This is a genomic window from Rummeliibacillus sp. POC4, from assembly GCF_003576525.1.
GTDB lineage: Bacteria > Bacillota > Bacilli > Bacillales_A > Planococcaceae > Rummeliibacillus.
Map to the genome: position 1 here is coordinate 1 of NZ_QWUA01000025.1, position 57,671 is coordinate 57,671.

Sequence of the window (57,671 nt, forward strand, 5' to 3'; positions counted from 1 at the left end):
CGGACGCAACAGGAGCAACAGGAACAACAGGTTCAACCGGAGCAACAGGAACAACAGGTTCAACAGGAGCAACAGGAGCAACGGGAGCAACAGGTGAAACAGGAGCAACAGGACCAACCGGCCCAACCGGACCTAGGGGAGCAACGGGCGAGGAAGGTGATACTGGACCTAGAGGTGCTACAGGCTCAACCGGTCCGACAGGATCTTTTGCTACAGGTCAAACATTATTCTTTGTATCGGGAGCAACAGGTGCAGTACCTTTAGGGTTAGGGGATAGTTTATCCTTTAATTCTGACACACTAGATATTATAGTAACACCTGGTTCTGCTATTGTAACAATAGAACTAACAACAATTCCGACAGGTTCAACGGGAGCAACGGGAGCAACCGGAGCAACGGGAACAACCGGAGCAACGGGAACAACGGGAGCAACGGGAGCAACCGGAGCAACGGGAAAACTGGAGCAACGGGAGCAACAGGAGCAACGGGAGCAACAGGTGAAACAGGAGCAACCGGACCAACCGGACCAGCAGGAGCAACCGGAGCAACGGGAGTAGCAAATATTGCAGCTTATGGGGACTTCTTTAGAACCGGAGCAACGACTATTGATAGTGGAGAAGATGTTCCTCTTACAGTGGCTGGAATCCAAACGCCATCGGTACAGCTAGCTAGTAACGCGGTGCAAATAAACGAATCAGGTATTTACGATGTTATAGAGACTGTAACAGTGACATCAACATTAAATACTCCATCAGTTTGGGCACTATTTTTAAATGGAGTCGAGATACCTAATACTACTTTTGGTGTCCTCGGAGCTTTTTCAGCTAGTGATGTGACTTTAACAGCTGGTGGGATAATAACTGTAAGCACTGTTCCAGCTGTCCTAACATTACGCAACGTTTCTACTACTACTCAAACATTACCAGGAACTATAGGGACAGTAGCTATTGATAATGCATCCATTCGAGTTATTAAAATTGATGATATCTGATGGTATAGAAGTACTTGGACCTATAGGAGTACTCCTACAAGTTGTATCTTTTTATTTTCAAAAAGGTTAGAAATCGTTTTGAGTTAACTTTGGGTGGAGTATAAATGGATTGTTTAGACTCCACCCGTTTTCAATTTTTAACGTAATTTATTGTATAAATGACTTTCTTTTACATAAATTGTAGTCTTGAATTGTAATGAGTTTTTTGTGTTTTTAATATAGATGTATTGAAAATAAGGATCCCGTCCCTATACATACAATTTTAATCGTTATTTACAACGCTGTGAATTACCTCACTAAGTTAGGAGCCTTTTACTACTTCAATGAATACCATGACTCTACAATGTATTTCAACTTTTTTTAACGTAAGACGACTCATCAGTACAGCTAAATACTAAATACTCTTATACTCAAGGGGATGCATGTTTGATTGAAACACCTCAAGATTTTCAAAAATGTATAAATGAATTATATTAAAAATAAAAAAATTCAAATAAAAACCCGAACTATTATACGAAATGCTCATTTGAGTTTCGTAGTAGTTCGGGTTTTTTCTGATAAATACTTATGTTCAATTTGAATTCATCTTGAATTATATCTAGAGATATATAGTATTTTTATTTATTAAAATAATGTGGGTACAATATTGGATGAGATTCAATCCACTCTTTCATCTCTATAATCATTTTTTCATAAGTAGGTACTTCAAAGCTAAAGTCCTTACGTCGATTCATAAGGGTTTTATCTAATTTTACTTTGGATTCAGGTAAAATGGTGACTCTTTCATCTTTAAAATGCTTATTAAATAAATTTAATAACTCAAATTTATTGATAATTTCATTATTAACTAAATTATATAATCCTGATAATCCTTCCGTTCCAGCCTTCTCCATTGCTTTTGCTAATGTTAATGTCGTTACTCCCGTCCAAATCGCCTGGTTATATCCATAAATTGTCCCCTCTTGTTTCATAAACCAATTAAATAATCCAATTCCATCTTCTTTCATATCAGGTCCGATAATTGAATTTCTAAAGGTTAAATGTTTTTCATTTTCAATTTCTCCTAAAGCCTTTGTGCGGTCATAAAAGGTTTCACCATCTCGAAGACTATCCTCATAATAAGGTGCCTTTTTCCCTGAAAACACACAATCTGTACTCATATGAAACAATCTTTTATTTTCATCTACTTCTAATATTTCAACAATTTTATGTGGTAAAAAACTATTGAAAAAGACCGCATTAGCTGGTGCCTGATCACAAGTGTTATTTAAAACTCCGATACAATTAATAACAATATCGTAGTCTGTATCTATCAGAAGGGAACGTAAAAATGTATCATTAGTTAACTCTCCATTAATATTTTGCCCAAAGGAAAAGGGACTTCTTGAATAAGTAATGACCTCGTGGCCTTTTTCAATTAAATACAAAGCAATCGTATGACCTGCCATCCCAGTAGCACCAAGTACTAAGAATTTCAATATTCTACTCTCCCTTCCATGATTTTAGTTCTTCTTGAATCAATGGGAGAGTGAGTAGTTTTTGTTTTATTTCATCAATGGTAAGGATTTTTGTATTGTTGGAGTTATATTCATCACTTAATGTAATTTTAGGGGAGCCTTGATTGAGATATTTTGCATAATTTAAATCACGGTTGTCAGCGGGGATTCGATAAAAATTGCCCATATCAATTGCCTTTGCTGCTTCTTCTTTCGTTAATAGTACTTCATAGATTTTTTCCCCATGACGAGTGCCAATTGTATGAATTTTGTTATTTGTACCAAATAATTCGATTAAAGCTTGAGCTAAGTCCTTAATATAAGAGGATGGTGCTTTTTGCACCATTATGTCACCATTGGATGCATGATGGAATGCATAGATAACTAAGTCTACTGCTTCTTCTAAACTCATCATAAAGCGTGTCATTTTGTCATCAGTAATTGTCAGTGGTTTTCCGCTTTTAATTTGATCTATAAATAATGGAATGACCGAACCTCTTGATGCCATTACATTCCCATACCGTGTCCCACAGATCAATGTATCATCAGGAACTATTCGTGATTTTGCAATAAACGTTTTTTCCATCATTGCTTTAGAAATCCCCATGGCATTTACAGGATAAGCGGCCTTGTCGGTAGATAGACAGATGACTTTTTTTACACCTGCTTGAATGGCTGAAGTCAGCATATTATCTGTTCCAAGAATATTTGTTTTGACAGCCTCTAAAGGGAAAAACTCGCAAGAAGGTACTTGTTTCAATGCTGCAGCATGAAATACAAAATCCACATTGTACATAGCATGACTGATACTATTAATGTCCCTGACATCCCCTATAAAGAACTTTAATTTATCATTTTGATATAAAGTCCGCATGTCATCTTGTTTCTTTTCATCCCGCGAAAAAATTCGGATTTCTTTAATATCTGTATTTAAAAAACGCTTTAATACTGCATTTCCAAATGATCCAGTGCCGCCAGTTATCAATAATATTTTATCTTTAAACAAGTTGTATTCTCTCCAAACTTTAATGTAGTATAAAATATTAATCGTGCTTGATTAGTGATTTATGATTTTAATCCTCTTTGATATAGATAAAATTCTGAGTTTTCCCTCGGGTAGTTGTACCAATAGGCGAAGATACCTGTATATTTGCACTTTGGAGACTGGTCGACTAATGTTTTATTGAAATCGTAATCTCCAGCGATATCTTTTCGATCAGTAAATTTCGCATCCCCTATAAAACTTCTACGAATAATTTTAAATTGCCCACACCAACTGTATCCATCTGTTTCACTCTTCACAAAACGTTGCCCAATTTTAGTCAACATATTGTAATAGTAAATGTCGTATGTCCCATCTACTTGAGCTAAAACTTCTCGTATTGGAGGTAGATAAATATCGTCACTGTCAATAATTGCGATATAATCTCCGCTTGCTTCTTCAATGCATCGATTGTAGGAATAACTTGCGCCTTTATTTGAGAAGTTTTTTAAAATTTTGAGTTGGGGGCATGTTAGCTGATACTTTTCTAAAATTTCAACGGTCCGATCTATAGAACCATCATCACATACAATAATTTCATAGGCATATTCTTTTGGAATACTATCTAGCATTCGCTTAATCCAAGCTTCGCTATTATACGCAGGGGATAAAAAGCTGAATTTCAAATAAACACCCCATTCCAATGAATTTCTTCTCTAAAATAGTCTAGCAGTAAAATATTCATAGTTTTATTAATGAAGCTCTATTTAGTATATGAATGGGTGAAAATTTGGTTTGGGTACTATTTATAAAAGTTCCATACCGTTTTAAAAGAAATGGAACTATTTGTAACAATACGCCGATTTCAAAATATGATAAAGAAGATAACCACTTATAATTTTTGGGAATATATCGGAGAGGTTGTGGTGAGTTGGATCAAAATTGGCATGAGGATTTAATTGCTTTCCTAGGGGGGCTTATTCGCCCAAAAGTATATGTAGAACTTGGTTTATATCACTGTGATTTATTTAATCGCATGATTCCTTATGCGGAAAAACTAATTGGGGTTGACATGAATCCAGCAGCAGGAAATTTTATGCAACAGTCGGAAAAAGTCCATTTTTTTAACGGTACTACGCAAGAATTTGCACAAGAATTACAAAAAAATCCTTTACAAATTGATCTTTTATTTATAGACGCAGACCATGCAAAAGAAGCGGTGTTACAGGATTTTTATGATTATTTTCCTTTCGTCTCACCACATGGTTTAATTTTGTTCCATGATACACACCCAAGGGATAATTGGATGATGCAAAGGGCTCTTTGCGATACAGCCTATCAAGCAATTGAAGAATTGTCAAAAGACACAACAGAGTATGAATTAATGACATTACCAGTTAACCCGGGTTTAACACTTTGCAGAAAACGTAAAAAACAATTATCTTGGCATGAGTAAGAATCAGCCGCCGCGGTAAAACATGACTTAATGAAAGTAGTTCGAAGATAGGACGATACGTCCGAAAGTAAGTAGTTGAACGAATGCGTTTCTATGGCGTATGTCCAACGTAATAAAAACGAAAAAGCTCAAAATTTTTACGATGGTGTAAAAATTTTGAGCTTTTTAATAGGATTGGATTAACCTGTAAATCCCTTTAAACTTTTAAAGTATAAATCCGACTCTGAGCCTTCTCGAGGATAGTTATACCAATAAGCAAAGATATCTAAATGTTTGCGAGTTGGATTTTTTGCTAATAAAGAATTATAAAAATCTAAATCAGCACCTGTAGGTTTTTTTGTATATTTTGCATCCCCGATTAAGCTTCTTCGAAAGATTTTAAAGTTTCCTGGCCAATCAACTGGACCATGAATATAATAACTTCCTTCTTTTGTTAACATATTATAATAATAAATATCGTATGTCCCATCAATTTGTTGTAATACGTCAATAATCGTTGGTAGATAGATATCATCACTATCGATAATTGCTACATAATCTCCTGTAACTGCAGCTAAGCAGTCATTATAAGATTCACTTGTCCCTTTATTTACTTCATGCTTTAAAATTTGAAGTTGAGGACATGTTTTTTGATAGTTCTCCAAAATTTCTAATGTTCGATCCGTAGAGCCATCATCACAAACGATGATTTCGTAAGCATATTCTTTTGGAATACTATCTAGCATCATTTCAATATATCCTTCACTATTATAAGCGGGCGTTACAAAGCTAAACTTCATAGTAAACCTCTTTTCAAATATACTATTTTAATGCTATAAAACATTATTTTAACCCTCTAAGATGTAAATCTGATTCTGAATTTTCCCTAGGGTAATTGTACCAATATGCGAAAATCCCAGTATATTTACATTTAGGACCTTTATTGAGTAACGCCATATTAAAATCAGTATCCCCGGCATATTCTCTTCTCGTTACGAATCTAGCATCTCCTATAAATGAGCGGCGAATGATTTTAAATTGACCTGGCCACATATATCCATCGGTAGGCTGTTTAATAAATGCTTGACCATTTTTTGTTAACATATTGTAATAGTAGATATCATACTCTCCATCGATTTGTTCTAATACATCAACAATGGTTGGTAAATAGATGTCGTCGCTATCAATAATAGCTACGTAATCTCCTGTTGCTTCTTCGATTAAACGATTATAACTTTCACTAGCGCCAATATTTTGTTCGTTTTTTAAGACTTTAAGTTGAGGGCATTTTTTCTGATAGTCTAATAAAATATTTAGCGTATTATCTGTTGAAGCATCATCACAAATAAGAATTTCATATGCATACTGTTTAGGAATACTGTCTAACAGTCGTTTAATCCATTTTTCAGAATTATAAGCAGGTGTTAAAAAACTAAATTTTATTGGAATCACTCCTTTGCACATTTTGTCTGAAGAAGTCTATAACTCGTAAATCTCTCCAATATTATATGCACTAATAATTAAAAGGTTAAGGACTCCCATCTAGAAGGTTAAATAGAGAGACGACTCCGACCTTCAGTTCATCAATGTCTGGTGTGATTTTTAGTGAATTTAGCCGGCACTATCAATATATATTTAGAAATTTATCTAACAATAATTTATATATCCATGGTGTTATAAAATGAGCGATTGTGGTCAAACTTCTATTGAAACGTGTTAAATAAATTAATGCGTTTTATAAAAAGAGTGGAGGATGGCTATGTCAAATATAAACAATAAGCAAGAAGTAAAGAAACAACCGCGTGCAAAAAGTCGTCAGACCAAGGCAAACCATCTAAATGAAGAATTTGGCGCTGAAGCAAACTTTGATGCCAATGACTTCAAAAAAGAAAGGGAGTTCTCCACTGATGATAAGCCTGTAAGTGAACGCACGGCATGGAATTAGTTTATATTTGATATAAACAAATGAAAGAAGCTAATGCTTAGTAGCTTAGCTTCTTTTATGTACAAAGTACTATTGGTAAAAGAGAAAAGCCTTATGCTAAAAATAAATAAATCTTACTTACTTTAGCAAATACGATAATTAAAGAGGAAAATCGGTTAGATAACAATACATAAAACTTGTAAAGTGAATTTAAATTTAGTACAATGTACTCACCAGAATGAGTTGTGTGCAATTTAATTTGGCAAAATATTGGTAGTTGCGTTTAGGTAGAAGTCTCTTAAGCTATTAAAATGTTAGTAAATGAATTCAATCACAAACAAACATAATAAGGAGCAAAACGATGAGTATTTATAATTATTTAGTTAAAAAACCTAACGGTGAAATTTTATCAATGGAAACCTATCGAAATAAGGTCCTATTAATAGTCAACACAGCAAGTCATTGCGAATTTACATATCAATATGAGGATTTACAAAAGATGTATGAACGCTATGCAGAAAAGGGTTTTAGTGTACTGTCATTTCCATGCAATCAATTCGGTGAACAAAATCCTGAAGATGGTCAAACTACTGCTAGTCACTGCAAACTTCAATTTGGAGTTACATATCCGGTTTTTGATAAAATCGATGTCAATGGAGATAAAACACATCCATTATTCAATTACTTGAAACACGAGGTAGATTGTCCACCATTTACCCGTGAAACACTACAACAAAAGATTTTATACAATGCTATTCAAACGAATTATCCAGATTATTTAATAGGTCGTAATATTCGTTGGAATTTCACAAAATTTTTAGTAGATCAAAATGGTCGCGTATTACAACGTTTTGAGCCGTATAGTTCATTTTTAGATATTGAACAAGCAATTGAAGCTATATTGTGAGAAAGAGATAGTTAATAAAAAATTTAAATCTTACTAAGAATACAGTATCGATGTGAGAGCAGAATAGAAAGTCAGATGCAATAGGAGACTATTCAATCTGACTTTTTTAATCATTAATATATCCTCTATTTTCCTTTCAATACTAAAAAGCCGATTAAGATAATGATAATACCTACCCCGGTACGCCAATTTGGAACTTCTTTTAGAAATAGGTAACCAATGGCAACGCTCACGAAAATCTCTATTCCTTTAGATGCAATAAGCGAAAAGGTTAAGTTATCTACAATTTTTGTTAAAAATTTAACTCCATATCCAATCATCATACTCGCAGACAGGAAAAAAGGGAGGACTTTAATGTAGTACCACAAAGTGGATAAAAAGTCAGGATCAATATTCTTGTTTTGGTAAGCGTAAATCGCATTTATAATAAATAATCCGCCTAACATCAATAAAAGTGAAAGAATAATCATAAATGTTGTTCTCCAATTAGATTTGATTCTATAATTTTGCTCCAGTACAAAAGTTTTTATGCAACGAAAAAAGTTATTCATTTTAAACGAACGATAATGATGAAATAGTTGGTAGCATTTTCTGATAAATAATAAAAAGAAGCCTGAATAATATCATCAGACTTCTTTTTTTAATCTCTAGTCATTCGTAGCCTATATTTCTTCTAAGATCCCTTTGATCAAACCAACAAATTTCGTATTTACTTGACCTGCAACTTCAATCACTTCTTCGTGATTTAAAGGCTGGTCTAGGATTCCACATGCCATATTTGTTAGACAAGATATGCCTAATACTTTCATACTTGCATGAGTAGCTATGATAGCTTCAGGTACGGTTGACATTCCACATGCATCAGCCCCAAGTACACGGATCATGCGAACTTCTGCTGGAGATTCGTATGTTGGTCCGCTCCACCAAGCGTAAACACCTTGTTGTAATGTGATATTTTGTTTCTTTGCTACATCCAATGCAAGATTGCGCAAATCTTGATTGTAAACTTGTGATAAGTCAGGGAATCGTGTTCCCAACTCGTCATTATTAGGGCCGATTAGAGGATTTGCACCGACTAAGTTGATATGGTCGGTGATTAACATTAAATCTCCTGGCTTAAAGTTAGTATTGACAGCCCCACATGCATTTGTGACGATTAGTGTTTCAATCTCAAGAGCTTTCATCACGCGAACAGGGAATGTCACTTCATCTAATGTGAATCCTTCATAATAGTGGAAGCGACCTTTCATAGCAGCTACTGTTTTTCCGTTCAATGTACCAATAACAAGCTCATTGGCATGACCAACTGCACTAGACTTTGCAAAATGGGGAATTTCACTGTAGGGAATGCTGATGGGATTTTCAATTTCATCTGCAAGATTGCCGAGTCCGGAACCTAGTATTAAACCAATCTTAGGTTTTTTAGTTGTCTTGCTTAATATAAATTCTTTTGCTTCAATAATATCTTGAACGTTGTGCATTTAAGTTCCTCCTTAATATCTCATTAAAAGATTAAACTAAGAAAAATATAATGTAAAATCAAAGGATTTCATAATGAAAGAAGTATTTTTACAATGATATTGATTCTTCATGGTTCAGCAAGATAAATAAAAAATACAGAATTAAGTTATAAAATGGTAAAATCAGCTCAAATCATAGAATTTATACATAAAATGTTAGGTATTATGCGCAATATAGTAGTGTAAGTATTTTATTTTTTCGCTAAATGATTTAGCGGAAGAACGAAATCAATCTATATTTATGAGGAGGAATGAATGTTGTTTTATTCTGTTGTTTGTAATAGCTGCAGAAGAAACTTCCAATTAGCTGAAGGAAGCTTGGCTTTCCGTATGTATAAAGGAAGAAAAAGCCAATTTATGTTTTGTGAAGATTGTCATAGTAAAGTGCGAGTAGATGCAGTTAAGAATGTTTTGAATGCGAGTGATTCATACAATGATGAAAAGTAACGAATAAGGTTAATATAAGAAATGATTTATGAGATTGCTATTCATAAATCATTTTTTTGTGTCATTTTTCCCAAAATAAAATATTTTTTATATTAAAAATAACTCTTTTAATCCTCTTTTTTTATATACAAGATGTTTTTTGCTATAAATAAGTGTTTTTTTCAGAAAGACAATTGTATTTTTCCACGAAAATGTTTACACTTAAAGACGTAAATAAATTTTTATACAATACAATTTATTGCTTTATATAAATTTGGTTTGAATATGATTGAAGAAATAATTGAACAATATATAAAGTGAAAGTAATAGTAAATACATCTGTGTTAATACATAGGAGGATTAAAAATGACAAATAAAGAACTGAAAAGGGGATTGGAAGCAAGGCATATCCAAATGATTGCCCTTGGTGGAACAATTGGCGTTGGCTTGTTTATGGGTTCGGCAAGTACAATTAGCTGGACAGGGCCATCTGTTATGCTTGCTTATGCAATTGCCGGTGTTTTCGTTTATTTCATCATGCGTGCAATGGGAGAAATGCTTTATCTTGAGCCAAAAACGGGATCTTTTGCTACATTTGCACATGAATATATTCATCCATTAGCTGGTTACTTAACAGCTTGGAGTAACTGGTTCCAATGGATAATTGTCGGAATGTCAGAAGTTATTGCAGTTGGTGCTTACATGCAATATTGGTTTCCAGATCTTCCTGCATGGGCACCTGGTATTGTTGTTATAGTGATTTTAGGTATTGCTAACTTAGTATCAGTTAAATCATTTGGTGAATTTGAATTTTGGTTTGCATTGATTAAAATCGTTACTATTATTTTAATGATTATAGCAGGGGTTGGATTGATCTTCTTTGGTCTTGGAAACGGTGGACATCCCATTGGCTTTTCAAATTTATGGTCAAATGGTGGATTCTTTACAGGTGGCATTAAAGGCTTCTTCTTTGCATTATCACTAGTGGTTGCTGCATATCAAGGTGTGGAATTGATCGGTATTACAGCAGGTGAAGCAAAAGATCCTCAAAAATCCATTACAAAAGCTACAAAGTCAATTATTTGGCGTATTTTAATATTCTATATTGGCGCAATTTTTGTCATTGTTACAGTTTATCCTTGGGATGAACTAAAAGCAGTTGGAAGTCCATTTGTTGTAACATTTGCAAAAATCGGTATTACAGTAGCAGCTGGTTTCATCAACTTTGTTGTTATTACTGCAGCGATGTCTGGATGTAATAGTGGGATTTACAGTGCTGGGCGTATGATATATACACTTGCTGAAAATGGTCAGGCACCTAAAATTTTCTTGAAAGTTTCTAAAAATGGTGTTCCATATTGGGGAACTATCGCTGTTTTAATCGGTTTAGTGATTGGGATTGTTTTAAATTTTGTAGCCCCGTCTAAACTATTCGTTTATGTTTATAGTGCTAGCGTATTACCAGGTATGATTCCTTGGTTTGCCTTATTAATCGCTCAAATTCGTTTTAGAAAAGTACATGCAGAAGATATGAAAACTCATCCATTTAAAATGCCTTTTGCACCAGTAAGTAACTATGTAACCATCCTATTCTTATTGATGGTATTAGTAGGCATGTGGATGAATGATGAGACACGGATTTCATTAATTGTAGGGATTATTTTCATAGCACTGATGACAGTACTGTTTTATATATTAGGTATGCATAAACGCGAGTATAAAATATATAAATAACAAAAAAATAAATAACATTTCATAAAACCGGAATCTCTTGGAACAAGGGCTTTTCCGGTTTTTGTTTTCGGTAGCAGAGAGCGAGATCTTTCTCAATCATAACTCAATAGGGTTATAATAGAAGTAACAAGCAACAGGAAGTAAGGAGTGTTTTTAGATGCGTAGCTTCATCGTCATGCAAGGAGAAACTTATGAGGAAGACAAGGATTTGGGGGTGATTTGGTCACCAATCTATGATAAGGCAGGGCTAGAACCTCACTTTTGGGCCCGGATGAAACAAGTGAAGAAGGGTGATATTCTCTTCCATTATGTCAAAGGGTCAATTGTTGCGATTAGTGTTGCTCAAAGTGATTGTGTAGAAAAAGCAAAACCTGTTTTGTTCCGTTTACAGACTGAAGAAAAAGGACATGTTGTTTATACCAAATACTTTACATTAGATATCCCTTTAATCATAAGGGACTTTTGGCAAGAAATTTATCCTTTACTTCCAACGAAATATTCGGCTTTTCAAGAGGATGGTAGTGGAAATGGTGGTTATTTATATCCTTGCCATGAGGAAATGACATTAGCCTTTTCTAGTATTATTCGAACTTTAAACAAAAAGAATACGGAAGAACAATTATCATTATCTATTGATGCTATTCAAATGACGAATCCATTGTTTACATTACTAGATTATATAGATAAAGAAGTCAAACAACAGGTTCTACAAGAGCAATCATTATTTATAGAACGTCAAAGATCATTATGGGATGGTCAATGTCCAATATGTCATATTAATCTACCAAAAATGATGCGAGCAACTCATGCTAAACCTATTAAAGATAGTCTATTAGAAGAAAGAAATGATCCTTATAACGGTGTTTTTCTTTGTGCAAACCATGCAGTCTTATATGAAGAAGGACTTATCTCGTTAGATGGTAGTGGGAAATTACACATTTCTCAACAAATTCAACCTGAAGAATACAGTAGATTTCAATTGACAGCTAATAAGAAGATTACGATAAACAAAGAAAATAAAACTTATTTCAGATGGCATAAACGTTATCATTTTCACCCATAATGGTTAAGCGTCACCATTTTGAAATAATATAAAAAAACATTGTTTTTTGTCATATAAAATTGTTTATGCTTAAAATAAAAATATGCTATGATGATTTCAGGGAGAGTGAACACAATTGCGTAATAAAAGAAGAAAACTTCAAAAACATGAAAATGTTATTGTGTTCCCTGGGGCAGTTGATAGGCTAATAACTGAAGGTCAAAAGTTTGCCGAAAATTATCAATATGATAAAGCTGTTGAATCATTGCGTGAAGCTTTGCAGTATACAGATGATGATGAAGGACTATTAAGTATCTACGCATTTTCTTTGTATGAAACAAGAAATTTCCAAGAAGCGAAAGCTGTTTGCGAGAAATTATTAGCTATAGGTCCACAATTATACATAGAAACTATGGAACTTTATTTGACGGTATTAATGGAGTTAAAAGAATTCAATCAAGTTGAGACATTAATCAGTTCTCTACTTGAGGAAGAGGTAATCCCACCAGAGTCCCAAGATAAATTCATTCGTATAAAAAATCTTAATGCTATGATTGCTGATTCGCAAAGTAATGAGCAACCAGGTGATATGGAATTAGAAAAGACATCTGAACAACTTAAAGCAGATACCTTTTTTGCTCAAACAAATTTGCAACAAATGAAACATCTACAAGCTATTCGTGAACTGAACCTTCGTCCACTGAAAAACTTATTAGTTGCAATAATTGAAGATAATCGCGCACATCCGATGATTCAAAGTTTTGTATTGTACTTACTTGTCCAACAAGAAATTGATATAGAAGTACAAGTGAGAAAATTTGATAAAGAATGTACTATAAACCCTATAGATCTAGATTTCCCTGATGAATTGCCTGTTGCTAAAAAAGTATTGAAACTTGTAGAAGAATTATTAGAACAAGAACCAACAACTTTGGAAATGGTACAATATTTGTTGACAAGGCATATGTTTGTAACTTATCCATTTGAATGGTTTCAGTACTCACCAGAGGAAGTGGCAGACGGTTATATTGATTTCGTACATGCGATGTTTGGAGAGGTAAAAGAAACAGATTATGATTTATTAGACCTTATAAATCTACTTGAAGAACAGTCTGAGCTGTTTGATGTGTGAAATCAGTTGAAACTATAGCTATCTATGATATACTAAAACAGTTGTGAAAGTCGTATTAACGAGTGAATTGTCCAACATTTGAATTTAATTTTGGAGGTATTTATAAATGTCAGCAAAATGGGAAAAACAAGAAGGCAACACTGGATTACTTACAGTAGAAGTTGCTGCTGAAAAAGTTGATGAAGCTTTAGATAAAGCATTCAAAAAAGTAGTAAAACAAATTAATGTACCAGGGTTCCGTAAAGGTAAAATGCCTCGTCAATTGTTCGAAAAGAAATTTGGCGTTGAATCATTATTCCAAGATGCATTAGAATTTCTAGTAAACGAAAATTATCCTTTAGCTATTGATGAAACTGGTATCGAACCTGTTGATCAACCAGAAATCGATTTCGAAATGGAAGATCTAGGGAAACACAAAGACTTCAAATTTACTGCTAAAGTAACTGTAAAACCAGAAGTTACTCTTGGTGACTACAAAGGTTTAGAAGTAACTAAACAAGATACTACAGTAACTGATGAAGAAATTGAACAACAACTAAAAGAGCAACAAGCTCGTCTTGCTGAATTAGTTGTAAAAGAAGATGGCGCTGTAGAAGAAGGCGACACAGCTGTAATCGATTTCGAAGGCTTCCAAGATGGCGTAGCATTCGAAGGCGGTAAAGGTGATAACTACTCATTAGAAATCGGTTCTGGATCATTTATCCCAGGATTTGAAGAACAACTTGTAGGCGTAAAAGCTGGCGAATCTAAAGATGTAGTTGTAACATTCCCAGAAGAATATCATGCTGCAGAATTAGCTGGTAAAGAAGCTACTTTCAAAGTAACTGTAAAAGAAGTAAAAGCTAAAGAACTTCCTGAATTAGATGATGATTTAGCATCAGAAATCGATGCAGAAGTAGAATCTTTAGACCAACTTCGCACTAAACTAAAAGAAAAAACTGTTGCTGAAAAAGAAAGTGCTTCAGAAACAGCATTACGTGATGATTTAGTTGAAAAAGCTGCTGAAAATGCAACAATCGATATTCCAGAAGCAATGGTTGAATCAGAAATCAACCGTATGCTACAAGAATATGATCAAAGCTTACAAATGCAAGGTATGAACCTTGACCTATATTACCAATTCTCTGGTCAAGATGAAGCAGCTTTACGCGCTCAAATGAAAGAAGATGCACAATCACGCGTTCGCGTTGCATTAGTTCTTGAAGCAATTGCAGAAGCTGAAAAAATCGAAGCATCTGAAGAAGATATTAACGCTGAATTAGAAAAAATGTCTGAACAATTCAAAATGGATGCTGAACAAATCAAATCAGTACTAGGTGGAACAACTGTACTTGAACACGATGTGAAAATTCGTAAAACAGTTGAATTCTTAGTTGAAAACGCTAAAGTAACTGAATAATAATTTGTTATAAAGTAAACCTGAACAAGGTACGGGTTTTTAATCCGTACCTTGTTTTCTTAATATAAATTTAGAAAATTCTTAATGATACATATTAAGAACAAATATGTAATAGAGTTCGTAATATTTGATAATCTAGGATGAATCTTGTAACATTGTTGCATGAATAGGGGTGAAATAATTGTTCAAATTTAATGATGAAAAAGGCAATTTAAAATGCTCATTCTGTGGTAAACCACAAGAACAAGTTCGTAAACTGGTTGCAGGACCTGGGGTATATATTTGTGATGAATGTATCGATCTTTGTTCTGAAATCGTAGTTGAAGAACTTGGTACTGAAGAAGAAGTTGAGCTAAAAGACATTCCAAAGCCAAAAGAAATACTAGATACTTTGGATGATTATGTCATCGGACAAGAACGTGCAAAAAAAGCGTTATCAGTAGCTGTATATAATCACTACAAACGTATAAATTCAAACAGTAAAGTTGATGATGTAGAGTTATCAAAATCTAATATTGTACTAATCGGACCAACTGGTAGTGGTAAAACATTATTAGCACAAACTTTAGCGCGTATTATTAACGTACCATTTGCAATTGCAGATGCGACTTCTTTAACTGAAGCTGGTTACGTTGGGGAAGATGTTGAAAATATCTTACTTAAACTAATTCAAGCAGCTGATTATGATATCGAACGTGCTGAAAAAGGGATTATCTATATCGATGAAATCGATAAAGTTGCACGTAAATCTGAAAATCCATCAATCACTCGTGATGTCTCAGGTGAAGGTGTTCAACAAGCACTTTTAAAAATCCTTGAAGGAACAACAGCAAGCGTTCCACCACAAGGCGGTCGTAAACACCCACACCAAGAATTTATCCAAATCGATACAACTAATATTTTGTTTATCGTAGGTGGTGCATTTGATGGAATCGAGTCAATTATTAAACGCCGTATGGGTGAAAAAGTAATTGGTTTCGGTTCTGATAATACAAAGCAACATATGGATGATAAAAATTTGATGAAGCATTTAATCCCTGAAGATTTGCTTAAATTTGGTTTGATCCCTGAATTTATAGGTCGATTACCAGTATTGGCAAGCTTAGAACAATTAGATGAAGATGCGCTTGTTCAAATTCTAACAGAACCAAAAAATGCTTTAACTAAGCAATATGAAAAAATGTTAGAACTTGATAATGTGGAACTTGAGTTTGAAAAGGGTGCATTATATGAAATTGCAAAAGAAGCTATCGAACGTAAAACAGGCGCACGTGGCTTACGTTCCATCATAGAAAATATTATGTTAGATGTCATGTTCGAATTACCTTCTCGTGATGATATTACAAAATGTATTATTACAAAGGAAACTGTTACAGATAAAGCTCGACCAAAACTTCTATTACAAGATGGTACAGAGTTAGAGTCAGACAACAAAAAAACGTCTGCATAAGAACTGATTGAAGAACTGGCTTCGAACAAGTGCCAATCAGCACTGTTCGTTGCCAGTTTTTTTATATAAGATGAAACTACATCAATCATAAGAGCAGATTAAACTTAATATTGTGCATGAAAAGAGTATTCTGTAACATACTTAATGTGTAAATAATAAATTCAAAAGATACAATAAGATATGTGATCTTTAAAATTACTCGGAGGTGTTCACCCGTATGGCAGAGGTAACTAGAAAAAAGGACATACCACTATTACCACTTAGAGGGTTACTCGTTTATCCAACGATATTATTACATATTGATGTAGGTCGTGAACGCTCGATTGTAGCATTGGAAAAAGCGATGGCTGATGATAATTTAATTTTTCTTGTCACACAAAAGGTCATGAGTGTGGAAAATCCTACTGAAGAGGATTTGTACCAAGTAGGGACAGTTGCTTATGTCAAGCAAATGTTGAAATTGCCAAATGGCACATTACGTGTCCTTGTAGAAGGTCTTAATCGTGCCAAAATCAAAAAAGTTACAATTTCTGATGATTACGTGTCTGCTAAGATAGAAAATTTAGAAGACGCAAAAGAAGTCGACATTGAAACAGAAGCATTGATGCGTACGTTATTATCCTATTTTGGAAAATATTCAAAGTCATCTAGTAAAATTTCAAATGAAGCTTATGAAACTGTTGCAGATCTTGAAGAACCTGGACGTTTTGCAGATACGATTGCCTCTTATTTACCACTAAAAATGCAAGCAAAACAAGAAATCCTTTCTACAATAGATGTAAAAGAGCGCATCAAACTATTAATCCAACGATTACATGATGAACAAGAGGTATTAAATCTGGAACAGAAGATTAATACCAAAGTAAAACGCGCAATGGAAAAAACACAAAAAGAGTTTTATCTACGTGAACAGATGAAAGCAATACAAGAGGAACTTGGAGACCGTGAAGGTAAACAGGCAGAAGTTACAGAACTTAAAAAGCGCATTGAGACATCAGATATGCCAGAACAAACGCGCAATGTTGCATTAAAGGAATTAGGACGTTATGAAAAAATACCAGTCGCTTCTGCAGAGAGTGGTGTGATCCGAAATTATCTAGATTGGCTCCTTTCTATACCATGGAGTACGACGACAAAAGATCGTCGAGATATTCATGTTGCAGAAAAGATTCTTAATCGAGATCATGAAGGATTAGAAGAAGTAAAAGAACGAATATTAGAGTACCTTTCTGTACAACAGCTGACGAACTCACTTCGTGGCCCAATCCTTTGTTTAGCAGGACCACCTGGGGTTGGGAAAACTTCTTTAGCCAAATCAATTGCTGAATCTTTAAATCGAAAATTTGTTAGAATATCACTTGGGGGAGTGCGCGATGAATCTGAGATTCGTGGGCACAGAAGAACCTATGTTGGGGCTATGCCTGGGCGTATTATTCAAGGGATGAAAAAAGCAGGTACTATCAATCCTGTTTTCTTACTTGATGAAATCGATAAGATGTCAAATGATTTCCGCGGAGATCCTTCTGCAGCAATGTTAGAAGTATTAGATCCAAACCAAAATAGTACTTTCAGCGATCATTATATAGAGGAAACTTATGATTTATCGAATGTTATGTTTATCGCTACGGCTAATGATTTAAGTACAATTCCTGGTCCTTTACGAGATCGAATGGAAATTATTTCGATAGCAGGATACACAGAAGTTGAAAAGCAGGAAATAACCAAAAAACATTTAATCCCGAAACAAATGGAAGAAAACGGATTGCAAAAAACTCAATTACAAATACGTGATGATGCAGTTCTTGACTTAATACGTTATTATACTCGAGAAGCGGGTGTACGCGGTTTAGAACGTCAAGTGGCTTCACTATGTCGAAAAGCTGCAAAACAAATTGTGTCGGGCGATAAAAAGCGAGTGGTTATTACCTCAAAAAATTTAGAGGATCTACTTGGAAAACATCGATTCCATCATGGACAAGCTGAAAAAGAAAACCAAATCGGCGTTGCAACAGGCTTAGCCTATACAGTTGTTGGAGGAGACACTCTTCAAATTGAAGTATCCCTTACTCCAGGTAAAGGTAAAATCCAATTAACCGGTAAGCTAGGGGATGTTATGAAAGAGTCTGCTCAAACAGCCATTTCTTATGTGCGCTCAAAATCAGAACAATTGGGTATTGAAGAAGATTTCTTTGAAACGCATGATATTCATATACATGTCCCTGAAGGTGCTGTACCAAAAGACGGTCCTTCTGCAGGTGTAACAATGGTAACAGCAATAACTTCTGCAATAACCAAGCGTCCAATAAGACGTGAGGTTGGGATGACAGGTGAAGTAACTTTAAGAGGTCGTGTTCTTCCGATTGGCGGTTTAAAAGAAAAATCACTTGGTGCTCATCGTGCAGGCTTAACAACAATTATTTTACCGAAAGACAATGAACGTGATATTGATGATATTCCAGAAAGTGTTCGAAAGGGGCTCACATTTAAGCCCGTGTCAAACGCAGATGAAGTATTGGAATTAGCGTTAGACGGAGGGATTTCATGAAAGTCAATAATGTAGAGATGGTCATCAGTGCAGTTCGACCATCACAATATCCAGAGGACGGTCTGCCAGAGTTTGCTCTAGCAGGTCGTTCTAATGTTGGGAAATCATCTTTTATCAATCGAATGATTGGTAGAAAGAGTATGGCTCGTATTTCATCAAAACCAGGAAAGACACAAACATTAAACTTCTATAAAATTGAAGAGCAATTATTCTTTGTTGACGTACCTGGTTATGGCTATGCTAAAGTCTCTAAAACAGAGCGTGAAGCATGGGGGAAAATGATAGAACAATATTTAACTGGACGAAGTGTGTTAAAAGCTGTTGTCCAAATTGTAGATATACGTCATGAACCTACTGACGATGATTGTATGATGTATGATTTCTTAAAACATTACAATATCCCAACGATTGTAATTGCAACAAAAGCGGATAAGATTAAAAAAGGAAATTATGCCAAACATAAAAAAATTGTAAAAGAAGTACTTGATATGGATCCAAGCGACCCCCTTATTCTGTTCTCGTCTGAAAAGGGAATGGGCATCGAAGAAGCTTGGGCTGAAATCGAAAAGAGAATGTAATTCTTACATAAAACCTGGAGGATGATCCTTCAGGTTTTTTATAACATCTGATTGTATTAGAAATCTTCATTTAGAGTTCAAAAGTAACGATTCATTGTCAATTAAATATCTGAAAATTTAATCTAAAAGCAACAATATTGTGCTCGTGTGTATGATTTGATAAAATATAGATTATAATAATTCTAAAGAACTTTAAATGAATTAATGTCGATTTTATGTCATATCATGTTCACAATTGAGGACAAGAATTGATTTGTATATATGTTATAATTGAAATCGCTAATTAGAACGTGAGAGGTGTATAATTTCATGCATACCATAGTAGTAGGCTTGAATTATAAAACAGCGCCCGTCGAAATTCGTGAGAAATTCTCATTTACTGAAGAAGAACTTCCCGAAGCGATGAGAGCATTACAAAGTCAAAAAAGTATATTAGAAAATGTAATCGTTTCAACATGTAACCGTACTGAAATTTATGCAGTTGTTGACCAATTGCATACAGGACGTTATTATATTAAGCAATTTTTGGCAGAGTGGTTCCATGTCCCTGTGAAATCCTTTGAACAGCATCTTTATATTCGTGAAGAAGATAATTCGATGATGCATTTATTCAAAGTATCTTCAGGGATTGACTCTATGGTGCTAGGTGAAACTCAAATTTTAGGACAAGTTAAAGGCAGCTTTTTAAAAGCTCAAGAACTTGGTGCAACCGGTACTGTATACAATAAGTTATTTAAACAAGCGATTACTTTTGCAAAACGTGCACACGGAGAAACAGCAATCGGTGAAAATGCAGTTTCTGTTTCATATGCCGCAGTTGAACTTGCAAAGAAAATCTTTGGCTCTTTATCAAATAAGCATGTGGCTATTTTAGGTGCCGGTAAAATGGGCGAATTAGCTGCTGAAAACTTATATGGAAGCGGTGTCGGAAAAGTAACAGTCGTTAACCGTACGTTCTCAAAGGCTGAAGTTTTAGCTGAGAAATTCCATGGTACTGCTAAGTCAATGCAAGAGCTTCAATGTGTACTTTTAGAAGCTGATATTTTAATCAGTTCAACTGGTGCAACAGATTATGTAATCGATTTTGACATGATGCAATACGTTGAACATTTACGTAAAGGAAAACCTTTATTTATGGTAGATATCGCAGTTCCGCGTGATCTTGACCCACGAATTGGAGATTTACCAAATGTCTTTCTATATGATATTGATGATTTGCACGGCATTGTTGAAGCAAATCTTGCAGAACGTCAACGTGCAGCTGAGCAAATTACATCAATGATTGATACAGAAATTGATGAATTCAAAGATTGGATGGCTACTTTAGGCGTAGTACCTGTTATTGCAGCTCTTCGACAAAAAGCAGCTCGAATTCAATATGATACTATGCAAAGTATTGAAAATAAAATGCCTAACTTAACGGAACGTGAGAAAAAGGTATTAAATAAGCATACGAAATCGATTATCAATCAATTGTTAAAAGAACCAATTTTGCAAGCAAAAGAAATGGCGGGTTCTCAAAAGTCGAAAGAGCAACTAGCGCTATTCCAACAAATTTTTGGGATTGAAGAAGAAGTAGAAGAAGAAGCTCGAAAACAACAACTTCACCAAAAAGAACGCATGCAAAAATTAGCGTTAGAAACCCAAAAGGCTGATGCTAAATTGTCATATTAAAGAACTTTTTAGAAGGCGTTTTCGTGTCTATGTGATAAACTTAGAGGTGCGAAGACGCTTTTTTAATTGAATAAAGTTGAATAAAGTAACAAAAGTACAAAGGAGTCGGTTATGACTGATTTGACAATGACAAGGCTGCATGAAGCAATGACCGTCATATATGCGATCAGTCTTGTCTTTTATTTTATTGATTACCTTAATAAGGATGCAAAGGCTCACCGAATTGCTTTTTGGTTAGTATCTATTGTTTGGGTGATGCAGTCAATCTTCTTAGGTCTTTATATTATAGAAACACATCGTTTCCCAATTTTGTCCTTATTTGAAGGCATTTATTTTTATGCTTGGTTATTAGTGACAATCTCCATATTATTGCATTGCTTATACCGTGTGGATTTGCCGGTATTCTTTTTAAATGTGCTTGGGTTTATATTTATGACCATTCATACATTTGCACCCAGTCAGATTGCTCAGTCACCTGTAGGACATACGCTAATCTCTGAGTTACTCTTTATACATGTAACGTTCGCAATTTTGTCATATGTTGCATTTTCTTTGTCATTTGTTTTCTCTGCATTGTATTTAATCCTTTATAATGTACTTAAGAAAAAGAAATGGACAAAACAATGGACACGGCTTCCATCTTTGGACCAAGCCCAAAAAGGTATGTCAGCAGCATTATTAACAGGTATACCGTTTCTACTTATTAGTTTAATATTAGGATTACAATGGGGAATTACATCATTTGATCACTTTACAATCTTTGATGCGAAAATAATTGGTTCTTTTGTATCCTTATTAATCTATTGTTTAATTTTATATGGAAATCGCAAAGGAAAACTACATACTACTATGTATGCTTGGACACATGTCTATGCGTTCTTGATTGTAATTATCAACTTCTTTTTAGGAAGTCGATTATCAAGTTTTCACTTTTGGTATTAATAGAAAGGTTGGATTGTAAGTGCGTAAAATTATTGTAGGTTCAAGAAGAAGTAAGCTTGCTTTAACTCAAACAAATTGGTTCATTGACCAATTGAAAAAAGCAGGGGCACCATTTGAATTTGAAGTGAAGGAAATAGTTACAAAAGGTGATAAAATCCTTGATGTTCAATTATCTAAAGTTGGCGGGAAAGGCTTATTCGTAAAAGAAATTGAACAAGAATTATATGATAAAGAAATTGATTTTGCTGTTCATAGTATGAAGGATATGCCTGCTATACTTCCGGAAGGACTTGTAATTGGTTGTATTCCAAAACGTGAAGATCCACGTGATGCGTTTATATCAAAAGGTCATGTAAAATTTGCTGATCTTCCTAAAGGTGCTGTTGTAGGTACTAGTAGTTTACGTCGTAGTGCACAATTATTACTTGCTCGACCTGATTTAGAAATTAAATGGATTCGTGGTAACGTAGATACTCGTTTGGCAAAACTTGAAACAGATGAATACGATGCAATAATTTTAGCAGCAGCAGGACTTAAAAGACTAGGCTGGAATGATGAAGTAGTAACTGAGTATCTATCTACAGATATCTGTATGCCAGCAGTTGGACAGGGTTCACTAGGAATCGAATGTCGTGCTGATGACGAAGAATTACTTGCAGAACTTGCTAAACTAACAGATAAAGCAACATGGGAAGAAGCTCAAGCTGAACGTGCATTCCTAGCTGCTATGGATGGTGGTTGCCAAGTGCCAATCGCTGGATTTGCTCGTTATAACGAAGGACAAGTTAACTTTACTGGCCTTGTAGCAGCTCCTGATGCATCTGTTTTTTATAAAGAATCTCTTGTATCAAAAGATGCTGTTGCAGCTGGGAAAGAAGTAGCTACTAAGTTAACAGCTCAAGGTGCATTTGATTTGATTCAAAAAGTAAAGGCTGAGCAAAATGCCAAATAATTTGCCATTACAAGGACAACAAATTGTTCTAACTGGCACGAAAATGACTCACTCAGTATCTTCTAAAATAATTGAATTAGGCGGTAAAGTACATCACTTACCGCTTATTACTGTTAGAGAAGTCCAAACTTCAGAGGATTTCGATATGCTAAATCGTGCTTTTGCCTGTGAATGGCTTATTTTCACAAGTCAAAATGCGGTGCAATCATTTTCGAATAAACTAAAACGATTTAAACAGACTATAGATAAATGTGTTGCTAAAATTGCTGTAGTAGGCGAAAAAACTGCTCAAGCAATTGAAGCATTAGGCCTGAAAATTGATTTTATGCCTTCTACATATAGTGCAGATGTTTTTGTAAAGGAATTCCCAAAGCATGTAGGACAATTAAAAAGTTGTCTATTCTTGAAAGGTAGTTTAGCAAAGGCTACTATAAGAGAGGGATTACCGTTTCCAGTAGAAGAATGGACAGTTTATGAAACCATTCAAACTCTTGAGTATACTTCTGCTATAAAAAATTTGATCAAACAATCGCCATGTCAATCTATTACTGTGATCTTTGCAAGTCCATCTGCAGTAGATGTTTTTGCAAAGCATATAGCACCCGATATAGGATGGAGCGGCTTTGAGGTTGCAGCAATTGGTCACGTAACAGAAACTGCGTTACACCAAGTGGGAGTTACGGTAGATATAATACCAAAAAAATATACGATGATGGCCATTATTGACGAACTGGCTAAAAGAAGGGAACAAGAATCATGACAGAATTGAATTTTAAAAGACATCGTCGTTTACGTCAATCTGCAACAATGCGTGCGATGGTAAAAGAAACATACTTACACAAAGAAGATTTTATCTACCCAATCTTCGTAATTGATGGAGAAAATATTAAAAATCCTGTAGATTCAATGCCAGGTGTGTATCAATTTTCTCTAGACCGTTTAAGTGAAGAAATGGATGAAGTCGTATCTCTTGGCATTCCATCTGTTATCTTATTTGGACTTCCAGCTGAAAAGGATGAAGTAGGAACACAAGCTTTCCATGATCACGGAATTGTGCAAGAAGCTACACGTTTTATCAAAAAGAACTATCCAGACGTTGTAGTGATTGCTGATACATGTTTATGTGAATTCACTTCACACGGACATTGTGGTGTCGTTTCAGAAGATCATAAAATCTTAAATGATCCTTCATTAGATATTCTTGCAAAAACAGCTGTTTCACAAGCACAAGCAGGCGCAGATATTATTGCACCTTCTAACATGATGGATGGCTTTGTAGCTGCTATTCGTAAAGGTTTAGATGAAGCTGGATTTGAAGATGTTCCAATCATGTCTTATGCAGTGAAATATGCTTCAGCTTACTATGGACCATTCCGTGATGCGGCAGATGGAGCACCTAAATTTGGTGATCGTAAAACATATCAAATGGACCCATCAAATCGTAATGAGGCGATGAGAGAAGCTACAAGTGATGTAGAAGAAGGCGCAGATTTCTTAATCGTAAAACCTGCTCTTTCATATCTAGATATTGTTCGTGATGTACGAAATAACTATGACTTGCCAGTTGTAGCTTATAACGTAAGTGGCGAATATGCGATGGTTAAAGCTGCAGCAATAAATGGCTGGGTAAATGAAAAACAAATCGTTCTCGAAACATTGACTGGCATGAAACGTGCAGGTGCAGATTTAATCATCACTTATCATGCAAAAGATGCAGTTCGATGGATGGAGGAAAAATAATCAATGGCTCGTTCACATGAAAAATCAAAAGCAGCATTTGCTGAAGCAATCAATTTAATGCCAGGTGGGGTTAACAGCCCAGTTCGCGCATTTAATGCAGTAAATATGGATCCAATCGTAATGGAAAAAGGTCACGGAGCAATTATTACTGATGTAGATGGTAATGACTATATTGACTATGTTCTATCATGGGGACCACTAATTATTGGACATACACATCCTGATGTAGTAGCAGCTATTAAACGAGTTGCTGAAACAGGTACAAGCTTTGGCGCATCTACAGTTATTGAAAATGAGTTAGCCAAAGAAGTGATTAAACGTGTGCCTTCTGTTGAAATGGTGAGAATGGTTTCATCAGGTACAGAAGCAACAATGAGTGCAATTCGTGTAGCACGTGGTTATACTGGACGTGATAAAATCTTAAAATTTGAAGGTTCTTATCATGGTCATGGTGATTCATTATTAATCAAAGCTGGTTCAGGTGTTGCAACACTAGGTTTACCTGACAGTCCAGGAGTACCAATGGGAATTGCTCAAAATACATTGACTGTTCCTTATAACGATTTAGAAGCTGTACAACAAGTATTCGAAAAATATGGGGAAGATATCGCTGCAATTATAGTTGAACCAGTTGCTGGTAATATGGGTTGTGTACCTCCACTTCCAGGTTTCTTGGAAGGTTTAAGAGAAGTGACAACAAAAGCTGGATCACTTCTAATTTTCGATGAAGTTATGACTGGTTTCCGTGTAGGTTTTAACTGTGCGCAAGGATATCTTGGTGTAACACCAGACCTTACTTGCCTTGGTAAAGTAATCGGTGGTGGTCTTCCAGTAGGTGCTTTCGGTGGACGACGTGAAATTATGGAACGTGTTGCTCCAGCTGGTCCAATTTATCAAGCTGGTACACTTTCAGGGAACCCTCTAGCAATGGCAGCAGGCCTAGAAACATTAAATCACGTAACACCAGAATCATATGAATACTTCAAAAAATTAGGCGACCAATTAGAAGCTGGTTTCCGCGAAGCAGCTGAAACATACCATATTCCACACACAGTAAACCGTGTAGGATCTATGATTGGCTACTTCTTAACAAATGAAAAAGTTATTAACTTTGAAACAGCAAAAACTGCTGATTTACAATTATTCGCTGATTACTATGCATTAATGGCTGAAGAAGGAATTTTCCTTCCACCATCCCAATTTGAATGTGTATTCTTCTCAACTGCACATACAGAAGAACATATCGCAAAAACAGTAACAGCATTCCAAAAAGTATTTAAGAAATTAGCAAGATAAGATATAACAATGGCCAACGAAATTTAATTTTCGTTGGCTTTTTTTATTTTGAAATTTACTTGTTATATTAAAATAATTATTGATATATGTTCCTACTATCAAGAATGTAGCTTATATTCAAAATTCCCACTAGATTTATTAAATCTAATGGGAGGGTATAAGATTTGAATATCCCTTTTGGTAAGGGTGAGATAATTTCATTTTATTATTTTTCGAAAAGTTCTGTTTTCATTTTTTTTGCATATATATGAAGATAGAGGAGGGATAGCGAGTGAAAAATATTACCAGGGAAATAAATGAATCATTTATTTTTCCAGAATCATATGGCTGCCCAGTAAAAGTAAGTGAGATAAAAGTAGTACCACATTGGGAGCAACAAGTAGATGATTTATCACTCACAATTTCGGGCATTTATCACCTATCAGCTTTTCTTGAATTTGATAAAGAAAAGGAAAGGGTAAAACAGTTATCGAATGAGTGCACTCTAATAGATGACGTGGAATGGAAAGAAAAAGAAGCATATTTTGAATATGCTAATCCCTTTGAAATTAGTTTGCCAAAAGAAATCCCACAATCATCTGTTAAATTAAATGCACGAGATATTAAAGTAGAGATGCAAGATGATGGTATTTGTCAGGTTAAGTATCAAGTAGAATGTAGTTATGAAGAGCTACAGAATGAATCGTCAGAGGCCGTAGTACAACCTGTAGAAAGTACAGATTTAGTCGACCTCTCAGATACATCTACTGAAGCATATGATGACGAAGAATCAATCATAAGCGAACTATTGTGGGACTTAGAAGAACATTATACAACTGTTGAAATTCAATTAAATGGTATCCGTAAATAACAAATACCAAAGTAATAAAAAGATTAACAGTAAGACAACGTCTAAAGATGTCGGTACAAAAATGACTCGAATGAATTGAAAGCAGGATATAGGTATGATGATATTCTTACAGTAAAACCTTGTCTTGCGCAACCAAGGAGGGAGTAAATATGGATTGTAACGACCCTTTTTCATGTTTCAATCTCCTTTCTTTTAAAATGAAAAATCCATTCCTAGTATTATATGTTGCTAGGAATGGATTTTTGTAGTTAAGTAGGAAAGTTATTATGCAGTTTACTCTACAAAGTATAGATCTTTTATTTTTGCAATCTTTCTGTGATGTAATGGTGCTTTGTCTTTATCAACTTCTTTGTACATAAATTTTTTAGTGAATGATGATGAATGCCCTGATTCCATTCTAAATAATTTCATTTATTAATGATAAGAATGTATTTATGGTTTTAAATTATAACGTTATATCGAAATATCTTTTGATATCAATTATTATTCTTGAGTTTGGAGTTTTGCAAATGTTATTTTCTGCTTCAATGTCTAAAAGTATTAAGTGGGGAATATGATTTAAAATCAGAAATTTGAAATGCTTGAAAAACAATTTTTAATTCGGTAAAATGAATACAGCTATATATATGCGAAGAAGGGGAGGAGTAGAACGCTCCTACTTGTTAGAGAGGAAACGGTTGGTGCAAGTTTCTCAAGTAGACGTTTGAAGGTAGCCCTGGAGCAGTTTCTGTGAACAAATTAGTAGCAGAAACCGGTGAAAAGCCGTTATCAGATGAAGTGTCAGCTTTTTGCTGAAATTAAGGTGGTACCGCGAATAATACCTTCGCCCTTTGTTTAGGGGCGGAGGTTTTTTATTTTCTCCCCATTTACTTTTACTGATAGCGAGTATTAAAGGAGGTCATCCAATTGACTGAACAAACTACAACAATGTCTACAAAATACGATCCGCAGTCGATTGAACAAGGTCGCTACGAATGGTGGCTTGAAGGAGAATTTTTTAAAGCTCAACCTGAAAGTGGTAAAAAACCATATTCAATCGTTATCCCACCACCAAATGTTACTGGTAAATTACACTTAGGTCACGCTTGGGATACAACATTACAAGATATTCTTGTTCGTATGAAACGTATGCAAGGATATGATGCTCTTTGGTTACCAGGAATGGACCATGCAGGTATCGCGACACAAGCAAAAGTAGAAGCAAAACTTCGTGAAGAAGGTATTTCTCGTTACGATCTAGGTCGTGAAAAATTCCTCGAAAAAACGTGGGAATGGAAAGAAAATTTTGCAGGCACAATCCGACAACAATGGGCAAAATTAGGATTGGCTCTTGATTATTCTCGTGAAAGATTCACTTTAGACGACGGTCTTTCAGATGCAGTAAAAGAAGTATTTGTTAAGCTTTATGAAAAAGGTTTAATCTACCGTGGTGAACGTATTATAAACTGGGATCCACAAGCAAAAACTGCATTATCTGATATCGAAGTTATTTACAAAGATATCGAAGGTGCTTTCTATCATATGGAATATCCATTAGCTGACGGTTCTGGCAAACTTGAAATTGCAACAACTCGCCCAGAAACAATGCTTGGTGATAGTGGTATTGCTGTAAATCCAAAAGACGAACGTTATGCTCACTTAGTAGGTAAAACAGCAATTCTTCCAATCGTAGGTCGCGAAATTCCAATTGTTGCCGATGATTATGTAGATATGGAATTCGGTACTGGTGTTGTAAAAATGACTCCAGCACATGACCCTAATGACTTTGAAGTTGGTAATCGCCACAATTTAGAACGTATTATCGTGATGAACGAAGACGGTACGATGAACGAAAATGCTGGTAAATACCAAGGCATGGATCGCTTCGAATGTCGTAAACAAATCGTTAAAGATTTACAAGAAATGGGCGTATTGATCCGCATTGAACCATACACTCACTCTGTTGGTCACTCAGAACGTACTGGTGTTGTCGTAGAACCTTATCTTTCAGCACAATGGTTTGTTAAAATGGGACCACTTGCAAAAGCTGCTCTTGAACTTCAAGAAAAAGAAGCAGAAAAGGTAAACTTCGTGCCAAATCGTTTTGAAAACACATATACTCGTTGGATGGAAAATGTCCACGATTGGTGTATTTCTCGTCAATTATGGTGGGGTCACCAAATTCCAGCTTGGTATCATAAAGAAACTGGTGAAGTTTACGTTGGTAAAGAAGCACCAGCAGATGAAGAAAACTGGACTCGTGATGAAGACGTATTAGATACTTGGTTCTCATCTGCATTATGGCCTTTCTCTACAATGGGTTGGCCAGATACTGATGCCCCAGATTTCAAACGATACTATCCAACTGGTGCGTTAGTTACAGGTTACGATATTATCTTCTTCTGGGTATCTCGTATGATCTTCCAAGGTCTTGAATTCACAGGCGAACGTCCATTTAAAGATGTATTAATCCATGGTTTAGTTCGTGACGGTGAAGGTCGCAAAATGTCTAAATCGCTTGGTAACGGGGTTGACCCAATGGATGTTATCGAAAAATATGGTGCTGACTCTTTGCGTTACTTCTTAGCAACTGGTTCATCTCCAGGTCAAGATTTACGTTATACAACAGAAAAAGTAGAAGCTGTTTGGAACTTCTCTAACAAAATTTGGAATGCATCACGTTTCGCTCTTATGAACATGGATGGCATGACATATGATGAAATCGATTTAACTGGCGAAAAATCTGTTGCAGATAAATGGATTTTAACTCGCTTAAACGAAACAATCGAAGAAGTTACTCGTCTTGCAGATAAATATGAATTTGGTGAAGTTGGTCGTCATTTACACAACTTTATCTGGGATGATTTCTGTGACTGGTATATTGAAATGGCTAAATTGCCGTTATACGGTGAAGACGAAGCGGCTAAGAAAACAACACGTTCCGTACTTGCATATGTTTTAGACAATACTATGCGTCTATTACATCCATTAATGCCATTCATTACTGAAGAAATCTGGCAAAACCTTCCTCATGAAGGTGTATCAATTACACAAGCTTCATGGCCAGTGGTGAACCCAGAATTTACTTTCAACCAACAATCTCAAGATATGAAATTGTTAATGGATATCATTCGTGCTGTTCGTAATATCCGTGCAGAAGTAAATACACCAATGAGCAAAAAAGTACCTATGTACATTTCTGCTAAAGATGCAGCAACTCTTGCAGTTCTTGAAGAAAATAAAGCATACATCGAAAAATTCTGTAATCCAGAAACACTAACTTTAGGTGAAAACCTACAACCTTCTATGAAAACAATGTCAGCTGTTGTATCAGGAGCTGAACTATTCTTACCTCTTGAAGGTTTGATCGATGTATCTGCTGAAATTGAACGTCTTACTCATGAACTTGAAAAATGGGATAAAGAAGTAAAACGTGTTCAAGGTAAATTAAACAATGAACGCTTCGTATCAAAAGCACCAGAAGCAGTAGTAGCTGCTGAACGTGAAAAAGAAGCAGACTACCTAGAAAAATTTGCAACTGTTGAAAAACGTATTGCTGAATTGAAAAATATGTAGTTTTTATACAAAGAAAAATCGCCCAAGCTAACTATTTGTAGCTTGGGCGTTTTTTTATGTGGATTACTATGGATGAGAGGAGTTTTGGGATATAAATTGTCGGAACCGCGGGAGAATTAGACAGAATCGCGTGAGACAGACTGAAAATCGCGGGAGACCAACCGGAAACCGCGGGAGAAACAGCTAATAAAAAATCTAATTAACAAGTGAAGTAGGATATAAATTGTCAAAATCGCGGGAGAATTAGTCAAAATCGCGGGAGACCGAACGAAAATCGCGAAAGGAGCAGTCGAAATCGCGGGAGACCGACCAAAAATCGCGTGAGTAGGAATGAGTAACTGAGAAAATCGCAGAAATAGAAAATATCAAAATTAAGCAAAACTATTTTTTGTATAGTAAAATTTGTATTTATTTCGCTTAAATAAATGAAAATGATAAAAAAATGATTTTTTATCAAATAAAAAATGCACGCTTTTTAATTTCGCTACTTTGCATGATTTAGGGAACCCTTTTATACTTTGTTTGACCTAGAGTGGAAGGAGGAAGCAATTTGATTGGAAAAGGGTATTCTGATACACATTATTTAGATGCACTATATGGACTAATTCAAAGACTCTCATTGTCAAATCCAAAAAGGCAAGAGTTATTGAACGAATATAACCGTATTAAAGCAGGAAACTTTGGCGAAAAAGTTGTAATGAACTCTCTTGAGCAACTCCAATTACCATACCAGTTTTACATTTTTCATGATCTCTATTTGTCTATAGAAAGCCATATCCAAATTGACATTTTAATATTAACGCGTTACTATGCATTTATTTTTGAAGTGAAAAATATTAAAGGCGCTATTGAATTGACAGACAATCCTAGTCAACTTATCCGTACACTACCTGATGGTGAAATTCATGTTTTTAAAAGTCCAGAGCCTCAATTAGAAGAATATATTTACCAACTTCAAAAATTTTTCCAAAATAAAAATATTCATATTCCAGTCTACGGAGCAATAATTTTTCCTTTTACATCAAGCTTTATTAAGCAAAGTTCTAACAAAACTACAGTCCTACAAAAAAATGAAATAAAGCCATTCTTACGAAGGATTGTGACAAAATGCGATTCTATTACTGACGATGAGCTAGAATATTTGAGACATTCCATTTTAGATAAGCATAAGGAATTTATACCTTACCCATTAATTGAACGATATAATATTCCGCGAGAGGATGTTTCAAATGGTGTAATCTGTAATAAGTGCAATACACTTGGAATGAAGAGATTATCCCATTACTGGAGATGCCCTAATTGCTATTCTAAAAGTTCAAAAGCTCATGAAAGGGCAATTTATGATTATTTAACAATAATAAATAATAAAATATCCAATGAAGAATGTAGAAAATTTCTTAATATAAAAAGTGTTGATCAATCTTATAGAATGTTGAAAAATATGAATTTAATAAAATTGGGAAAAACAAGCAGGGTAAAATATATGCTTCCTTATTTAAATTATAAATCTAATTAACAAATGTAGTAGGATATAAATTGTCAAAATCGCGTGAGAATTAGTCAAAATCGCGGGAGACAGACTGAAAATCGCGGGAGACCACCCGAAAATCGCGTGAGAAACAGCTAATAAAAATACGGGAGAGTCATCAGACACCCCCGCATCACCAAGAAACTATAAAACTTCCAATTCCTGAACGAAATAGTCCATTAATATAGTAGATAAATCTTCATCATATAAATTGTAAAATGATCTTGCACCGACTGGATCTTCAATTTCGTTTAAGAGCCATTTGCCATCCGGTCGTAGTAAAAAGTCAATGCCGATATAATTACTATTTAATGCTTTTTGAAGTGTCAACACTTGTAAACGCTGCTCATGAGATAGATTATATTTTTCAATAGATCCGCCTAAAGTGTAATTAGATCGAAAATCGTGACTTCCTTTTCTTTTAACAGCACCAATAATCTTTGAACCTACAACCCATACCCGTACATCTGTGGAGTTTGTCTCAATATAAGGTTGCGTTAATAGTTTTCGCCCTCGCCACTTTAATTGAAAAAATTTAAGATCTTCACTTGAGTTACATAGAGCAACTTCATTCCCACCATGTCCATCAATTGTTTTAATAATAATAGGATACTGTTGTATTTGTTCTTCACGTAAGATAGGAACGGTAGGAATTCCGTGTAGATGGGCAAACTTTAAGGTCTCTTTTTTATTGTTCGCAAGCTCATTTACAGTTGAACGATTAAATACTTTAATGCCAATCGATTCTAACTTTTTAGCAATTTCAGGATTACGTGTACGATTCCAAACAAATAGTGCCCCATTGAAAGGTATATCCATAATATTTTGCTCAATTTCATCTGCTATTACTAAAATGAACTCAATTTCCATTTTACGAGCTGCAGCTATCATTTGTTCGATAAAAGTTGTATTTTTCTTAGAGTCTTCCCGTTCATATATAAGATAAGCCTTTTCCATCAAATCACCCAATTTTCTTCAAAATATACTCGACAAACTTAACACCTACATTAATGCCCGTAACATTATAAAGGTTTCGAATATGTGCTGCAGCATTTACTTCACAAACTAGAGGCTCTTCATCTGGTCCGAATAATAAATCTACACCTGCAAATTCAGCACCAACTGCTTTAGCTGCTTGAATAGCCACTTCTTTCTGTGTATCCGTCAACACTACTTTTTCTGCATGACCACCATTTGTGATATTTGCTCTAAAATCAGTTTCAGAATGGCGATACATGGATGCCACGACTTCATCACCAATAATATTGACCCGAATATCGCGACCACGGCTTGAATCGATAAACTGTTGGAAGACAAAATCTACACCTCTAAGTGCATCCACTTTTTCATAAAATTCTTCCTTTGTATGAATCAGATAGACATGCATCCCAAATGATCCATGACCTTCTTTAATAATCATTGGTAAGCCTAATGTTTGTAAAACATTTTCAAAATAACCGCTATCTCGAATAGTAAACTTAGCATAGACCTTTGGTGCAATAATTGTCGTAGGCATTGGTACATTTGCTTTTGCGAGCTGTATGTATTGTTTGGCCTTATTATCACAAGTCTCAATGACCTCAGGATCATTAAAAATTGGAATACCACTATTTTTTAAGAAAGTTGCGAGTAGAATATCTTTGTCTAAAAAGATGACGAAATCGGGTTTGTTTTGAAGTTTTTCGTCTAGCTTCATCATAATTTCATAATTTTTATAAATAATTGGTTGAACATTAAGCTGTTCACATGCTTCGGCCATTAGTCCTGCTTGGTCGAGAAATTTGTCATTTACAAGACTACCATTGTATATAATCCAACAAGTTTTCATCATAAAAATCCCCTTAACACAGTGCTATAATAATATATAAAAGTTTAGCACGAAAATGATTGAATATATAGGACGGAGTGTTAAGATGATTCCTAAATTAGATGAATATAAGGAACGTTGGCAAATTTCCAGCGATCCAGCGATTAAACCAGGATTAGATGCGATGAAAGAAGCATTAGCTTTAGTGGGAAATCCTCAAAATAGTATACCGGTAATTCATCTAGCTGGTACAAATGGAAAGGGTTCTACAGTAACATTTATTGAACATATTGCTAGAAGTCATGGCTTAAAGACAGCTACATTTATGTCTCCATGTATAGAAGATGTTCACGACCAAATCCAGCTTAATGAAATGCCAATTACAACAAATGAGATGGATGCAATTTTTGAAATTATGAGTGAGGCAGGTTTAAGTGGAAGATTAACGGATTTTGAGCTTCTTACAGTAGCAGCCTATCTGGCATTTAGTCGATTTAAACCCGATATTGCGATTATCGAATGTGGTATGGGTGGCCGTTATGATTCTACAAATGTAATGATCCCTATTGTTTCAGTTGTACCTAGTATCTCATTAGAACATACCCGCTTTTTAGGAGATACGTTAGCTAAAATTGCTTATCACAAATCAGGCATTATTAAGAAAGAAAGACCAATTATTACCGGAGAGCTTCCACCTGAAGCAATGACGGTTTTCATCGATGAAGCAAAAAAACAAAATGCATCACTCTATGTGTACGACAAAGATTTCTCTATTGAAGTAACGGAAGATGATGAAAGATACTATAAACCTAATTATGAAATTTCACATTTGAAACGTATCATGCCAGGTGCCCATCAACGTAGTAATATGGCTCTTGCGATTACCGCCTTTATAAAATTTGCAGAAGAACAGGGTATAGAAATTAATGTAGAAAAGATAAAAAAAGGTGTTCACGAAGCACATTTGGCTGGACGTTTTGAAAAAATCACTCAAAACTTATATCTTGATGGTGCACATAATCCTGCAAGTGCAAAAACACTTGTTGAGACGATTAAAGAAGAATTTCCAGGACAAAAGATTCATTTTGTTATGGGGATATTAAAGGATAAAGATGTAGAAGGTGTTTTAAGGTTATTAGAAGAAGTAGGTAATAGTTTTACTTTTGTTGATGTAGATAATGAACGGGCAATGCCAGCTAATATGATATACGACTTAAGTCATAGTGAAAATAAATCTGTATCCAAAGATAATATAATTCAAATTATGGAAAAAAAGCTAGATATGAGTGGTATTATTATTATGACAGGGTCGCTTTATCTTTTAGCCCAATGGAGGAATACACTATTAATAAGGTTTAAATAACCTATATAGTTGTATTGAAATGGAAATTATTTATGCTATAATTTACAATAAATTAAGATTGAGTGGGAGGGAAGTATGAAAAAGTCATTTACTTTTCAAATAATGATCTTTATCGCATGGATTGCTATTGTTCCTTTAAGCATCTATGCTATATATCTCAAATACCCTCCTACTGGTGATATAGATTGGGGATTATTACTAGGACTTACTTGTTTAAGTCTTGTAACTGCTTATTGGCCAGCGAATATTAATGGTGTACCTTATTTCCTAATTCAATGGGTAAGTCTTGCTGTATTTTTGAGATTTGGATTATTTATTGAAATTATTGTTTTCCAAATTTCGATGATTCCTTTTATCTATCGTTTACAACTACCTCGGCAACAACTTTACCGTATGCCATGGAATTCGATTATGTTCTTACTTGTTTCATTTCTAAGTGGTTTTGCCTTTTTAGAATTTGGTGGAGAAATCCATACAGATGGTATTAAGGAGATAGTTGGTTATGGTTTGCTTTATATCTTGGTAAATATTACAGCAAATCATATTTTACTAAAACTTAGTGGTCTTTTATTAGGAAATAGATCACCATTTTTTACGATGGAAGATGCATGGGATTATCTAACCTGTTGCTTTGTGCTTCCGATGGGGATCAGTTTGTATATTTTAGGTGAGCATGTAGGTGTCATTGCTATCATTTTACTCGGCATTCCATTTTTTATTGCGATAAAATTATTAGAACTGTATGGGACTTCGAGTAAGTTAAATAAGGAGCTTTCTAACGCAGCGCACTTTGGACATCAATTAGCTGATCGATTAAGTTCAGAAGAAACGCTCGACTTATTTATGGATCGTGTACCTAAAATGGTTTCTGTTGATGGACTTTATATGATTGATCGAAGAAAACAAACAGGAACTCTTTCAGTTTTAAGAGCATATGAAAATGGGAAAATGATATTAAAAAACGTTACCCACAAAGAACTTAGTACAGGCCTTTTAACTGAAATTTTAACTACAGAAACAAAATTTGAGGTAAATAAACGTTCAGAATTAGATTTGTGTTCAAATGACTATCTCCCTTCTGATACTCAAAGTGTTTTAGCACTACCACTATTGAGAGAAAAAAGTATGGAAGGCATTCTATTATTAACATCTAAAAAGAAAAACTTTTTTAAAGATTACCAAATAAAGATTTTAGAACTTATCTGTTCGTACTTTATCGTTTCGTTAGAAAAAGCAAGATATGTAGAAAATGCAAAACATAGTAGTGAACGATGTGGTTTGACGGGATTATTTAATTACAGATATTTTGACCAACATTTAACGGATATGATGGGTGATTTAAATAATCGAAATATTTCAAATTTATCATTAATAATGCTCGATATCGACTATTTTAAAAGAATTAACGATAATTATGGTCATCAAAGTGGTAATGATATTTTATGTGGAATTGCAGATCTTTTACGAAGAGAAGTGGCTTCGCGAGGAACCATTGCTCGGTACGGAGGGGAAGAGTTTGTTGTCCTTCTACCAAACTATTCAAAAAAAGCTGCATTAAAAATTGCAGAACATTTACGTAAAACCATTGAGCAACAACCATTTGAAATTTCTCCGGATTTAATAGAAGATGTCTCACATTTAGTCGTGCATGTCACTGCTAGTATAGGTGTATCTTCCGCTTATGAAGATACCGATGATGGCCCCTCATTACTACGAAACGCCGATCAAGCAATGTACATTGGCGCAAAGCAAAAGGGTAGGAACCGGGTTGCTGGGTTTTGACAGGTACTTTAAATAAATTCTAAAAAGAAAACTAAGGCTAGAGCCTTAGTTTTTTATCGTTTTTCTTCAATTTGAGATTGAATAAATACAAAATCGTCAGTTATTGCAGGAAAATCATCTAATTCTATGGTTGTCGTCGAACTACCTCCTGGATTTAAACTTCCTGGTTGCTCTGTTTTCGAAGGGGGATTCACCGAACCACCACCAGAATTAACATAATTTTTAGCTACAATATTTCCATTAATGGTTCCACCTTCGGATTGTACAAAGTTGCAATTTGGGGCTAAAAATAATTGTTCTACATCTTTAGATCCGCCAGAAACCTCCACATTATTATTTCCGTAAACGAAAATATTACCAGCTACTTTACTTCCAGAAGTTAAAGTTAAGTCTGCATTTTTAACATGTAAAGAGCTCATTAAATTAATATTACTCGCTATAGTTAATTTGTCAGCACCAGCATAATAGATATTTGTTTGTGAAGAACCACCATTTTCATTAATAGAGCCATGATTCAAATACATCTTATCTTTAATGTAAAGATTTAATACTCCTTGATTGATAAGCTTGATTTTGCCAGCTAAATTTAATGAATCAACATATATTGAATGAGTTTGACCTTTAAGATCTATATATAGTGTTTCATTACCAGTAATATTTATTTTTTTTAAATAGATATCTGAATCTAATATTAATACCTGATTGCTTGCTTTTGCATTTACGGAAAGAATTCCATCTTCCACAAAAGCAAAGGAAGTTCCACTATTATCTGTACTGGTAATCTTTTTATTTGGATAAATAGGGAGATTTGTATTTCTAAAAACATCCTCTGTATTTTTTAATTTGGGTATAGTTGCTGTACATGTATTGTTGAAATTATTTTCATTATTATTTTCAAATGAGTATTCTTTTTTCAAATTTGTTATTTCTCCGTTTGTTAATTGACTTGCTTTTGAAGTCTCCTGTGAAGTTGTAGTATTTGAAAAATTATTTCCATATTTATAATGTCCACCTATCTCCACCCAACTTGTAATATTAATGTTATTCAAGGCAATTACATCTTGTGAAATTTTCGGATAACCATCAATTGAAATATTGTTACCATAAACTGAACCACTGATACTTCCACCGCTTAAGGTAACATCTTTTTGAGAATAAACATTTTTTATGCCATTAGAACCCTTTATAATTATGTCTTCAGTAGAATAGATACTTCCCCTATAGGAGGCTCCTGTATTTTCAATCACTAATTTCTTCGTTGAGTATACATCTCCTTTTATTGTTGCGCTTCCACCGTTAAATGTTCCTGAAGTGTAAACTGCATAACAAGAATTTAGACTTGGAGGTGTAGGATCTATTGGATTTTCAATAACAACCTTTTTTTTGCCTGGATCTTGATCTAGAGAAATTTGTATTATTTGTGAGATAGTCCTTTTATTATTGTCCCCAATTTTCCCGGTTGATTTAATAGTATAAATAAGCTTTTTAGTAGTACTATTTTGATAATCCGGCTTTACGGTTGTTTCTGAAGTAGGTTCTATACCTTTTTGCTTAGTGTATGTAACTTTACTGCTCATTTTTATTAAATTACTGTCACTTATTACGAGAAGGCTACTTCCTTCAGGTAAATTTGTGTACTTTTTATTAATTTTCTCTTTCGCATTTTGAATAAACTCAGATTGAAAATCGAATGGTGCTGGTTTAGTTTCTTGATGTTCCTTTAAAGCGGCAATATAAGCCGCTTCGGCAATTTTTGTTTCGTCAAAAGCCAGCTTTGCTATTTTTTTGATTTCAACTCGTTCCTGGGTAATGCCAGATTCTGCGATATAGTAGGCAGATTGGTTGTCCCTTTCGTTAGCAGTTTTTTTCATTGTTGAAGAAGTGGTGCTTATTAAGCCTAATCCGAGTATTGATATTATAAATAGAGTTAGGATGGCGATAATTAAAGTATAGCCATTTTGATTGTTATTCCTGCAAATCAAAAGTGTTTTCATAGCCTCAACTCCTCGAAAATATTGTTGTTTCAATTTTTTTGTTATGCTGATCTTCAATAAGAATATGCCATCCTGTATTAGACCCTTGTTTAGTAGGCTTTATTTTTTCAATTTTAAATGTATTAATTTGATTTGCGAGAACTTCGTCGCGATTACTATAGGTATTTGGATCGCCACTATATTTGTAAATCGTGCGATTAGCTGTATCTAATTGATAGTTTGTATTCGAGTTATTAAATCGTATACCGTTATCAATCTCAATAATATGCTCAACGCTCGTCATTCGAATTTCCTTTGTAACTAGTTTTAAAATATATGAAATATCATTAATCTGAGTATTTTCCGCTACTTGGACATTATATTGCTGAGAGCTATCTGTTAAAACGTTAAGTATTAAGAGTGACAAGAAACTAATAATAACAAGTACTGCTACAACTTCTATTAAGGTTATTCCCTTTTGTTTTAGAAAAATCTTTTTGAAATTCATTGAGTACCAGCCTTCCATTCAATGACATTTTGCATAATTGCCTTATAATTTTGAGGATTATCACAGATAACATCTAGATTTTCTAATGTTTTTTTGTCATAAACTTTAATAGTTATATCTGAGAGAACTGTAGGGAATTGGGCATTATGTTCAATTTGCAAGACTATTAAATAATCGGAAAATTGAGTATCTTTTTTATGAAAAGTATTTACACATGAAGCATTTTGATATTTTAACCCTGAAATACCACTTTCTTTATCATTAAATGTATAATTTATACTGGTATTATATATATTTTCCATTTCGGTTTGTGCAACATATGTGGCATCAACATTAGTCTTTGAAGATTTCGTTGTTTGCTTCGTCTGAATGAAAAAGGTGAAAAATGATACTAATAGAATGACTAAGATGACAAATGAAGCAATGACTTCTACTAATGTTGCCCCTCTCTCGTTACGATAAACATTATTTGACATCATTTAATATCCTTTCCCAAAATCTTTTTTGCTAATTATTTATGTAATTACTAGATTAATATGGTAAATACAGCACAATTAAAATTCTATAAATTTACAATTTACCCATGCATATATATTATATACACTTATTTAGATAATTTGTATGAAAAAAATCATATTATTTGTTTAATTAATTTATTTTTTGAACAAAATTGATGTAAAAAGTCACAGATTTTTTTATAAGAAAAAGATATAATGTTAAATAAAGTTAAAAATACATGTTAATAGAATGATTTTGATAGGGGATATAAGTATGAATTTTTTGTCTAAAGCAATGGCAATAATACTATTTTTATCAATATTACTAATTTCTCTAAAATATGTGGATGTTATAGCGTATGCAACTTCTAATGGATCAACGATTGGAACTGTTAGTGTGGATGAATTATCGGATAAAGAGATCAGAAGAAATTTAAATACCGCAATAGAAGACTGGAAGAGTGAAGGTATTTACGTAACAGTTGGTTCTAAGAAAATATTATTAAGTGGTGATGATTTTCTATTTAATATTGATAATTCTATTAAAAAATTTAAAGAGCATAGTGAAAAACCATGGTATGCATTTTGGCAAGATTCTCCTACTGTTGATGAACGGTTAGATGTTAGAGCAAGTAAGTCATTAATGAAAAAAATTAAAAGTGAAACTAAAATACATAATTCAGAAATTGAATCACAATTACTTGAATCAGCATCTTACTTAAAGAAATCTCCCATTAAAATAAAAGTAAATGATCTTTCATTGGAAGATGCAGAACGAATTTCATTTCAGTCAATTGCATTAAAAGAAGATCAAATTTTAGACGCTACAGCAATTGTAAAAGAATTAGATGGCGTCATGATTGAACCAGAAACGCCGTTTTCTTTTAATGATCTTGCCACAAAAGCTAGTAGTAATGATGATACGATGACGCTTGTGGCATCAGCATTATATAGTGCAGTTTTACAAAGTAGTTTTGAAATTATGGAAAGACATCAAGCTGAAAAAATTCCAACTTACATAAAACCAGGATACGAAGCTACTGTAAGTCCTTTTTTAGAAAAGGATTTGCAATTCATCTCTCATAGTGCGGTCCCTACAAAAGTTGTAGCTTCCGTGAAAGAAAATACTCTGAAAATTGAATTATTTACTTTACCGGGTAGCCCAGAAGTTATTGTTTCAGAAAAAGATAAAAAGACAGTTCAATCACGTACAATCTATCGATACTCCAAAAATTTATCGAAAGGTGAAAGTAAAACAATTCAACGAGCAAAAAATGGTTTACAGCTATTAATCTATCGAACTATTACAGATGAAAATGGTGATTCAAAGACACAACTTGTAAGTCAAAATTACTACGCCCCACAAAATGAAATTATCGAAAAATCATCTATTCAACCGACGAATAGTAATACTTCAGATGATACGAATGAAAATTCAATAAGTTTAAATGGACAAACAGCTTCTGAGGGTTTAAGTGATCAGGATGATTCGAGCGAAAATTTAAATAGTAACAGCGGAAATTCAAATAGTATAGAGCAAAACAATTCAATTGCAGCAAGCCATAAAGAAGCTACAAAGAGTAAAAATGGTGGATCTGTACCAAAAGGCAGTTATTATAACAAATCTGGCGATATAGTAACACCAAAAGATACTAAATAACATTGTAGGATGTGAATATGATGAGTTTAACGACTAGGAAACGATTGGGTGATTTACTAGTTGAAGCAGGGGCTATAACAGGGGAACAATTAGAATTTGCTTTACATAATAAGAGCAAAGATGAAAAGCTGGGTGACTTTTTAATACGCGAAAACTTATTAACTGAGCAACAACTTATAGACGTATTAGAAATTCAATTAGACATTCCACACATTAGCATCAGTCAGTTTGCTATTGATCAAGACCTAATACAGTTGCTTCCAAAAGGTCTGGCAAAACGTGCTTTACTTATGCCTTTGTCTCGAGAGAAGAATAAGTTATTAATCGCAATGGCAGACCCAATGGATTATTTTGCGATTGAAGAAGTACGAATGGCTACAGGCTGTCAAATTGAAACTTGTATTGCGACAAAAGATGATTTACGACGTGCGATTAGTAAGTATTATGACTTACAAGAAACAATGGATGCGGCATTAAATGATCTTATGCCTACAGAAAAGAATGATGAAAACGAAATGCTAGATGATGACTCGCCAATTGTTAAGCTCGTGAACCAAATTATTTCGAATGCCGTTGTGCAAAGAGCAAGTGATATTCATTTTGACCCTCAAGAAACCGTACTTCGTATTCGCTATCGAATTGACGGTGTCTTAAAAACTGAAAGATCGTTACCGAAAACGATGCAGAATATGATTATTGCTCGTATAAAAATTATGGGGAATTTAAATATTACAGAAAATCGCTTACCGCAGGATGGACGGATTAAAGCTAATATTAATCTTCATCCAGTTGATATACGATTATCTACTTTACCGACTGTTTACGGGGAGAAAGTGGTGATGCGTGTATTAGATTTAAATAATTCACACGGAGATCTCCATAAAATAGGTTTTTCAGAGGCTAATTTAACTTATTTTAAAGAAATGATTGGCAAACCAAATGGAATTGTATTGATAACTGGACCAACAGGATCAGGGAAATCTTCAACATTATCAACTGCTCTTACCTATCTAAATAATGAAGAGGTCAATATTATTACGGTTGAAGATCCAGTGTAATATCAATTGGAAGGTGTCAATCAAATTCAAGTCCGTGAAGAAATTGGTTTAACATTTGCGACTGGGTTACGTTCAATTTTGCGTCAAGACCCAGATATTATCATGATTGGAGAAATACGAGATTTAGAGACTGCTCAAATTGCAACAAGGGCATCTTTAACAGGTCATTTAGTATTAAGTACATTACATACGAATAGTGCAGTCGAATCTATATCTCGACTATTTGATATGGGGATTGAACCTTTTTTACTCTCTTCTTCAGTGGTTGGAGTGGTAGCACAACGTCTTGTTCGTCGAGTTTGTCGAGATTGTGGAGAATACCAACAATTATCAAGTCGAGAATCAGGTATATTTGAGAAACATCAAATTCCAATTTCACAAGTAAAGCGTGGGTCAGGTTGCCCATCTTGTAATAATACGGGGTATAGAGGAAGGCTAGCAATTCACGAGGTTTTGGTAGTTGATGAACAAGTTAAAGAGTTAATACTAAATAAGGCAAGTCTAGCAGATATAAAAAAACATATGTACAAGCATGGATATTGCACGTTACTAGAAGATGGACTATTAAAAGTAGCAGATGGTCTAACGACAACTGAAGAAATATTACGTGTGGCGACAGATGAGTAGGATGTGAGGAAATGACAAAATCAATTGTAGATTTACTAACCATTGCTGATGAAAAGGATGCTTCGGATTTACATGTAACTGTAGGGGTACCTCCTTATTATCGAATCAACGGTCAATTACAACCGCATGGAGAAGAAATACTAACGCCTGAGGATTTAAAGCGAATGATTTGTGATGTGTTGCCACCTCATCGGATGGAAGAATTTGAGACGAATGGCGAAGTCGACTTTAACTATTCGTTACCCGGAAGATGCCGTTTTCGTATGAATGCTTATCATCAACGAAACAGTTGTACATTAGCTGCTCGTAAGATTACAGCAGAAATACCAACCATTGAACAACTAGGAATGCCTAATGTATTAAAAGATTTATGTAAAAAACCTCAAGGACTTATTCTAGTGACTGGTCCCACAGGATCAGGGAAATCGACTACATTGGCAGCGATGATCAACAATATCAATGAAAATCAGGCTAAACATATTATCACATTAGAAGATCCAATTGAGTATTTGCATAAGCACAAACAGTCAATTGTCAATCAACGTGAAATTGGTTCAGATACGAAAAGCTTTGCAAATGGGCTTCGTGCTGCACTTCGTCAAGATCCAGATATTATTCTAGTCGGAGAAATGCGAGATTTAGAGACGATTTCCACAGCAATTACTGCTGCAGAAACTGGTCATTTAGTGATGGCAACGCTTCATACGAGCAGTGCACCTACAACGATTGATCGCATTATTGATGTTTTTCCTCCTCATCAGCAGGGGCAAATTCGTATTCAATTAGCGAATGTTTTGCAAGGGATCATTTCTCAACGTCTATTTAAACGAATAGACAAGCCTGGTCGTATTGCTGCTACTGAAATTTTGATACATACATCATCAGTAGCAAACTTAATCCGCAATGACAAAGTACATCAATTGACAAATATTATGCAAACGAATCGAGCACTTGGTATGCATACAATTGATAGCTCAATACAGCAGCTACTTGCCAAAAGACTAATCGATTTTGATACAGCAAAAGTTTATATGAATGCAGGTGAATTTGTATGACAGTTTATCGATTTAGCGGCCGTACTATGCAAGGGGCAATGGAAAAGGGCACGATTGAAGCGGGTTCAAAACAACTAGCGATTAAAAAATTGCGTGATAAAGGTATTAATCCAAGACAAGTTGAAGAATCGAAGAGCTTATTGCACAAAGATTTGACGATTGGCAATGCCATGAAAAATGAAGATTTTGTTATTTACTGCCGGCAATTTGCAACATTAATAAGAGCTGGGATATCGATTGTTGAAGCTACCCATATTCTATCTGAACAAACATCAAGCAAAGGCTTAAAAAAAGCACTAAATGGTGTCGAAGAAGACTTACGTTCTGGGATTGCTTTTTCGGATGCCGCAACGAAATTCCCAAAGATATTCCCTGTGCTATTTGTCAATATGATGAAAGCTGGTGAAGCAACAGGAAATTTGGATGATACATTAGACCGTATGGCATTTAGTTACGAGAAGTCTTTTAAATTGAAGAAGAAGATCCAGTCAACGATGGCCTATCCAATTGTTTTACTCATTCTCATCCTTTTTGTATCCGCTTTTATGCTCATTTGGTTAGTGCCAAAATTCACCGCAAACTTCGCAAGTTTTGGTGCTGAGTTACCCGCCATTACATTAATGGTACTAGCCTTAAGTGATGCATTAAAAAACTTTTGGTGGATATTTCTATTCGGGGGAATAGTGGTTATTGGCGTTTTCCTATATCTCTATAAGAACAATACAAAATTAAATTTTTATATTCATTATGCACTGTTGAAAATGCCGATTTTCGGAAAAGTGTTGCAAAAATCGGCAATTGCTCGAATGACAAGAACGCTCGCTACATTATTTAGTAGTTCTGTTCCTATTCTAAATGCATTAGCAATTGTTGAGAAAATTATTGGAGACCCAGTCATTGAAGATGTCGTAAAACAATCAAAGTCTTCACTCGAAAAAGGGAGTTCGTTAGCAGAACCATTAGAGCAAAGTTGGGTTTTCCCTCCTTTAGTAACACAAATGGTATCAATCGGCGAACAAACAGGTTCACTTGACTATATGCTGGAGAAAATTGCGGAATTCTATGAAGATGATGTCGACCGAACAGTAGATTCATTGAAAGCATTAATCGAGCCAATCATGATCCTTTTATTGGCAGTTGTAGTTGGGTTCATCATGGCAGCAGTTATGTTACCGATGTTTAGCTTATATGAACAAATGTAAAAAAGACCAGTTGAAAGGAGGTGAAAAGGAAATGAAAGACGATGTTTCACGAAATTTTCTAGGTGAAGAACCTACATATAGAAAAGGAAGAAGAACAATGAAAACAAAAATGAAAAAATTGATGAAAAATCAAAAAGGTATGACATTGATTGAGCTTTTAGCAGTTATTGTTATTATTGCGATTATTGCTTTAATTGCAATTCCTGCGATTGGAAATATTATTAACAATTCAAAAGATAAAGCTTTATTAGCTGATGCAAGTACAATAATCAGTGGAGCAAAAATTGCATTTGCAGATGGAGCTTGTGAGTCCGCTACATCATGTTCAGGTAAAATATTAAAAGATTATGTTGATGGTTCTAAAGTTAAGATAAAAGATGACGATTCAGTAACTAAAAGTGGTGCTGTTTATACTTTAAACTATGACGCTTTAAAAACTAATAAGGGTACTAAATACGCAGTTAAAAGTGGTTCAATTAATAGTGATGACTTAGCTAAATTAATGGGAAGTGAATAATTAATCAGCAGCTCCCCGCTACTGCCCTATTTAATCTTTCGTTGAAGAAAGCCAACAATCCAACTTTGACTTTACATCGATGATTCGGCTTTCTCCACCGAAGTATTAAAGCTTTCATGTGGGAGGAATACATATGTTTTTTGGAAAGAAGAAGCGACAAGTGTCGCTTGTATATAATGATTTTGCATTGAAAGTGTTAGCGTCCAGTTCGAATGATTTAGCACATGCAGAGGTTCACTCGATTCCGCTAGATGAAGGTATTGTGGTCGATGGAATCATCGAGGATGAATTAGCATTTTTTGAATTATTAAAAGATCATGTGAAAAAATGGGGAATTAAGGGCCAAAATGTGAGCTTTTATGTACCGGAAAGTACGGTAATGATGAAAGCTATTGAGCATCCGCAAGAATTAGAAAATGTTGTATCTATTAAACAGTATGTGGAGATGGAGATTGGTCGAACAATCCATCTACCATTTGAAAATCCTCTGATTGATATTTATGATGCGAAGCAAGGCGATGGTAAAGCAACAATCTTCGCAACGAATGCGGAAGAAGTGCAAAAAGTAGTTGGATTACTGACAGATGCAGGCTTAACACCTGTTGTAGCAGATATTAAAGTGATTTCATTGATTCGTTTAGTCAATTTACTCTTACCAAATTTGGTGAATACGACAACATTGCTAGCCAACTGGTCAATCAATGAATTGTCGCTCGTCATCTATTCATTTGGCGAGGTAGAGTTTTTGCGTTTCCAAACGATTGAGACAGAGCGTAGTAAATGGCAATCGCGTTATACAGAAGATGATTTTGATTATTTTTACAATGATGAGATTAGTCAGTATCAAAACGCGCTATTTGAGCCGCTAGCTGAAATTGAACGAATTATTAACTTTTATCAATATTCATTGAACAAAGGGGAAAAAGGGGTAGATCAAATTGTCGTATTGGGAGACTCTCCTGAGCTGGAATACATTGCAGAAATGATAGAAAGTCAAGTTACTTTACCTGTTCACGTTTTAACAGATCAAGTAATGGAAGAAGAGTTTCCAAACTTTAAAGCATCACAAGCCAGTCTCATTAGTTTGGCATTGAAGGAGGTTGTCAAGGCATGATTCCAGATATTAACCTCTTACCCAATGTGGAAAAAAGTACATCGCAAAAACCAGCTGTATGGCTTGCCGTCTTAATAGCTGGTTTAATGGCGCTCGTATTTGGTTTATATTATTTTTCGCTTGCAAGTGATATAAAATCTCTTGACTCACAACAACAAGCATTATCGAGCGAGGTAGATTCTTATCATAAACAAATTGCTAATTTTCAAAAGGAATCACCAGTTTCTTTTGAACAATCAGTGAAGTTTGTTGAAGCTGTTTCATACCCTGTTACACCGATTATTGACAGTATTGAAAGTCATCTAGAATCTTATGAAAAATTGACGGATATTACATATGGTGAATCAGGCGTTGAAATTACAGCAGATTTTGAAACATTATATGGTGTCTCTACATATGTTCAAAATTTAATGACAGATAAATTGTATACAGATGTGCAAGTTTCTTCTGTTTCTTCTTTTAAACCAGAGAAAGCAGAGTACCAAAACGCGACAGCGAGTGAGCTGCTTGTCCCTCGCTATAAAGCAACCATTCAACTTAAGATCAATCAAGCAAATCTACTAGCAGAGGGTGAACGCCCATGAAATCATTTGGTACGAACAAAAAACTAACTTCCTTATTTATCGCAGCACTTGTATTTGTATTGGGATTTGCGATTTTTTACTATGTAGTTTATCCAAAGATGGAAGAAAGAGATTCTTTGCAATACCAAATTACAAATTTAAAAACAGAATCAAAAGACTTGGAGAAACAATTAGATAACTTAAAATCTAATCAGCAGGCAGAGAAAAAGAGTACGTCTGAACTAAAAACAGAAGTCCCTACAGAAAGAGAGCTTGATAGCTTAATCGATTCGATTGAGCAATTAGAATCTGTTAGTAACACGGAAATTGTCGATATTGCTTTTAATAATTATGATGCAGCTGTGAAAGAAACAATTAACACAGAAGAGCAAAAAGATGGGGCAACAAATAGTAATTCATCTACCCAATCCACAGATGCGCAACAGGTTGACTCAACTCAATCACAAAATTTAAATACGACTGCACCAGATTCAAATAACCAGAATACAGATGCTACGCAAAATAGTGAAAAAAATATAGCACCTGTGTCACCTATTGCTACTAGTAGTTTGCCAGAATCCTTGAAACTATTAACGATGAACTTAACGGTTGATGCAACTGATAAAAAAGAGATTAAACAGTTTTTGAGGGAAATTGAATTTTTGCCTCGAATCATGCGAATAGACTCTGTTTCTTATGAAACACCCAATATAGAGGTAACAAATTCATCTGCGGATACGAAAGAAGATCCATTACAAGCGACTATTCAACTTACTACCTTCTATTATGTCGGTCAACTGGATGAACAAAACGAAAAGAAATGAGCACAACAAAAACAGGCAGTAATTCTCCAGTAAAGCCTTTCAGGGAGATTTCTGTCTTTTGGTATAGATAGAGAGGGAAAAGATGATGGAAATAGTTTATGCGGTATTTTTTATGATATTTGGATTAGTATTTGGCTCGTTCTTTAATGTAGTGGGTTTAAGAGTGCCAAAAGGACAATCTATTATTTCTCCACCTTCCCATTGTGAAGGGTGTAATAGGAGATTAACTGCACTCGATTTAGTACCAGTATTTTCTTATCTTTTTTTACGAGGAAAATGTCGTAGTTGTGGGGCAAAGATTGGATTTTTCCATCCATTAATGGAGCTGTTAACAGGGGTTTTATATGCCTTCGCCTATTTACACTTTGGATTTACACTAGAACTAGTTGTCGCTATTCTTTTTATATCACTACTAATTATTATTACAGTGTCTGATATAGCATATATGTTAATACCTGATAAGGTTTTATTGCCATTTGGTATTTTACTCATTATTTCTCGGATCTTTTCACCTTTAAACCCATGGTGGGACGCATTTGTTGGAGCAGTCATTGGGTTTGGTATTTTGTTTTTGATAGCCTTTGTGTCGAAAGGTGGAATGGGTGGTGGAGATATAAAGCTATTTTTCGTCATTGGCCTTGTTTTAGGAAGTAAACTAACGATCTTGGCACTGTTTGTCTCTTCTATCATTGGCCTTGTAGCAGGTGTTTCACAGTTAGTATGGCAAAAGAAAGGCCGCAAACACCCTGTGCCTTTTGGACCTTGGATTGCTCTAGGGAGTGTTGTGACGTATTTTTACGGTACAGATATACTCGAATGGTATATGAATTTGTTATTTTAGCGAGAAAACTTTTTAAGGCGAGACGACATCAGTCTCGCCTTTTTTTATGTCTATTCTGCTAGGGTATTGAATAGGGGTGATGTCGATATGAAATTTAATACAAGACAGAAAAAAGAAGAAAAGCAGTTTTTACTTGCTGCGGTTATACATGGTGTCATTATTGGAGCTGCAGGTGTACTACTATTTTTCTTCCTATTACAGGTAGTTGAGAAAAAAGTAGGAGATTCGAATGGGAAAACTCTTTCTGTAGATTCACAAAAAAGTGCTAGTGTAGAAAATAAACCAGTCAAATTCTATGCAATGCAGTATGGAGTTTACTCATCATCACAAGCTGCTTCAGATTTTTTAGCAGCACATCCTGAATTTGAGAATGTTTCTATTATTAGAGCTGATAAGCAATTCTATTTGTGGGGAGCTATTAGTAATAGTGAGAAGAAGATTAAATCGATTGTAACTAAAGACTCTTTTGTGAAGCCTTTTGTTTTAAATGGTGCTGCATGTGAAGAAAAGGGGGTAAAAATTATACCTCAATTGTTAGCTGTTGACAAAGTGGCAAAATTAAATATTAGCGATTCTAAATCTGGACAGGCAACACCGGTTGATTGGAAGACGGCCGTTACTACTGCCACTAAGGTTTCGAAAGAATTGGAAATCGTAAAGTTAATGATTTTAGAGCATTATGTATCCCAAAATGACTGTTTACAAATTAAATTTTGATAGTTAAATAGTATTCAAAATAACATTTTTGCTTATTTTCGTAAATTTCCCTAATTTTTACTTTTGGATTATGATGACTAAAAAGGAGGTTGATAGAATGTCAATTCAGTTAAAAAAAGACATTATATTATTAAATCCACAAGGAAATTGTGAAGAGTTGTTAGGAAAACTGCAGCTCCCTTTTTCAGTTGTTCACCAAAATGTATCAATGGATTTTACGCTACCTACTAACCCTATTGAATTTGTAAACAGTTTTGTTGTTGTTCAATTATTACGGATGAAAGCTCCACACCCTTCCCTATGTTATATGAATGTTAAAAGAGTCGTTAGTTTTAATGGCGAGATCTTGCCTTTACCCCGTAGTAGACATGAAGCAATAACTTTCTTTCAAAAGCTATCAAATAGAAGACATTTAGTTACTTCAGCAGTGGGAATCCGTTATGATGATAAAATCTCATCATTTGTGGTAGAATCTGAAGTTTTAATGCACCATTTATCCAAAAAAATAATTGTACAATATATCGAAACAGGGGAACCTTTTGAACAAGATGTTGGTTATAATATAATGGGAGTTGGACAGAATTTAGTGAAGAGGATTGACGGAAGTAAATATAATGTTGCGGGGTTACCATTAGATGTACTGAAAAAATTTTTAACAGATAAAGAGATTATATCTGTTGAAGAGGGGGAATCAGTTTATGGCAACTTCAACTAGTGTTGAAAATCCATTAATGATTCGTGACGTTCATCTTGATGATAGGCCGAGAGAAAGACTTAAGCGACAAGGTGCAGATAGTTTATCAAATCAAGAGTTATTAGCAATTCTTCTTCGAACAGGGACAAAACATGAATCTGTTCTACATGTTGCAAATCGCGTATTAACTCATTTTGAACAGCTTCACGAATTAAAGAATGCGACAATTGAAGAAATCATGTGTATCAAAGGAATTGGTGAGGCAAAAGCTATCCAATTGTTAGCATCAATTGAATTAGGTAGACGTTTACATAAAAAAAGGACCGATGAACGTTTCACCATTCGCTCACCACAAGATGCAGCCACTTATTTGATGCCAGACATGTCATCTTTATTGCAGGAAAATTTTGTGACGCTATTTTTAAATGTTAAAAACCAAATTATCCATCAGCAAACGATTTTTATAGGGAGTTTAAATGCAAGTATTGTACATCCCCGTGAAATTTTTCGTGAAGCTGTTAAGCGATCGGCTGCCTCAATTATTTGTGCACATAATCATCCGTCAGGAAACCCCTCTCCTAGCCCAGAAGATATAGATGTAACTAAGCGTTTACAAGAAGCTGGTTTAATCATCGGAATCGAATTATTAGACCATGTCATCATTGGAGATCATCAATTTATAAGTTTAAAGGAGAAAGGGTACATGTAGGACTGTAATTTTTTGCTCTTTTCCGTTATAATGAAACTTATGATTTTATGAACAGCTACGAAAGTTATGGCTAAAAGAGAAAGGAAGAACAGAATAGTGTTTGGATTAGGTGGAAAAGATGTCGGGATTGACCTCGGCACAGCAAATACATTGGTATTTTTAAAAGGTAAAGGAATCGTACTCAGAGAACCTTCTGTAGTAGCGAAAAATACAAAAACTGGCGAAATCGTTGCAGTAGGTAATGATGCCAAAAATATGATTGGTCGTACACCAGGTTCAATAGTGGCAATTCGTCCTATGAAAGATGGTGTTATCGCAGATTTCGACATTACAACTGCGATGATTGAATATTATATGAAAGAAGCTATGAAAGCTTCAGGTGGTAACTGGAAGAAACCAAATGTTATGGTTTGTGTTCCTTACGGCATTACATCTGTAGAACAACGTGCAGTAATCGATGCATCACGTCAAGCTGGTGCTAAAGAAGCTTATACAATTGAAGAACCATTTGCAGCAGCAATCGGTGCAAATCTACCAGTTTGGGAACCAACAGGTAGTATGGTAGTAGATATCGGTGGTGGTACTTCTGAAGTTGCAGTTATTTCTTTAGGCGGTATCGTAACAAGTGAATCTGTACGCGTCGGTGGGGATGCAATGGACTCTGCTATTACAGCATATATTCGTAAGACATATAACCTTACAATCGGTGAACGTACAGCTGAATCAGTTAAAATGGAAATTGGTTCTGCAAGCACTGAAGGTCCAGAAGAAAAAATGGAAATTCGCGGACGTGATTTAGTAACAGGATTACCGAAAACAATCGAAATTTCATCTGTTGAAATTGTAGATGCATTGAAAGAATCAATCGCTGCAATTATCGATGGCGTGAAAAAAACATTAGAACAAACTCCACCAGAACTTTCTGCTGACGTTATGGAAAGAGGAATTGTGTTAACTGGCGGTGGCGCTTTACTTAAAAATTTGGACAAGGTTATTAGTGATGAAACAAAAATGCCTGTATTTATCGCAGAAAATCCATTAGATTGTGTTGCAATTGGTACTGGTATGGCATTAGATCATATCGACTTAATGCGTCGTCACCAAACAAAATAAGGGGGATTAGACAATGCCACAGTTTTTCTCGAATAAGCGATTGATATTGCTGCTTGTCGGCGTAATCTTCTTAGTGGCATTGATTAGCTTTTCCTTACGCGATCGTCAAAACGCTTCTCTTCCTGAACAAATAATTAAAGATACTGTTGGTTTTGTGCAATCTATTGTTGCAAAACCAGCTAGCTATATAACAGGATTCGTCAATAATGTAGATGATTTATTAAACACCTACGATGAAAATAAACGTTTAAAATCGCGCTTGGAGGAATTTGGAACATTACAAGCTAAAGTCAATGAATTGAAAGTTGAGAATGACAAGTTAAAAGATTTAGTCGGAAAGAAAGATGATTTACGTAACTTTAATCCAATTCAAGCAAATGTCATTGCACGAAACCCTGATCAATGGGAAGAAAAACTCATTCTAAATGAGGGTTCTATGAGCGGTGTAAAGGTTAATATGGCAGTACTAACTTCAAAAGGTTTAATAGGTAAAATTGTTCAAACAACACCTTATACATCTCAAGTTGAGTTATTATCTACGAATAACTCAAATTATCGTGTATCTGCTGTTGTGGCAAATAAAAAATCAGAAGCATTTGGCCTTGTTGAAGGTTTTGAACCAAAACGTGGTGAATTGATTTTAAAAAGAATCGATTCAAGCTTACCTGTTAAAAAGGGTGATAAAGTTACAACATCTGGTCTAGGAGGGATTTTCCCTAAAGGTGTGTTAATTGGTGAAATTACAAAAGTTTCTACGGATGACTATGGCTTAACAAAACTAGCTTATGTGAAACCAGCGGCTGATTTTTCTATGTTGGATCATGTTGTAATTGCTAATCGTCAATCGATTACTATTGATGGTTCTGATGGCAATAATACAAATAAAGCTATTACAGGAACTGGAGCTCAAAAATAATGGCTAGATTTCTTATACCTTTTGTAGCTGTTGTATTGTTCTTTTTAGAAACGGAGTTTTCACTCTATTCACCCATTAAATGGCATGGCCATTTATATTACCTAGTGCCTAGATTTTTGATTATTTACTTAATCTTCTTGTCAATCTACTATGACCGTAAACGTGCGATGTGGTATGGATTAGTATTTGGGGTATTGTATGATATTTTCTATATTGATATTATTGGATTATATACATTCCTCTACCCGTTTATTTGTTTTATAGCAGGTTATACAGTAAAATATATCCATCAACATCTAGCTATATCAACAATTCTTTCATTGGTGCTTGTAGCCCTATTAGAGATTGTTTTACATCAATTTTTCTTATTGATTTCTTTTACTTCGGTTCCATTTACAGAGTTTTTAAATCAAAGACTTATTCCAACTATGATTGCAAACTGTATCTATTTAATCATGCTAGGTTGGACATTTAAGTATTTGATTGAAGCTCGACTATTGAAAAACACAAGTCGATTAACGTTATAGTAGTGAAGCGTGGGGTGAAGCATTTGACAACTAAGCAACTAGTCTTGATCAAAGGAACAAAAGAAGGACTCGTGCTTCAGCTTGATGATCAATGCGCTTACTCTGATTTATTGGATGAATTAAAGCGTAAAGTCACTGAAGATGGTCTAGAAGGACAGGCAGAAGTAACAATTCATGTAGGAAACCGATATTGCTGTCAAGAGCAATTAAAAGAAATTCTTCATATTGTGCAACAATCCAAACACCTGAAAGTTTCAAAGATTAAAAGTGATGTTATTACTGTGGAAGAATGTAACCAAAAGCTTTTGAAAAGTCAATCTGCAACTTACATAGGAATTGTACGTTCTGGACAAGAAATACGAGCTGAAGGCGATCTTGTTGTTATTGGCGATGTTAATCCCAATGGTAAAGTAGTTGCTGGAGGTAGTATTTATGTTATGGGACGTTTGAAGGGGATTGCACATGCAGGGGCACAAGGAAATCGTGATTGTGTGATTGCTGCTTCATGGTTAGAAGCAACTCATTTAAAGATTGCGGATCTAATGGAATTGATGACCAATGAGGTGACAATTCTAGCAGAAAAACCTGAAATGGAATGTGCTTATATTCATTCAAACGGACAAATTGCTATTGACCGTTTACAGGATTTACGTATTTTAAGACCAAATTTATCGACATTTAAGGGAGGAAGCTAATGTGGGTGAAGCTATTGTAATTACTTCTGGTAAAGGTGGAGTAGGGAAAACAACTACTACTGCCAATTTAGGTACTGCATTGGCCCTTCAAAATAAAAAAGTATGCTTAATAGACACAGATATTGGTTTGCGCAACTTAGACGTGATTTTAGGTTTAGAAAACCGTATTATCTATGATTTAGTAGATACTGTTGAAGGGCGTTGTAAAATTCAGCAGGCATTGGTAAAAGATAAACGTTTTGATGATTTACTATTTTTATTGCCAGCTGCTCAAACTTCCGATAAGAATGCTGTAACTCCTCAGCAAATGAAGACGTTAGTGGAAGAGTTAAAACTAGATTTTGACTATGTCCTAATTGACTGTCCTGCCGGAATTGAACAAGGTTATAAAAATGCCGTTGCTGGTGCTGACAGAGCGATTGTTGTTACAACGCCTGAAATTTCAGCAGTTCGTGATGCTGACCGAATTATTGGTTTATTAGAACAAGAAGAAATAGAACCGCCTAAACTCATTATTAACCGTATTCGACCACAGTTAATGAAAAACGGAGATTCAATGGATGTCAATGAAATTACAACACATCTATCTATAGATTTATTAGGAATCATTCCTGATGATGAACAAGTAATCCGTTCTTCAAACAAAGGTGAACCGATTGTAATGGAGCCTTCTACACAAGCTGCTATTGCTTATCGTAATATTGTGCGTAGAATTTTAGGTGAATCTGTGCCACTTATGTCATTAGAAAATGAACATAAAGGTGTATTTGCAAAAATTAAAGCTTTATTTGCTAAATAATTATTTAGACATTTATGAAAAGAGTTTCTAGAGAGGTAATAATCTCTAGAGACTCTTTTTTCATTTTTACGATGCTTGGCTCATAAACTGAAAGAAAATGCAGTTTTGGGGTGGTAGTTCTTGAAAAAGTGGAAACTAATGTTGTTTGTCGCATTCTTATTATTTAGTGTAATCGTATTAGAAAAAAAGCAAATAATAAATAGTGATGTAACGGCCTACGTATTATCAAACGATGATTTATTAATTCTTACAAATTGGACAAAGGATGTATTTCATGATGAAAAAGTAACTGTTACAGCTCCTGTTATAGACTCACGGATAGGTGAATTTAACACAATGCAATCCTTTTCGAATGGAGTGTTATTATCCTACGATAAGCCTTTGACTATTTATGCGAAGCATGAAGGGTTTGTTATTTTTACAGGACATACAAAGTCTCTTGGTAAAACAATGACAATTACATACGAAACAGGGGAAAGAGTAACGTATGGATTATTAAAATCATTAGACTATTTACCATATACGACTATTAGAGAGGGAGAACCTCTTGCAACAATGGATTCAGGGACGTTCTATTTGCAAGTAGAAAGAAAAGGAGCAATGTTGGATCCAGATTCGTTAAAGGATTGGCTTCGTTGATGCGGAAGCTTAAGCTTCATCCTACACTCTTTCCTTTAATAGTATGGTTGATCATTACTGGGCAATTCTCTAACTATGCATTACTTTTCATATCGCTATGTTTGCATGAATTTGGCCATTTACTCATTGCCTATATATTAAAAGTCAAAATAAAAACATGCATAATCATGCCATATGGAGGAGAAATTCAATTTGCAACGAGATGGTTAATAACGAAAAAACAGCAATTGTTAATCGCTTTAGGTGGTCCAATTGCAACATTGATCATATATATATGCGCATTTTTCTTACCAAAAACTTTAAGTGAACCTTTACAATCGATACAAATTATTTTGTTGTTGATCAATTTATTACCTATTTGGCCACTAGATGGAGGTCGGATTTTAGAAATAATATGGAGTGAAAAAAAGTCGTTACAAGCTACCAAAACGTCATTTTTATTAGTATCAATTACTTTTTGTATCACCTGTTTTGTAATTTCACTTTGGTATTTTCCGCAATCTATCTATTTTATGCTTATTCTTGTTTTGCTTTTTTTTCAAAATATCCAAGCTTTTCGATACAGAAAATATGAACAAGCATTTGAAAACGTTGTGTTAAATAGGTTGACGTCATAGTTTTTGTGTGGTAATATTTTAACGTTATGTAGCACCCGTGCTACAACCGCACTGAAAAGGTTACTTTAAGAATTCCTTGTGAATCACCTATTGAGGGCGAGTCTGAGACTTTGAGGAGGTGCAGTTATGTACGCAATTATTGAAACTGGTGGTAAACAAGTTAAAGTAGAAGCTGGCCAAGAAATCTACGTTGAAAAAATCAACGCTGAAGCTGGTGAAACAGTTACTTTTGACAAAGTTCTTTTCGTTGGTGGCGAAGATGTTAAAGTTGGAGCTCCTTTCGTTGAAGGCGCAACAGTTACAGCTAAAGTTGAAAAACAAGGCCGTGCTAAAAAAGTTGTTGTTTTCAAATTGAAAGCTAAAAAGAACTACCGTCGTAAACAAGGTCACCGTCAACCTTACACTAAACTAGTTGTTGAATCTATCAACGCTTAATAGTGAGGTGATAATATGATCACTGTTGGAATTCATAGCGATGAAAATCGTAAATCTTATGGATTTGAAATTTCAGGTCATGCCTATTCTGGTGAACCTGGTCATGATCTAGTTTGTGCGGGCGCATCCGCCATTGCCTTTGGTACGGTGAATGCAATTGGACAACTACTACAATTACAACCAGGCATAGAACAAGGTGAAAATGGGGGATATCTATCCTGCATAATTGACCAAAATGATCTTGACGCTGAAACCGATGCAAAACTGCAAATTATTCTTCAAACAATGGTAACCCAAGTATATACGATGGTTGCTAGTTAT

The 57,671-nt window shown here is 34.7% G+C and carries 55 protein-coding genes, 2 pseudogenes and 2 other annotated features (1 of these 59 running past the window's edge); of the genes and pseudogenes, 45 read left to right on the forward strand and 12 right to left on the reverse strand.

What is annotated here, in order from left to right:
* Together D1606_RS19070 and D1606_RS19075 are read left to right on the forward strand one after the other, a co-directional pair.
* Nucleotides 1-557: pseudogene (locus tag D1606_RS19070) on the forward strand (hypothetical protein); the annotation flags it as partial.
* Nucleotides 558-634: 77 nt separating this feature from the next.
* Complete coding sequence (locus tag D1606_RS19075) at nucleotides 635-991, forward strand: hypothetical protein (protein WP_233548064.1); 357 nt, start codon at nucleotides 635-637, stop codon at nucleotides 989-991.
* Between the two features lie 617 nt (nucleotides 992-1,608).
* On the opposite strand, the gene D1606_RS09365 is transcribed toward D1606_RS19075, so the two are convergent.
* The 3 genes from D1606_RS09365 to D1606_RS09375 are packed head-to-tail and all read right to left on the reverse strand — an operon-like array spanning nucleotide 1,609 to nucleotide 4,155.
* Nucleotides 1,609-2,469: a sugar nucleotide-binding protein gene (locus D1606_RS09365; protein WP_119415750.1), complete on the reverse strand. Its 861-nt coding sequence runs from the start codon at nucleotides 2,467-2,469 to the stop codon at nucleotides 1,609-1,611.
* A 4-nt stretch (nucleotides 2,470-2,473) separates the two neighbouring features.
* The gene (locus D1606_RS09370) at nucleotides 2,474-3,493 is read right to left on the reverse strand and encodes a polysaccharide biosynthesis protein (RefSeq protein ID WP_119415751.1); all 1,020 of its coding nucleotides are present in this window, start codon (nucleotides 3,491-3,493) and stop codon (nucleotides 2,474-2,476) included.
* A 59-nt stretch (nucleotides 3,494-3,552) separates the two neighbouring features.
* Nucleotides 3,553-4,155, reverse strand: a complete 603-nt coding sequence (locus tag D1606_RS09375; RefSeq protein WP_119415801.1) for a glycosyltransferase family 2 protein — start codon at nucleotides 4,153-4,155, stop codon at nucleotides 3,553-3,555.
* Nucleotides 4,156-4,400: 245 nt separating this feature from the next.
* Between D1606_RS09375 and D1606_RS09380 the strand changes: the two genes are divergently transcribed.
* Nucleotides 4,401-4,925 (forward strand): class I SAM-dependent methyltransferase, encoded by a 525-nt coding sequence (locus D1606_RS09380; RefSeq protein WP_119415752.1) that lies wholly within the window; start codon nucleotides 4,401-4,403, stop codon nucleotides 4,923-4,925.
* 179 nt (nucleotides 4,926-5,104) lie between these two features.
* Here the strand turns inward: D1606_RS09380 and D1606_RS09385 are convergent, their stop codons facing one another.
* Nucleotides 5,105-5,704, reverse strand: coding sequence for a glycosyltransferase family 2 protein (locus D1606_RS09385; protein WP_119415753.1), 600 nt, complete (start codon nucleotides 5,702-5,704; stop codon nucleotides 5,105-5,107).
* A gap of 43 nt (nucleotides 5,705-5,747) precedes the next feature.
* A complete protein-coding gene (locus D1606_RS09390; RefSeq protein WP_233548065.1) occupies nucleotides 5,748-6,356 on the reverse strand; it encodes a glycosyltransferase family 2 protein in 609 nt (202 codons plus the stop codon).
* A gap of 307 nt (nucleotides 6,357-6,663) precedes the next feature.
* On the opposite strand from D1606_RS09390, the gene D1606_RS09395 reads away from it, so the two are divergent.
* Nucleotides 6,664-6,849: a hypothetical protein gene (locus tag D1606_RS09395; RefSeq protein ID WP_119415754.1), complete on the forward strand. Its 186-nt coding sequence runs from the start codon at nucleotides 6,664-6,666 to the stop codon at nucleotides 6,847-6,849.
* Between the two features lie 340 nt (nucleotides 6,850-7,189).
* Nucleotides 7,190-7,735, forward strand: a complete 546-nt coding sequence (locus D1606_RS09400) for a glutathione peroxidase (RefSeq protein WP_119415755.1) — start codon at nucleotides 7,190-7,192, stop codon at nucleotides 7,733-7,735.
* Nucleotides 7,736-7,860: 125 nt separating this feature from the next.
* Here the strand turns inward: D1606_RS09400 and D1606_RS09405 are convergent, their stop codons facing one another.
* Both D1606_RS09405 and D1606_RS09410 read right to left on the reverse strand, forming a co-directional pair.
* On the reverse strand, nucleotides 7,861-8,205 hold the full coding sequence (locus D1606_RS09405; protein WP_119415756.1) for a hypothetical protein: 345 nt from the start codon (nucleotides 8,203-8,205) through the stop codon (nucleotides 7,861-7,863).
* 192 nt (nucleotides 8,206-8,397) lie between these two features.
* Nucleotides 8,398-9,216 carry a purine-nucleoside phosphorylase gene (locus D1606_RS09410; RefSeq protein WP_119415757.1) on the reverse strand — a complete coding sequence of 273 codons (819 nt, stop codon included), beginning with the start codon at nucleotides 9,214-9,216 and terminating at the stop codon, nucleotides 8,398-8,400.
* A 297-nt stretch (nucleotides 9,217-9,513) separates the two neighbouring features.
* Between D1606_RS09410 and D1606_RS09415 the strand changes: the two genes are divergently transcribed.
* The 17 genes from D1606_RS09415 to D1606_RS09500 all read left to right on the forward strand — a co-directional run bounded on the left by D1606_RS09415 (nucleotide 9,514) and on the right by D1606_RS09500 (nucleotide 32,086).
* The gene (locus tag D1606_RS09415) at nucleotides 9,514-9,702 is read left to right on the forward strand and encodes a DUF2197 domain-containing protein (RefSeq protein WP_369973784.1); all 189 of its coding nucleotides are present in this window, start codon (nucleotides 9,514-9,516) and stop codon (nucleotides 9,700-9,702) included.
* 345 nt (nucleotides 9,703-10,047) lie between these two features.
* Nucleotides 10,048-11,415, forward strand: a complete 1,368-nt coding sequence (locus tag D1606_RS09420) for an amino acid permease (RefSeq protein ID WP_119415759.1) — start codon at nucleotides 10,048-10,050, stop codon at nucleotides 11,413-11,415.
* A 157-nt stretch (nucleotides 11,416-11,572) separates the two neighbouring features.
* Nucleotides 11,573-12,478, forward strand: a complete 906-nt coding sequence (locus D1606_RS09425) for an HNH endonuclease (protein ID WP_119415760.1) — start codon at nucleotides 11,573-11,575, stop codon at nucleotides 12,476-12,478.
* Between the two features lie 115 nt (nucleotides 12,479-12,593).
* Complete coding sequence (locus D1606_RS09430; protein WP_119415761.1) at nucleotides 12,594-13,589, forward strand: tetratricopeptide repeat protein; 996 nt, start codon at nucleotides 12,594-12,596, stop codon at nucleotides 13,587-13,589.
* A 106-nt stretch (nucleotides 13,590-13,695) separates the two neighbouring features.
* On the forward strand, nucleotides 13,696-14,988 hold the full coding sequence (tig, locus tag D1606_RS09435; protein WP_119415762.1) for a trigger factor: 1,293 nt from the start codon (nucleotides 13,696-13,698) through the stop codon (nucleotides 14,986-14,988).
* Nucleotides 14,989-15,169: 181 nt separating this feature from the next.
* Entirely contained in the window at nucleotides 15,170-16,438 is a 1,269-nt protein-coding gene (clpX, locus tag D1606_RS09440; RefSeq protein ID WP_119415763.1) for an ATP-dependent protease ATP-binding subunit ClpX, read from the forward strand.
* A gap of 217 nt (nucleotides 16,439-16,655) precedes the next feature.
* Nucleotides 16,656-18,983 (forward strand): endopeptidase La, encoded by a 2,328-nt coding sequence (lon, locus tag D1606_RS09445; RefSeq protein ID WP_119415764.1) that lies wholly within the window; start codon nucleotides 16,656-16,658, stop codon nucleotides 18,981-18,983.
* Nucleotides 18,980-19,561: a ribosome biogenesis GTP-binding protein YihA/YsxC gene (gene yihA / locus D1606_RS09450; RefSeq protein WP_119415765.1), complete on the forward strand. Its 582-nt coding sequence runs from the start codon at nucleotides 18,980-18,982 to the stop codon at nucleotides 19,559-19,561. Before lon ends, yihA begins: the two co-directional genes overlap by 4 nt.
* Before the next feature lie 309 nt (nucleotides 19,562-19,870).
* Nucleotides 19,871-21,235, forward strand: a complete 1,365-nt coding sequence (gene hemA, locus D1606_RS09455) for a glutamyl-tRNA reductase (RefSeq protein WP_119415766.1) — start codon at nucleotides 19,871-19,873, stop codon at nucleotides 21,233-21,235.
* 111 nt (nucleotides 21,236-21,346) lie between these two features.
* Nucleotides 21,347-22,177, forward strand: a complete 831-nt coding sequence (ccsA, locus tag D1606_RS09460; RefSeq protein WP_119415767.1) for a cytochrome c biogenesis protein CcsA — start codon at nucleotides 21,347-21,349, stop codon at nucleotides 22,175-22,177.
* A gap of 19 nt (nucleotides 22,178-22,196) precedes the next feature.
* Nucleotides 22,197-23,129: a hydroxymethylbilane synthase gene (gene hemC / locus D1606_RS09465; protein ID WP_119415768.1), complete on the forward strand. Its 933-nt coding sequence runs from the start codon at nucleotides 22,197-22,199 to the stop codon at nucleotides 23,127-23,129.
* Nucleotides 23,119-23,889 carry a uroporphyrinogen-III synthase gene (locus tag D1606_RS09470; protein WP_119415769.1) on the forward strand — a complete coding sequence of 257 codons (771 nt, stop codon included), beginning with the start codon at nucleotides 23,119-23,121 and terminating at the stop codon, nucleotides 23,887-23,889. The genes hemC and D1606_RS09470 overlap by 11 nt, the downstream gene beginning before the upstream one ends.
* Entirely contained in the window at nucleotides 23,886-24,869 is a 984-nt protein-coding gene (gene hemB / locus D1606_RS09475) for a porphobilinogen synthase (RefSeq protein WP_119415770.1), read from the forward strand. The genes D1606_RS09470 and hemB overlap by 4 nt, the downstream gene beginning before the upstream one ends.
* A gap of 3 nt (nucleotides 24,870-24,872) precedes the next feature.
* Nucleotides 24,873-26,165 (forward strand): glutamate-1-semialdehyde 2,1-aminomutase, encoded by a 1,293-nt coding sequence (gene hemL / locus D1606_RS09480; RefSeq protein ID WP_119415771.1) that lies wholly within the window; start codon nucleotides 24,873-24,875, stop codon nucleotides 26,163-26,165.
* Nucleotides 26,166-26,436: 271 nt separating this feature from the next.
* The gene (locus D1606_RS09485) at nucleotides 26,437-27,015 is read left to right on the forward strand and encodes a hypothetical protein (protein WP_119415772.1); all 579 of its coding nucleotides are present in this window, start codon (nucleotides 26,437-26,439) and stop codon (nucleotides 27,013-27,015) included.
* A gap of 622 nt (nucleotides 27,016-27,637) precedes the next feature.
* Nucleotides 27,638-27,849, forward strand: a binding site (T-box leader).
* 93 nt (nucleotides 27,850-27,942) lie between these two features.
* Entirely contained in the window at nucleotides 27,943-30,570 is a 2,628-nt protein-coding gene (locus D1606_RS09495; RefSeq protein ID WP_199670720.1) for a valine--tRNA ligase, read from the forward strand.
* Between the two features lie 550 nt (nucleotides 30,571-31,120).
* Entirely contained in the window at nucleotides 31,121-32,086 is a 966-nt protein-coding gene (locus D1606_RS09500; RefSeq protein WP_119415775.1) for a nuclease-related domain-containing protein, read from the forward strand.
* 156 nt (nucleotides 32,087-32,242) lie between these two features.
* On the opposite strand, the gene D1606_RS09505 is transcribed toward D1606_RS09500, so the two are convergent.
* Both D1606_RS09505 and D1606_RS09510 read right to left on the reverse strand, forming a co-directional pair.
* On the reverse strand, nucleotides 32,243-33,055 hold the full coding sequence (locus tag D1606_RS09505) for an ATP-grasp domain-containing protein (RefSeq protein ID WP_119415776.1): 813 nt from the start codon (nucleotides 33,053-33,055) through the stop codon (nucleotides 32,243-32,245).
* Nucleotides 33,056-33,059: 4 nt separating this feature from the next.
* Nucleotides 33,060-33,926: an ATP-grasp domain-containing protein gene (locus D1606_RS09510; RefSeq protein WP_119415777.1), complete on the reverse strand. Its 867-nt coding sequence runs from the start codon at nucleotides 33,924-33,926 to the stop codon at nucleotides 33,060-33,062.
* Between the two features lie 85 nt (nucleotides 33,927-34,011).
* Here D1606_RS09510 and D1606_RS09515 point away from each other — a divergent pair, with 85 nt between their 5' ends.
* Nucleotides 34,012-35,268 carry a bifunctional folylpolyglutamate synthase/dihydrofolate synthase gene (locus D1606_RS09515; protein WP_119415778.1) on the forward strand — a complete coding sequence of 419 codons (1,257 nt, stop codon included), beginning with the start codon at nucleotides 34,012-34,014 and terminating at the stop codon, nucleotides 35,266-35,268.
* Nucleotides 35,269-35,343: 75 nt separating this feature from the next.
* The gene (locus D1606_RS09520; RefSeq protein ID WP_119415779.1) at nucleotides 35,344-37,050 is read left to right on the forward strand and encodes a sensor domain-containing diguanylate cyclase; all 1,707 of its coding nucleotides are present in this window, start codon (nucleotides 35,344-35,346) and stop codon (nucleotides 37,048-37,050) included.
* Nucleotides 37,051-37,103: 53 nt separating this feature from the next.
* Here the strand turns inward: D1606_RS09520 and D1606_RS09525 are convergent, their stop codons facing one another.
* Genes D1606_RS09525 through D1606_RS09535 form a run of 3 tightly spaced genes read right to left on the reverse strand, consistent with a single transcriptional unit; the run spans nucleotide 37,104 to nucleotide 40,007 of the window.
* On the reverse strand, nucleotides 37,104-39,044 hold the full coding sequence (locus D1606_RS09525; protein ID WP_119415780.1) for a PilX N-terminal domain-containing pilus assembly protein: 1,941 nt from the start codon (nucleotides 39,042-39,044) through the stop codon (nucleotides 37,104-37,106).
* A gap of 4 nt (nucleotides 39,045-39,048) precedes the next feature.
* Complete coding sequence (locus D1606_RS09530; protein ID WP_158582349.1) at nucleotides 39,049-39,531, reverse strand: PilW family protein; 483 nt, start codon at nucleotides 39,529-39,531, stop codon at nucleotides 39,049-39,051.
* Nucleotides 39,528-40,007 carry a type IV pilus modification PilV family protein gene (locus tag D1606_RS09535; RefSeq protein WP_158582350.1) on the reverse strand — a complete coding sequence of 160 codons (480 nt, stop codon included), beginning with the start codon at nucleotides 40,005-40,007 and terminating at the stop codon, nucleotides 39,528-39,530. The genes D1606_RS09530 and D1606_RS09535 overlap by 4 nt, the downstream gene beginning before the upstream one ends.
* Before the next feature lie 295 nt (nucleotides 40,008-40,302).
* Between D1606_RS09535 and D1606_RS09540 the strand changes: the two genes are divergently transcribed.
* From D1606_RS09540 to D1606_RS09640, 21 genes and pseudogenes are all read left to right on the forward strand, one after another.
* Nucleotides 40,303-41,688: a VanW family protein gene (locus tag D1606_RS09540; RefSeq protein ID WP_158582351.1), complete on the forward strand. Its 1,386-nt coding sequence runs from the start codon at nucleotides 40,303-40,305 to the stop codon at nucleotides 41,686-41,688.
* 20 nt (nucleotides 41,689-41,708) lie between these two features.
* Nucleotides 41,709-43,373, forward strand: a pseudogene (locus D1606_RS09545) (GspE/PulE family protein).
* Between the two features lie 11 nt (nucleotides 43,374-43,384).
* A complete protein-coding gene (locus D1606_RS09550) occupies nucleotides 43,385-44,428 on the forward strand; it encodes a type IV pilus twitching motility protein PilT (protein ID WP_119415784.1) in 1,044 nt (347 codons plus the stop codon).
* A complete protein-coding gene (locus D1606_RS09555) occupies nucleotides 44,425-45,630 on the forward strand; it encodes a type II secretion system F family protein (protein ID WP_119415785.1) in 1,206 nt (401 codons plus the stop codon). The genes D1606_RS09550 and D1606_RS09555 overlap by 4 nt, the downstream gene beginning before the upstream one ends.
* 31 nt (nucleotides 45,631-45,661) lie before the next feature.
* The gene (locus D1606_RS09560; protein WP_233548066.1) at nucleotides 45,662-46,147 is read left to right on the forward strand and encodes a prepilin-type N-terminal cleavage/methylation domain-containing protein; all 486 of its coding nucleotides are present in this window, start codon (nucleotides 45,662-45,664) and stop codon (nucleotides 46,145-46,147) included.
* 133 nt (nucleotides 46,148-46,280) lie between these two features.
* Nucleotides 46,281-47,261 (forward strand): type IV pilus biogenesis protein PilM, encoded by a 981-nt coding sequence (gene pilM, locus D1606_RS09565; protein ID WP_119415786.1) that lies wholly within the window; start codon nucleotides 46,281-46,283, stop codon nucleotides 47,259-47,261.
* Nucleotides 47,258-47,845 carry a PilN domain-containing protein gene (locus D1606_RS09570; RefSeq protein ID WP_119415787.1) on the forward strand — a complete coding sequence of 196 codons (588 nt, stop codon included), beginning with the start codon at nucleotides 47,258-47,260 and terminating at the stop codon, nucleotides 47,843-47,845. The genes pilM and D1606_RS09570 overlap by 4 nt, the downstream gene beginning before the upstream one ends.
* Nucleotides 47,842-48,648, forward strand: a complete 807-nt coding sequence (locus D1606_RS09575) for a RodZ family helix-turn-helix domain-containing protein (protein WP_119415788.1) — start codon at nucleotides 47,842-47,844, stop codon at nucleotides 48,646-48,648. The genes D1606_RS09570 and D1606_RS09575 overlap by 4 nt, the downstream gene beginning before the upstream one ends.
* A gap of 85 nt (nucleotides 48,649-48,733) precedes the next feature.
* Complete coding sequence (locus tag D1606_RS09580) at nucleotides 48,734-49,489, forward strand: prepilin peptidase (RefSeq protein ID WP_119415804.1); 756 nt, start codon at nucleotides 48,734-48,736, stop codon at nucleotides 49,487-49,489.
* A gap of 87 nt (nucleotides 49,490-49,576) precedes the next feature.
* Entirely contained in the window at nucleotides 49,577-50,206 is a 630-nt protein-coding gene (locus D1606_RS09585; protein ID WP_119415789.1) for a hypothetical protein, read from the forward strand.
* Between the two features lie 97 nt (nucleotides 50,207-50,303).
* Entirely contained in the window at nucleotides 50,304-50,921 is a 618-nt protein-coding gene (locus D1606_RS09590; protein ID WP_158582352.1) for a Maf family protein, read from the forward strand.
* Nucleotides 50,922-50,937: 16 nt separating this feature from the next.
* Nucleotides 50,938-51,609, forward strand: a complete 672-nt coding sequence (gene radC, locus D1606_RS09595) for a RadC family protein (RefSeq protein WP_147414477.1) — start codon at nucleotides 50,938-50,940, stop codon at nucleotides 51,607-51,609.
* 96 nt (nucleotides 51,610-51,705) lie between these two features.
* Nucleotides 51,706-52,722, forward strand: coding sequence for a rod shape-determining protein (locus D1606_RS09600; RefSeq protein ID WP_119415792.1), 1,017 nt, complete (start codon nucleotides 51,706-51,708; stop codon nucleotides 52,720-52,722).
* Between the two features lie 13 nt (nucleotides 52,723-52,735).
* The gene (mreC, locus tag D1606_RS09605) at nucleotides 52,736-53,638 is read left to right on the forward strand and encodes a rod shape-determining protein MreC (protein WP_119415793.1); all 903 of its coding nucleotides are present in this window, start codon (nucleotides 52,736-52,738) and stop codon (nucleotides 53,636-53,638) included.
* The gene (gene mreD / locus D1606_RS09610; protein WP_119415794.1) at nucleotides 53,638-54,165 is read left to right on the forward strand and encodes a rod shape-determining protein MreD; all 528 of its coding nucleotides are present in this window, start codon (nucleotides 53,638-53,640) and stop codon (nucleotides 54,163-54,165) included. The genes mreC and mreD overlap by 1 nt, the downstream gene beginning before the upstream one ends.
* A gap of 23 nt (nucleotides 54,166-54,188) precedes the next feature.
* Entirely contained in the window at nucleotides 54,189-54,860 is a 672-nt protein-coding gene (gene minC, locus D1606_RS09615; protein WP_119415795.1) for a septum site-determining protein MinC, read from the forward strand.
* A 1-nt stretch (nucleotide 54,861) separates the two neighbouring features.
* Nucleotides 54,862-55,659, forward strand: a complete 798-nt coding sequence (minD, locus tag D1606_RS09620) for a septum site-determining protein MinD (RefSeq protein WP_119415796.1) — start codon at nucleotides 54,862-54,864, stop codon at nucleotides 55,657-55,659.
* Nucleotides 55,660-55,779: 120 nt separating this feature from the next.
* The gene (locus D1606_RS09625; protein WP_119415797.1) at nucleotides 55,780-56,298 is read left to right on the forward strand and encodes a peptidoglycan DD-metalloendopeptidase family protein; all 519 of its coding nucleotides are present in this window, start codon (nucleotides 55,780-55,782) and stop codon (nucleotides 56,296-56,298) included.
* Nucleotides 56,298-56,915: a site-2 protease family protein gene (locus D1606_RS09630; protein WP_119415798.1), complete on the forward strand. Its 618-nt coding sequence runs from the start codon at nucleotides 56,298-56,300 to the stop codon at nucleotides 56,913-56,915. Before D1606_RS09625 ends, D1606_RS09630 begins: the two co-directional genes overlap by 1 nt.
* A gap of 34 nt (nucleotides 56,916-56,949) precedes the next feature.
* Nucleotides 56,950-57,029 (forward strand) — a sequence feature (ribosomal protein L21 leader region).
* Nucleotides 57,030-57,041: 12 nt separating this feature from the next.
* Nucleotides 57,042-57,350, forward strand: a complete 309-nt coding sequence (gene rplU, locus D1606_RS09635; RefSeq protein WP_119415799.1) for a 50S ribosomal protein L21 — start codon at nucleotides 57,042-57,044, stop codon at nucleotides 57,348-57,350.
* Between the two features lie 15 nt (nucleotides 57,351-57,365).
* On the forward strand, nucleotides 57,366-57,671 hold the 5' portion of the coding sequence (locus tag D1606_RS09640; RefSeq protein ID WP_119415800.1) for a ribosomal-processing cysteine protease Prp. 36 nt of this gene lie beyond the right edge of the window; only the first 306 of its 342 coding nucleotides appear in the window; its start codon is at nucleotides 57,366-57,368; its stop codon lies beyond the right edge, outside the window.

Bases quoted from the DNA above. Each gene is read 5' to 3' on its own strand.
- D1606_RS09395 (WP_119415754.1), top strand. From the start codon at position 6,664: ATGTCAAATATAAACAATAAGCAAGAAGTAAAGAAACAACCGCGTGCA.
- D1606_RS09590 (WP_158582352.1), top strand. From the start codon at position 50,304: ATGTCAATTCAGTTAAAAAAAGACATTATATTATTAAATCCACAAGGA.
- D1606_RS09585 (WP_119415789.1), top strand. From the start codon at position 49,577: ATGAAATTTAATACAAGACAGAAAAAAGAAGAAAAGCAGTTTTTACTT.
- D1606_RS09575 (WP_119415788.1), top strand. From the start codon at position 47,842: ATGAAATCATTTGGTACGAACAAAAAACTAACTTCCTTATTTATCGCA.
- hemL (WP_119415771.1), top strand. From the start codon at position 24,873: ATGGCTCGTTCACATGAAAAATCAAAAGCAGCATTTGCTGAAGCAATC.
- D1606_RS09535 (WP_158582350.1), bottom strand. From the start codon at position 40,007: ATGTCAAATAATGTTTATCGTAACGAGAGAGGGGCAACATTAGTAGAA.
- D1606_RS09515 (WP_119415778.1), top strand. From the start codon at position 34,012: ATGATTCCTAAATTAGATGAATATAAGGAACGTTGGCAAATTTCCAGC.
- radC (WP_147414477.1), top strand. From the start codon at position 50,938: ATGATTCGTGACGTTCATCTTGATGATAGGCCGAGAGAAAGACTTAAG.
- hemA (WP_119415766.1), top strand. From the start codon at position 19,871: ATGCATACCATAGTAGTAGGCTTGAATTATAAAACAGCGCCCGTCGAA.
- D1606_RS09555 (WP_119415785.1), top strand. From the start codon at position 44,425: ATGACAGTTTATCGATTTAGCGGCCGTACTATGCAAGGGGCAATGGAA.
- D1606_RS09495 (WP_199670720.1), top strand. From the start codon at position 27,943: ATGTCTACAAAATACGATCCGCAGTCGATTGAACAAGGTCGCTACGAA.
- ccsA (WP_119415767.1), top strand. From the start codon at position 21,347: ATGACTGATTTGACAATGACAAGGCTGCATGAAGCAATGACCGTCATA.
- rplU (WP_119415799.1), top strand. From the start codon at position 57,042: ATGTACGCAATTATTGAAACTGGTGGTAAACAAGTTAAAGTAGAAGCT.
- D1606_RS09505 (WP_119415776.1), bottom strand. From the start codon at position 33,055: ATGGAAAAGGCTTATCTTATATATGAACGGGAAGACTCTAAGAAAAAT.
- D1606_RS09525 (WP_119415780.1), bottom strand. From the start codon at position 39,044: ATGAAAACACTTTTGATTTGCAGGAATAACAATCAAAATGGCTATACT.
- D1606_RS09550 (WP_119415784.1), top strand. From the start codon at position 43,385: ATGACAAAATCAATTGTAGATTTACTAACCATTGCTGATGAAAAGGAT.
- D1606_RS09540 (WP_158582351.1), top strand. From the start codon at position 40,303: ATGAATTTTTTGTCTAAAGCAATGGCAATAATACTATTTTTATCAATA.
- D1606_RS09410 (WP_119415757.1), bottom strand. From the start codon at position 9,216: ATGCACAACGTTCAAGATATTATTGAAGCAAAAGAATTTATATTAAGC.
- D1606_RS09560 (WP_233548066.1), top strand. From the start codon at position 45,662: ATGAAAGACGATGTTTCACGAAATTTTCTAGGTGAAGAACCTACATAT.
- D1606_RS09630 (WP_119415798.1), top strand. From the start codon at position 56,298: ATGCGGAAGCTTAAGCTTCATCCTACACTCTTTCCTTTAATAGTATGG.
- mreD (WP_119415794.1), top strand. From the start codon at position 53,638: ATGGCTAGATTTCTTATACCTTTTGTAGCTGTTGTATTGTTCTTTTTA.
- D1606_RS09405 (WP_119415756.1), bottom strand. From the start codon at position 8,205: ATGATTATTCTTTCACTTTTATTGATGTTAGGCGGATTATTTATTATA.
- tig (WP_119415762.1), top strand. From the start codon at position 13,696: ATGTCAGCAAAATGGGAAAAACAAGAAGGCAACACTGGATTACTTACA.
- D1606_RS09425 (WP_119415760.1), top strand. From the start codon at position 11,573: ATGCGTAGCTTCATCGTCATGCAAGGAGAAACTTATGAGGAAGACAAG.
- yihA (WP_119415765.1), top strand. From the start codon at position 18,980: ATGAAAGTCAATAATGTAGAGATGGTCATCAGTGCAGTTCGACCATCA.
- D1606_RS09420 (WP_119415759.1), top strand. From the start codon at position 10,048: ATGACAAATAAAGAACTGAAAAGGGGATTGGAAGCAAGGCATATCCAA.
- D1606_RS09510 (WP_119415777.1), bottom strand. From the start codon at position 33,926: ATGAAAACTTGTTGGATTATATACAATGGTAGTCTTGTAAATGACAAA.
- D1606_RS09520 (WP_119415779.1), top strand. From the start codon at position 35,344: ATGAAAAAGTCATTTACTTTTCAAATAATGATCTTTATCGCATGGATT.
- D1606_RS09470 (WP_119415769.1), top strand. From the start codon at position 23,119: ATGCCAAATAATTTGCCATTACAAGGACAACAAATTGTTCTAACTGGC.
- D1606_RS09530 (WP_158582349.1), bottom strand. From the start codon at position 39,531: ATGAATTTCAAAAAGATTTTTCTAAAACAAAAGGGAATAACCTTAATA.
- pilM (WP_119415786.1), top strand. From the start codon at position 46,281: ATGTTTTTTGGAAAGAAGAAGCGACAAGTGTCGCTTGTATATAATGAT.
- D1606_RS09570 (WP_119415787.1), top strand. From the start codon at position 47,258: ATGATTCCAGATATTAACCTCTTACCCAATGTGGAAAAAAGTACATCG.
- hemB (WP_119415770.1), top strand. From the start codon at position 23,886: ATGACAGAATTGAATTTTAAAAGACATCGTCGTTTACGTCAATCTGCA.
- D1606_RS09580 (WP_119415804.1), top strand. From the start codon at position 48,734: ATGGAAATAGTTTATGCGGTATTTTTTATGATATTTGGATTAGTATTT.
- D1606_RS09385 (WP_119415753.1), bottom strand. From the start codon at position 5,704: ATGAAGTTTAGCTTTGTAACGCCCGCTTATAATAGTGAAGGATATATT.
- D1606_RS09400 (WP_119415755.1), top strand. From the start codon at position 7,190: ATGAGTATTTATAATTATTTAGTTAAAAAACCTAACGGTGAAATTTTA.
- mreC (WP_119415793.1), top strand. From the start codon at position 52,736: ATGCCACAGTTTTTCTCGAATAAGCGATTGATATTGCTGCTTGTCGGC.
- lon (WP_119415764.1), top strand. From the start codon at position 16,656: ATGGCAGAGGTAACTAGAAAAAAGGACATACCACTATTACCACTTAGA.